Genomic DNA, 55,085 nt, shown 5'->3' on the forward strand with positions numbered 1-55,085 from the left:
CCTTCTGAATCTCGAGCCCCGTAGCTCCCACCCCGAGTGCTACGCCGATATAGCTGCCATTCTTGATCAAGCGTGCAGCTTTGCCCTCCCCGGCAACCTTATCCGCATACCCCGCAATTTCCCCTGAATTCAAATAGCTTTTAGTGGAAATACCAAGCGTTCTCTTGATTGATCCTTTGTTTCGCAAGCCGGCACCAAACGCTGCCATTTTACTCAACTGCTCGTCCAGCCTGGCGAACAGCGCCGCGCGCCTGGCATAAAACTGATCGCGAGCCTTGAGCGTCCCTGAACTCATATGCTCCTGATACAGCTTTTCAATTTCCAGCAACGTGCCCTGAATCGTCTTCAGGTGCCTGCTCCAGCCATCGCTGACCACGCCTGCGCCTGTAGCGGCATGGGTAAGCAGACTTTTGAGCAACTCGAAATTCTCCAGAAAGAACTCGTCGGCACCTTGCCCGCTACGCATCAACCCCATGTGTACTACGCCAGCCTTTGCCATCAGGTACGCCTCCTGGCTGGTGCATGAGGGCGTGGACCAGTCGCCGATAATGACCAGTTCGCCGCTTCTGACCACGCTGTTGTAAATGTGTGAATTCAGGACGTCGAACTTGCTGGCCGAATGCCCACTGAGCGCAAGGCCGGCCTTGAGTGTGTGGTAGTTCTGCATGTTGGGGTTGATGAACGCGCGGGCTTTGGTCATGGCGTTATCCTCACGCGTATTTCTTGTTGCTGATCCGGTCCCAGCCGCCAGCGATGTTACCGCCGCCAGAGCCGTCGATGCGTTTCTGCTGGGTATAGGTGGTCTTGATTCGGCCGTAATCGAGTTGCACTACCTCGATCGGCACACCATCGGCAGCGCTCTGTGTGTAGTCGGCAATGATCACTTCTTCGAGAATGACCTCGTAATACTTGAGTTTGTCGCCGCCTGCGCGGCACAACGCGAGTTTCACTTCTTTCAGATGCAGGCCGGCACAACTGGCTTCCATCAGTTTGCAACTGGCACTGTCGAGAAACTTGGTGAATCTGAAGTTGCTGACGGCGGTGCGGCCCGAGGTGGCGCCACCGGCAGAGCTTGCAGTGGCTGAGGTGCTTTGGCTGACGCCAAACTCGTAGCCGGTAACCTCAATCCATTTATTATATTTTTCATCCAGGGCCTCACCTGGTATTTCGTCGATTTTTATGTACGCATCAAATGCCATGCTTACCTCTCCTTGGCAATCTATTCAGGGTGTGAAGTGCTGACGGGTAACTTGGTCCGGTCAGTGATTGGCAAGGCTAGGCACCGATATCTGGGAAGGCAATAGAGAGGGCAGTATTTGGGAAATGGACTACAAGATTGTGGATAACTCCGCTGTGAATATTGTCGAAAGATTTCATTGAAAGGTGTTTTTGTAGGAAATATTACGTGCCAGCAGTGCAATCGCTCGGGGCGAGCAGACTGGTGAGGGAGGGGGACTCACGAGAAATTGGTTTAACCTGCGCTGGCCTCTTCGCGGGCAAGCCCGCTCCCACAGGTTTCGTGCTTGCCTCGGCCGTGGACCGGGGCTCCCCGGGGCCGGGTCGGCCCGGCCTATCACGACAATAGCGAACGGTGGTTGTTCTAAAACCTGCGAAAGAGGACAATTATCGGCTTCCCGTCACAACCAGCGACCTTGCATGGCCTTTCTTGCACTTGGTATCAACCATAAGACTGCCTCGGTAGACGTACGCGAGCGCGTGGCGTTTACCCCAGAGCAGCTGGTCGACGCCCTGCAGCAGCTCTGCCGACTGACCGCCAGCCGTGAGGCGGCGATCCTGTCGACCTGCAACCGTAGCGAGCTTTACATAGAGCAGGACCATCTGTCCGCCGACGCCGTGCTGCAATGGCTGGCCGAATATCACCGGCTGAGCCTGGATGAGTTGCGCGCCAGCGCCTACATCCACGAAGAGCACGATGCGGTGAAGCACATGATGCGGGTAGCCTCCGGGCTCGACTCGCTGGTGCTCGGCGAACCGCAGATCCTCGGCCAGATGAAGTCCGCCTACGCGGTGGCGCGTGAGGCCGGTACCATCGGCCCGCTGCTGGGGCGCCTGTTCCAGGCCACCTTCAGTGCTGCCAAACAGGTGCGTACCGACACCGCGATCGGCGAAAACCCGGTGTCCGTGGCATTCGCCGCAGTCAGCCTGGCCAAGCAGATCTTCACCGACCTGGGCCGCAGCCAGGCCCTGCTGATCGGTGCCGGTGAAACCATCACTCTGGTCGCCCGCCACCTGCATGAGCAAGGCGTGCGCCGCATCGTCGTGGCCAACCGCACCCTGGAACGGGCGAGCATTCTTGCCGAGCAGTTTGGTGCCCATGCCGTGCTGCTGGCCGACATTCCGCAGGAACTGGCCAACAGTGATATCGTCATCAGTTCCACCGCCAGCCAGCTGCCGATCCTTGGCAAGGGCGCGGTGGAAAGCGCGCTGAAGCAGCGCCGACACAAACCGATCTTCATGGTCGACATCGCCGTGCCGCGCGACATCGAGCCGCAAGTTGGCGAACTCGACGACGTCTACCTGTACACCGTCGATGACCTGCACGAAGTGGTCGCGGAAAACCTCAAGAGCCGCCAGGGCGCGGCCCAGGCCGCCGAGGATCTGGTTTCGGTGGGCGCCGAAGACTTCATGCTGCGCCTGCGCGAACTGGCCGCTGTCGATGTGTTGCGCGCTTACCGCCAGCGAAGCGAGCGCCTGCGTGACGAAGAACTGCAAAAGGCCCAGCGTCTGCTGGCCAATGGCGGCAACCCCGAGGATGTACTGGCGCAACTGGCCCGGGGGCTGACCAACAAACTCCTGCATGCGCCCAGCGTGCAGCTGAAAAAGCTCTCGGCCGAGGGCCGCCTTGATGCGCTGGCCATGGCCCAGGAACTCTTTGCCCTCAATGAGGGCTCGACGGACAAATCCCCGCAATGAAAGCGTCGCTGCTGAACAAACTGGAGATTCTCCAGGACCGCTTCGAGGAACTCACCGCGCTGCTTGGTGACGCCGAAGTCATATCCGACCAGACCCGCTTCCGCGCCTATTCCCGCGAATATGCCGAAGTCGAGCCGGTGTACGCCGCCTATAAAGAATGGCGCAAGGTGCAGGACGACCTCGAAGGCGCCCAGGCGCTGCTCAAGGACGCCGACCCCGACCTGCGTGAGATGGCCGTGGAGGAAGTGCGCGAAGCCAAGGAACAGCTGGTCGAGCTGGAGTCCAACCTTCAGCGCATGCTGCTGCCCAAGGACCCGAACGATGGCCGCAACGTGTTCCTCGAGATCCGCGCCGGCACTGGCGGCGACGAGGCGGCGATCTTCTCTGGCGACCTGTTCCGCATGTACTCGCGCTATGCCGAAAAGCGTGGCTGGCGCCTGGAGATCCTGTCCGAGAACGAGGGCGAGCACGGCGGCTACAAAGAGATCATTGCCCGAGTCGAAGGCGACAATGTGTACGGCAAGCTCAAGTTCGAGTCCGGCGCGCACCGTGTTCAACGGGTGCCGGAAACCGAATCCCAGGGCCGTATCCACACCTCAGCCTGCACCGTGGCCGTGTTGCCCGAGCCCGACGAGCAAGCGGCCATCGAGATCAACCCGGCAGACCTGCGCGTCGATACCTACCGCGCCTCGGGCGCCGGCGGCCAGCACGTGAACAAGACCGACTCGGCGATCCGCATCACCCACTTGCCCACCGGCATCGTGGTCGAGTGCCAGGAAGAGCGTTCGCAGCACAAGAACCGCGCCCGCGCCATGTCCTGGTTGTCTGCCAAGCTCAACGACATGCAGACCAGCGCCGCGCAGAACGCCATCGCCAGCGAGCGCAAGCTGCTGGTCGGCTCCGGTGACCGCTCCGAACGCATTCGTACCTACAATTATCCACAGGGGCGGGTGACCGACCACCGCATCAACCTGACCCTGTACTCCCTCGACGACATCCTCGCCGGTGGCGTGGAGGCCGTGATCGAACCGTTGCTGGCCGAATACCAGGCCGACCAACTGGCTGCCCTGGGGGACTGATGACCATCATTGCCAGCCTCTTGCGCAACGCGCAGCTACCCGATTCGCCCAGCGAGCGCCTGGACGCCGAACTGCTGCTGGCTGCCGCCATCGGCAAGTCGCGCAGCTTCCTGCACACCTGGCCCGAGCGCATTGTCAGCAGCGAGGATGCCGAAACCTACGCCGGCTACCTGCAGCGTCGCCGTGGCGGTGAACCGGTGGCCTACATTCTGGGGCAGCAGGGCTTCTGGAAGCTCGACCTGGAAGTGGCGCCTCATACGCTTATCCCGCGCCCGGATACCGAGTTGCTGGTCGAAACGGCCCTGCAGTTGCAGCCCGCATCGCCCGCCAAGGTCCTCGACCTGGGTACTGGTACCGGCGCCATTGCCCTGGCCCTGGCCAGCGATTGCCCGGCCTGGCAAGTGACGGCCGTGGACCGCGTCGAGGAAGCCGTGGCCCTGGCCGAGCGCAATCGCCAGCGCCTGGGCCTGGATAACGTTCAGGTGCTTGCCAGCCACTGGTTTGACAGCCTGGCCGGGCAGCGCTTCGACCTGATTCTCAGCAACCCGCCGTACATCCGCGCCGAAGACCCGCACCTGGTCGAAGGTGACGTGCGTTTCGAGCCCAGCAGCGCGCTGGTGGCCGGTACCGATGGCCTGGATGACCTGCGGGTGATCGTCGCCCAGGCGCCGCAGCATCTGCTGCCTGGTGGCTGGTTGCTGCTCGAACACGGTTACGATCAGGCCGCCGATGTGCGTGCCCTGCTGAGCGCACAAGGCTTCACCGAGGTGGCCAGCCGCAAGGACCTGGGTGGCCATGAGCGTATTTCACTGGGGCGCCTGCCATGCTGACCGATCAGGAACTGTTGCGTTACAGCCGGCAGATCCTGCTGGCCCAGGTGGACATCGACGGCCAGCTGCGGCTCAAGCACAGCAAGGCATTGATCGTCGGCCTTGGTGGCCTTGGCTCGCCGGTGGCGTTGTACCTGGCGGCCGCTGGTGTGGGTGAACTGCACCTGGCCGACTTCGACACCGTCGACCTGACCAACCTGCAACGCCAGGTCATCCACGACAGCGACAGCGTCGGCATGAGCAAGGTCGATTCGGCGCTGCAGCGGCTGCAGGCGATCAACCCTGAGATCACCCTGGTCGCCCACCGCCACGCACTGGATGAAGACTCCCTGGCCGCCGCCGTGGCAGCGGTCGACCTGGTGCTGGACTGCTCCGACAACTTCGGTACGCGCGAGGCGGTCAATGCGGCCTGCTTCGCGGCTGGCAAACCGCTGGTGAGCGGCGCGGCAATCCGCCTGGAAGGCCAGCTGTCGGTATTCGACCCGCGCCGTGACAACAGCCCTTGCTACCACTGCCTGTACGGCCACGGCAGCGAAGACGAACTGACCTGCAGCGAAGCCGGCGTGATCGGCCCGCTGGTAGGCCTGGTTGGCAGCTTGCAGGCACTGGAGGCGATGAAGCTGCTGGCAGGCTTTGGCGAGCCACTGGTTGGCCGCCTGCTGTTGATCGATGCCCTTGGCACGCGCCTGCGTGAGCTGCGGGTCAAGCGTGACCCGGCCTGCGCCGTGTGCGGCAAGCGCGATGGCTGAGCGCTGGGCGCCGGTCGGCGTGATGGACTCGGGGGTCGGCGGCTTGTCGGTGCTCGCCGAGATCCAGCGCCTGCTGCCCAACGAGTCGCTGCTTTACGTGGCCGATTGTGGCCATGTGCCCTATGGCGAGAAGTCCCCGGACTACATCCGCCAGCGCTGCCGGCGCATAGCCGAGTTCTTCCAGGCACAAGGTGCCAAGGCGATGGTCCTGGCCTGCAACACCGCGACCGTGGCTGCAGTCGCCGACCTGCGCGAGTTGTACCCCGACTGGCCACTGGTTGGCATGGAGCCGGCAGTCAAGCCAGCTGCTGCTGCCACCCGCTCGGGCGTTGTAGGTGTGCTGGCCACCACGGGCACCTTGCAGAGCGCCAAGTTTGCCGCCTTGCTCGACCGCTTCGCCAATGATGTGCAAGTGGTCACCCAGCCCTGCCCGGGGCTGGTCGAGCTGATCGAAACCGGTGACCTTGGGAGCCCGCAGTTGCGCCAGTTACTGCTGGGTTATGTGCAGCCGCTGCTGGCCGCCGGCTGCGACACGCTGATCCTCGGCTGCACCCATTACCCCTTCCTGCGCCCACTGCTGGCCGAGATGGTGCCCGCCGAGGTGGCCATCATCGATACCGGTGCAGCCGTGGCGCGCCAGTTGCAACGCCTGCTGGCTGCGCGCGAGCTGCTGGCCGACGGGCCGGCTCGCGAAGCAAGCTTCTGGAGCAGCGGCGACCCGCTGGCGTTGAAGCAAATCCTGCCTGTGCTGTGGCAAAGCTCTGACAGTGTGCAACCTTTCGCGTTGTGAAAAAAACGTGAATAGAAGCTGAACTATCTTGCTGCTGCCGATTTCTACCACATGCCTGATGGCACGTGAGTACTAACAACAGTATGGAAAGAAGGATGTTTCTCATGAAGAAACTGCTCGGTTTGGCGGCGGCTGCCGCAGTTACTCTGGGGCAAGTGATGGCTGCGCAAGCGGCCGATGTTTCTTTTTCGGTAGGCCAGACCGGCGACTCCACCATGGTCTATCGGCTGGGGCTTCAGTCGAACTGGGATTCGAGCTGGTGGCAGAGTAGTGTTGGCCGGCTGACCGGATACTGGGACGGGGCCTATACCTACTGGGATGGCGACGAGACAGCGAGCAATCACAGCCTGTCTTTTGCACCCGTGTTCGTCTATGAATTTTCTGGCCAGTCGGTGAAACCGTATATCGAGGCGGGCATTGGCGTGGCGGCATTTTCCAGTACCGAACTTGAAAGCAATGAGCTGGGCTCATCGTTCCAGTTCGAGGACCGGATTGGTTTCGGCTTGCGTTTTGCCGGGGGGCATGAAGTCGGCGTGAGAGCGATCCACTACTCTAATGCAGGCATCAAAGAACCCAACGATGGTGTCGAGAGCTACAGCCTGCATTACCGCATGGCGCTCTGAATCTCCAGGCCATGCCCTGTCAAAGGGCATGGCCTGACTGTCATTTAGCGCGGCAGGGGCCACAAACTGCTGATATCCAGCACCTCCAGCACCAACTCTGGTTCGCGCAACGCCAGTCGCTCCAGCAGTTCATCTGCCGCGCTTTGCGGCGTCCAGGCATCTGGAACGGCATGTACGGAAGTCACCGGCGTCTTCAGCGAATGCGGCGCCACCACGGTTAGGTCAATCCCCTGGTCTTTCAGTACCTTGCGCTGCTCGCGCAACCACTGCGGCACAGTGTTCCAACCTGCCGACACGTGCGTCGGTGAGTAAAGCTGTAAGGCCGAATAACGGTTGAGGATCGCCATGACCTGCGGCTCATGCCCCTGCGCCAGCAACGGTTGAGCATTGGCCAGGCAGTGCTCGGCGGCCAGTTGGTTGCCATGGACGGTGGCCTCAAACAACTCGCTGTCCGCGACACCATCGGCCAGGTAGTCACTGGTCCCGGCGTTGATGATCAACACGTCCAGCGAGCACCAGGCATGGCATATCTGCTCTGCCGCGCTGGTGGCTTTTCCTTTTTCATTCAATTGCCAAGGCAGGCTCAACAGCCGACTACCATGGCGCACTGCCAATGCTTCGAACGCCTCGCTTTCCCTGCCACTTGCTGCAACCCGATGTCCTTGATTGAGCAAGCGCTCCACCAGGGCCAAACCCAGTCCATTGCTGGCCCCCGTAACCCAGAAACGACGCGAGTGATTCAAGCTACTGCCCTCTAAGCCTATCGGCGTGGAAGGCTCTTGAATGCCTCCAGCGCACGGTGGCGACTGCTGGTGAGATCGACAATTGGACTGTGATACTGATTATCGGCAAAGAGATTAGTGTGCTTTAACGGTTGATGGATAGATTTTTCATCCAGACCCCGTAACTCCGGCAGCCAGTGGCGAATAAACCGGCCCTCGGGGTCGAAACGCTGCGACTGCGAAACCGGGTTGAAGATACGGAAATAGGGTACTGCGTCGGTGCCCGTCGAGGCGCTCCACTGCCAGCCACCGTTGTTGGCCGCCAAGTCGCCGTCTATCAGGTGACGCATGAAATGGCGTTCGCCCAGCCGCCAGTCGATCAGCAGGTTCTTGCTGAGGAACATGGCGACGATCATGCGCAGCCGGTTGTGCATCCAGCCGGTGTGCAGCAGTTGGCGCATGGCCGCATCGATGATCGGGAAGCCAGTGCGGCCCTCCTGCCAGGCCTTGAAGTCGTCTGGCGCATTGCGCCACGGCAGAGCTTCGGTCTGTGCGCGGAAAGCCCGATGTCGGGAGACCTGTGGATAACCCGTCAGGATGTGTTTGTAGAATTCACGCCACAGCAGTTCGTTGATCCACGTCTGAATGCCGCTGCTGCCGCTGTCGAACTCACCGCGGTTGCTGGCGAGGGCAGCATGCAGGCATTGCCGGGGCGAGATCACGCCTGCGGCCAGGTAGGCAGACAGCTGGCTGGTGCCGGGCTTGGCCGGGAGGTCGCGCAGGTGCTCGTAGTCCTCGACCGTTTCATCGAGAAAACGGCCGAGCCGCACCTGTGCTTCGCGTTCACCGGCCGGCCAGTGATCGCTCAGGGCGCGGGCAGGCTTGTCGAAGCCATCGATATGCTGCGGGATCGGGTCGCTGGTGATATCCAGTGGCTGCTGGGGTTTCACGCGCCTGGCCAGTGACGGCAGGCTGCGGTGCAGGTGTTCAAGGCAGACTCTCTTGAACTGGCTGAAAACCTGGAAGTAGTCGCCGCTGCGGGTCAAGATGGTGCCCGGGCGGAAGAACAACTGGTCAAGGTAGCTGTGGGCGCGGACACCGGAGTCTTCCAGCAGCTTGCGCGTGGCGGCATCGCGACGCTCTTCGTTGATACCGTATTCGTCGTTCCAGTGCACCGCGTCGATGTTGTGCTGGCGGCAGACTTCGAGCAGGGTGGCCGGTGCCTGGTCCCAGGTATCGATCTTGCGCACCAGCAGCGGGATGTTCAGCGTGTCCAGCGACTGGCGCAGCTGGCGCAGGTTGCGTAACCAGAAATCGACCTTGCAGGCGGCGTCGTCGTGGGCCTGCCATTGGCCGGGGCTGGCCAGCCACAAGGCCACAGTCGGGCCGCGTTCGCAGGCGACGCTGAGGGCGGAGTTGTCATCAATGCGCAGGTCGCTGCGCAGCCAGATCAGTTGCATGGGGTACTCGTCTATACAGGCCGGCGGTCATTGCCTTGCAGCACACGCAATGCCGCCTGCGGGGTATCGAACAGGAAAAGGTCGGATAGGTCCAAAGCGTGCAGCTGCGCCTGGTGCAGGGCGATGGTGGCGCCGCCCAGCAGCTTGGTCCCGGCAATACCCTGCAAGGTACGCTGCAAGGCACTGGCATCGATACGTGGTCCAAGGTGCAGCAGCACGGCCCGCGGTTGCAGGGCGGTCACGGCACGTTGCAGCTGCGCGCTGGCCACCGGTTGCTCAAAAACCTCGACTGGGATGCCGTTGCTGCTCAGCAGCCAGGCGCACAGCCACAGGCTTGGGTCGAACGGGCGCTCACTGTCTTCGCACAGCAGCACGGCCGGCCCTTGTAACGATTGATTGTCGTGATACACCCTGGTCCCGAGCTTGCTGCGCAGCCAGGTGTGGAAAAACACTTGCTCAAGGCGTGCGTTGAAGTGGTTGCGCCAGCGCGCGGCGAGGGATTGCAGTAAGGGCAGCAGCAGTTGTTCACACAAGGTGACGGCGGGGTACAAGGCCATGACCTGGTTAAGCTGCTGGTCGAGGGCGCGCTGGGAAAGGTTGGCGATGGCCTCTATCAGCTGCTGTTGACGCGGTTGCCAGTCGCCCATCGGTGCCCGCTCTGGCGGCTGGTCGAGCAGTTCGCGAACCTGGCCGACTGAAGCGCCGCGTTCAAGCCAGGCAAGAATCGCCTGCACGCGCACGAGCTGGTCTTGCCCGTACAGGCGGTGCCCTTTGGCGGTACGTTGTGGTTTAAGCAGGCCATACCGCCGCTCCCAGGCACGCAACGTGACAGGGTTTACGCCAGTGCGCCGGGCCAGTTCGCCGATCGGCAGGAGTGCTTCAGACAGCATTGCGCAGGCCTAGGCTGGCAGGGTGCGGTTGCAGGTAGGTCTGTTGCTGCAGGTAAGGATCCGGATGCTTGCGCAGGTGATGCTTGAGCAAGGTCAGCGGCACCACCAGCGGTACCTCGCCTTGCTGGTACTGGCCAATGATGTGCTGCAGTTCGGCCTTGTCCTGCTGTGTCAGCGAGTCTTTGAAGTAGCCGCTCAGGTGCTGCAGCACATTGCAGTGGGTGCCACGGCTGGCGCAGCGGCGCAGGGCCTGCATCAGCTGGGTGAAATAGCGTGGCCCGATCTGTTCGGGGTCATCTTCGCGGCTCATGCTGCCCAGCAGGCGGCCGAGCTGGCGATAGGCCTGGGGGTTGTTGGCCATCAGCAGGTACTTGTAGCGTGAATGGAAGTGTACCAGCGCGCCTCGGCTCAAACCTTGCACCAGTAATTGCTGCCAGTCGGCGTACGCATAGACGCGGCTGATGAAGTTCTCGCGCAGCACCGGGTCATGCAGGCGACCTTCCTCCTCCACCGGCAGATCCGGGCGACGGGCACAGAAGGCTGCGGCATACGCCCCCGTGCCGCCTTGCGGCGCGGGGTGGCCGTTGTCCTGATAGACCTTGACCCGTTCCAGGCCGCAGGAGGGGGACTTCTGCATGAAGATGTAGCCACAGATGTCATCGAGCTCATCGGCCATCTGTTCGGCGTAGTTGCGCAGGGGGCGGGTCAGGTCCGTGCCCGGGTTGCGCGTGCCAACCACGGTTGGCCGCTCGGGGTCGCCGACCAGGCGAATAGGCTCGCGTGGTATACCCAGACCAATTGCGACCTCGGGGCACACCGGCAGCCATTCGAAGTGCGCTTGCAGCTGCTCACGGCACAGATCGGAAGCTTTGTGCCCGCCGTTGTAGCGCACATTGTGGCCGGTCAGGCAGGCGCTGATAGCGATACGGGGCTTATGCGCGGGGGCGGTTTCGTGCATGGCTGTCTCCGGAAAACTTGTACATGGAAGAAAGCGCGTACAAGTTTATTCCAGCACAGCCAGAAAGTTATGCAACAAGTATTTCTGTAAAGCGTTGCCAACCGATGTTATTCGAGATGTTCCAGCAGCCGTCGCGCAGCCTCCTGGCCGCTGAGCCAGGCACCTTCGACGCGGCCTGACAGGCACCAGTCGCCGCAGGCATACAGCCCTTGGTCGGCATCGGCCAGTGCGCCCCATTCGTGATTGCCGGCCGGCCTTGCGTACAGCCAGCGATGGGCCAGGGCGAAACTGGGTGCCGGAACTACACAGCCGACCAGCTCGGCGAATTCCCCCCACAGTTGTTCGATGACTTCTTCCTTGGCCAGGTCGATGTGCTGCTTGCTCCAGTCGGACGTGGCGTGCAGCACCCAGGTGTCGAGGTGCTCTTCACGGCCGGGCTTGCTGCGGTTGCGGGCCAGCCAGTCGAGCGCGCTGTCCTGCACGAAGCAGCCTTGCATCGGCGTATCCAGCGCTGTCTGGAATGCCAGGGCGACTGCCCAGGTAGGCTCCATCTGCACACCGGCCGCCACTGCCGCGAGCTTGGGCGTGGCCGCCAGCAGCTGGGTGGCCTGGGGCGCGGGCACGGCGATCACCACGCGGCTGAATGGGCCATGGCTGCACCCTTCAGTGTCTTGCAGGTGCCAGAATTGCTTGCCGCGGAACACCTCGGCGATACGGCAGCCAAAGTTGACCGTGACGTCCTTGAGCAGGCCGCGGGTGATGGCGCTCATGCGAGGCACGCCAACCCAGCGCGTCTGTTCATCGGGGGAGGGGGTGAGCTCGCCATCGCGGTAGTTGTACAGCTGCGGCTTCCATTGCTCGGCCCAGCCAGCGGCTACCCACTGCTGCACCTGCTCGACGAAGCGTCGGTCACGGGCAGTGAAGTACTGCGCGCCAAGGTCGAGCGCGCCGGCTTCGCTGCGCTTGCTGGCCATGCGCCCGCCACTGCCGTGGCCTTTGTCGAACAAGTGAACGGACTGCCCGGCCTTTTGCAGGGCCTGGGCGGCGGAAAGGCCGGCGATACCGGCACCGATGATGGCAATAGGTACTGTCATGATGGCCTCTTCGAACCTTGCTGTAGGCAGACTACGCTGTCTGGCAAACCTGTACAATGCAAAAACTTTGTATAAGGTTATTCCGCTTCATAGCCATGTTGGCCTATGTTTATCCGAGAGCGATGGGTCTGGAAAAGTGCCTTGTTCTTAAAAATAGACCATGGCCGCACGCTGCGAGGACACAGCCATGCATATATTGCTGACAGGTGGTACCGGGTTGATCGGCCAGCACCTTTGCCAATACTGGCTTGGCAAGGGCCATCGCCTCACCGTGTGGAGCCGGCGCCCTGACCAGGTGCCGCGATTGTGTGGCAGCGAGGTGCGTGGCATAGGCCGGCTGGAGGATCTGGGCGCCGATGAGCAGGTGGATGCGGTGGTCAATCTGGCAGGTGCGCCGATCGCCGATCGGCCGTGGTCGGGCTCGCGGCGCAATCTGTTATGGGCCAGTCGTATCACCCTTACCGAACAGCTGCTGGCCTGGCTGGGCAGCCGTGAACAGCGCCCCGAGGTGCTGATTTCCGGTTCCGCCGTGGGCTGGTATGGCGATGGCGGCGAGCGGGAATTGACCGAGGCCTCGCCGCCGGTTCGCGAAGACTTCGCCAGCCAGTTGTGCATCGCCTGGGAAGAAACCGCCCAGCGCGCACAACAGCTTGGCATTCGCGTGGTGCTGGTGCGCACCGGGCTCGTGCTGGCCAGTGACGGCGGCTTTTTGTCGCGCCTGCGCCTGCCGTTCAAGCTGGGGCTTGGCGGGCCGTTGGGTGATGGCCGGCAGTGGATGCCGTGGGTGCATATCGACGACCAGATCGCTCTGATAGATTTTCTCTTGCAGCACAAGGATGCCAGCGGTCCTTATAATGCCTGCGCGCCAGAACCGGTACGCAACCGCGATTTCGCCAAGGCGTTGGGGCGTGCGCTGCATCGGCCAGCGTTCATGCCGATGCCTGGCTTGCTGCTCAAGGCTGGCCTGGGCGAGCTGTCGACCTTGCTGCTTGGCGGCCAGCGGGCGCGCCCGGTGCGTTTGCTGGCGGCAGGCTTCACCTTCCGCTTCAACGATCTGCAATCGGCGCTGGGCAACTTGTCCAGCCGCCTCTGACATAGGACGCTGCATGACCGATCACGCTCTGTTGCTGGTCAACCTGGGCTCCCCGGCCTCCACCTCGGTGGCCGATGTGCGCCGCTACCTCAACCAGTTCCTCATGGACCCCTACGTGATCGACCTGCCCTGGCCGGTGCGTCGGCTGCTGGTGTCGCTGATCCTGGTCAAGCGCCCGGAGCAGTCGGCGCATGCGTATGCTTCGATCTGGTGGGATGAAGGCTCGCCGCTGGTAGTGCTGACCCGCCGCCTGCAGGCGGCGATGGTCGAGCACTGGCCGCACGGGCCGGTGGAAGTTGCCATGCGCTACGGTGAGCCGGCGCTGCCCGAGGTGCTGGCGCGCCTGGCGGCACAAGGTGTACGCAAGGTGACCCTGGCGCCACTTTATCCACAGTTCGCCGACAGCACGGTGACCACCGTGGTGGCGCTGGCGCAGCAGACCGTTGCCGAACGCCACTTGCCGCTGCAGCTGCGGGTGCTGCAACCGTTCTACGACCACCCAGCGTACGTCGAAGCCCTGGTGGCCAGTGCCAGGCCGTATCTGCAGCAGGATTACGACCACCTGCTGCTGAGCTTCCATGGCTTGCCAGAGCGCCATCTGAAGAAGCTCGACCCCACCGGCAAGCATGATTTCCAGGCGGCAGACTGCTGCAAGGACGCCAGCGCCGAGATGCGAGCGGTGTGCTACCGCGGGCAGTGTCTGGCGACAGCCAAGGCCTTTGCGACGAAGATGGGCATCCCCGATGGCAAATGGTCGGTGTCGTTCCAGTCGCGGTTGGGGCGGGCCAAATGGATCGAGCCTTACACCGAGACGCGCCTGGATGAGCTGGCCAAGGCCGGCGTGAAGAAGTTGCTGGTGATGTGCCCGGCGTTCGTTGCCGACTGCATCGAGACGCTGGAAGAGATTGGCATGCGTGGCAGCGAGCAGTTTATCGAGGCGGGCGGCAAGGAGTTGGTGCTGGTGCCGTGCCTGAATGACCACCCGGAGTGGGTGAAGGTGTTGGCGGGGATGTGCGAGAAGGTCTGATTTTTAGTTAATCAGTACCGGCCTCTTCGCGGGTAAACCCGCTCCCACAGATAGGTCACATGCCTTGGCGCAGTGGGGAATCTGTGGGAGCGGGTTTACCCGCGAAGGGGCCGGATCAGGCCAATGCCAGGTCAGTGCTGCTGATCATCCAGCTTCTTGTGCTTCCAGGCATCATTGCCGGGCAGGATCAGGTTCAGCGCGATCGCCACGATGGCGCACAGGGCAATACCCTTCAGGCCCCAGTCGTCCGGGCCGTCGCCACTGCCGACCAACACGCCGCCGATACCAAACACCAGGGTGACAGAAACGATCACCAGGTTGCGCGCTTCGGCCAGGTCGACCTTGTGGCGGATCATGGTATTCATGCCCACCGCCGCGATCGAACCGAACAGCAGGCACAGAATGCCCCCCATCACCGGTACCGGGATGCTCTGCAGCAGCGCGCCGAACTTGCCGATGAAGGCCAGGGTGATGGCGAATACCGCCGCCCAGGTCATGATCTTCGGGTTGTAGTTCTTGGTCAGCATCACCGCGCCGGTCACTTCGGCGTAAGTGGTGTTTGGCGGGCCACCGAACAGGCCAGCTGCGGTGGTGGCCAGGCCGTCACCCAGCAGGGTACGGTGCAGGCCGGGCTTCTTCAGGTAGTCGCGACCGGTTACGCTGCCGACTGCAATCACCCCGCCAATGTGCTCGATCGCCGGCGCCAGGGCAACCGGAACGATGAACAGGATGGCCTGCCAGTTGAAGGCTGGTGCGGTGAAGTTGGGGATTTCCAGCCACGGTGCGGCGGCGATCTTGACGGTGTCGACCACGCCAAAGGCGAACGACAGGGCAAAGCCCACCAGCACGCCGGCAATGATCGGTACCAGGCGGAAGATGCCCTTGCCGAACACGGCCACGATCAGTGTGGTCAGCAGCGCTGGCATGGAGATCAGCATTGCCGTCTTGTACGGCAGCAGCACGCTGCCGTCACCGGCCTTGCCCATCGCCATGTTGGCAGCGATCGGCGCCATGGCCAGGCCGATGGAAATGATCACCGGGCCGATCACCACGGGTGGCAGCATGCGGTCGATGAAGCCGGTGCCCTTGATCTTCACCATCAGGCCCATGAAGGTGTACACGAAACCTGCAGCCATCACGCCGCCCATGGTCTCGGCCAGGCCGAACTGGCCCTTGGCGAGGATGATCGGGGTGATGAAGGCAAAGCTCGAAGCCAGGAATACCGGTACCTGACGGCCGGTGACCAGCTGGAACAGCAGGGTGCCGATACCGGCGGTGAACAGGGCCACGTTCGGGTCGAGGCCGGTGATCAGCGGCATCAGCACCAGCGCGCCGAATGCCACGAAGAGCATCTGCGCGCCCGAGACGACCTGGCGCCAGAGCGGGTCGTTGAAGCCGTCCTGCATGGTCAGGCGTCCTTCTGCTTGGTGCCGAAGATCTTGTCACCGGCATCGCCCAGGCCTGGGACGATGTAACCATGCTCGTTCAGGCGCTGGTCGATCGAGGCGGTGTAGATCTGTACATCCGGGTGGGCTTTTTCCACCACGTCGATGCCTTCTGGCGCGGCGACCAGGACCATGGCGCGGATCTCCTTGCAACCGGCCTTCTTCAGCAGGTCGATGGTGGCGACCATCGAGCCGCCGGTGGCGAGCATCGGGTCGATGATCAGGGCCAGGCGCTGGTTGATGTCCGGCGCGAGCTTTTCCAGGTAGGTGTGCGCTTCGAGGGTCTCCTCGTTGCGGGCAACACCGACGGCGCTGACCTTGGCGCCCGGGATCAGGCTGAGCACGCCATCGAGCATGCCGATGCCGGCGCGCAGGATCGGTACCACGGTGATCTTCTTGCCGGCGATCTTTTCAACTTGCACCTTGCCGCACCAGCCGTCGATCTCGTAGGTTTCGAGGGGCAGGTCCTGGGTAGCTTCGTAGGTCAGTAGCGCGCCGACTTCCTGGGCGAGTTCGCGAAAATTCTTGGTGCTGATATCGGCACGGCGCATGAGGCCGAGCTTGTGGCGGATCAGCGGATGGCGGATCTCACGAGTAGGCATGGGGGGCTCCGAAAGGCGGGCAAAAAAACCGCGCTAGATTAATCTATTCAGCCATTGCTGTCGTGTAGTCCTTTTGCACGTTAGTCCATAAATGCTTGATCTGTGACGAGCGGATGCGTACCTTTGCCCGCTTTTCCAAAATGCCCCCCCTGGAGAGCGCCATGTCCGCCGATCTCGAGCACATCCGTCACGTCATGCGCGAGGCAGACTGCCTTTACAACGAAGCTGAAGTCGAAGCGGCCATCGCCAAGGTCGGCGAGCAGATCTGCAAGGACCTGCACGATACCAACCCCGTGGTGTTCTGCGTGATGAACGGCGGCCTGATCTTCGCCGGCAAACTGCTGACCCACCTGCAGTTCCCGCTGGAGGTCTCGTACATCCATGCAACCCGTTACCGCAACCAGACCAGTGGTGGCGAGTTGTTCTGGAAGGCCAAGCCGGAAGTGTCGTTCATCGACCGTGACGTGCTGATCGTCGATGACATCCTGGACGAGGGCCACACCCTTAGCGCCATCATCGAGTTCTGCAAGCATGCCGGTGCGCGCGCGGTACACACCGCCGTACTGATCGACAAAGACCACGACCGCAAGGCCAGCCCGGGCCTGAAGGCGAGCTATGCCGGCCTGCCGTGCATCGATCGCTATATCTTCGGTTACGGAATGGACTATAAAGGCTACTGGCGTAACGCTAACGGCATTTTCGCGGTCAAGGGACTGTAAGGATAGTAACCATGAGTCAGCCTTCATTTATCGATCAAGCATTGCTAACCGGGCTGGCGCAAAAAGCCGCCGATGCTCCACGTCTGCGGCACCATCACAACTTCCATGAGATGGAAGACCCTTGCCATCGCCTGGCGATCGGCCTGCAGCCATCGACCTACATCGCCCCGCACCGGCACCTGAGTGACGACAAGGCCGAAACCTTTCTCGCGCTCAAAGGCCGCATCGGCCTCTTGCTGTTCGATGAGCAGGGCGCGCTGGTCAGTACACGCGTTCTTGAAGCCGGAGGCGAGTGCATGGGTGTAGACCTGCCGCCTGGCGTCTACCATGGCCTGGTGGCACTCGAGCCCGACACCATCATGTTCGAGTGCAAGGCCGGCCCATACCGCCAGTTGGCCGAGGGTGAGCATGCGCCATGGGCGCCACGTGAGGGTGAGGCCGGCGTGGCTGAATACCAGGCCTGGATGCTCGCGCAGTTCGCTTGAGATCTGCTGTTGCCTGCGTGCTAGAGTGCTCCTTCATGCCAAGGAGCCTCACATGCGTGCGATTCTTCCCCTGCTGCTGGCGGTGAGCTTGCCCATCGCCGCCGCACCGCTGCACAGCCAGTTCCTCCCGCCCGATGACCAGTCCCTGCGCCAGGAAGCACCGACCGGCCAGCAACTGCTGCAAGTCACCGACTACTCGGTGGTTGTAGGGGCCCAGCGCCAGTCTGACCAGCAACCGATCCCGATCACCGCTTCGCTGCAGATGCGCCTCAAAGGCAAGCCGCTGAGCAAGGGCGCGACAATCGGCCAGGTGCTGCTCAACTTCGACGGGGAGGCTGGCAAAAGCCTGAAGAAACCGGTGTACGACGACAAGACCCGAACCTTGAGCCTGAATTACCCGGTCAGCGATTATCGGGTGATCATGGACCTGCTGCGTAACGAGACGGTCTATGTGCAGTTCCTGACCTACGCCAACGGCCATATCTGGGCCGACCTGCACACCGGCACCGTACGTTCGCGTTGAGGCGTGCCGCCTGTGGGGGGTACACTGCCGGCCTTCGAAATTCCATGATGGTCAGTTGGAGCCGGCAATGCGCAAAGACAAGAAGCAGGTGATTGGTGACGAAATCAGCGACGACTACATCAAGTCGTTCCTACAGTTTGAGCCGGCCGATGGCGTGACCTCGCCTTCGCACCACAAGCTGATCAAAGGCTACCGCGGCCTGCGTGTCGATGACTTCGAGCGCTTCGTGGGCTTCTTCGTCGAAGCCGGCCTGGACCTGGATGGCAAGGACGAGCACGGCAAGACTTTCGTTGAAGTGATCGCCGACCAGCGCAACGCTCCGGAATACGTCGAGATCATCGCCAAGGCCCGCGGCTGATCTGCAGGCTTGTCCCGGCCTCTTCGCGGCGGTTCGACGCTTCGATGAACCCGCTCCCACAGGAATTGCGCTGCCCTCGAGAGCAGCGCAGTCTCTGTGGGGGCGGGTTTACCCGCTAAAGGGCCGGCACAGGCTGATAGAGATTTCAGGCACAAAAAAACGCCCCGAGGGGCGTTTTTTGGTTTCAGGCCGGCTTAGGCGTAATGCTTGGCCGGGCTGTCTTCCACCAGTTCCAGCGCCGCATCGTTGTCGGCACTGATCTTGCGGTACAGGGCGGCATCGGCGGCCAGGGCCTTCTCGCGAGCCGGGAAGATTTCCTTGAGCTTGGCAGCCCAGGCACCTTTGGCCTGCTCGGGGAAGCAGCGCTCGATCAGTTCAAGCATGATCGACACGGTCACCGAAGCACCCGGCGAAGCGCCGAGCAGTGCCGCCAGGCTGCCGTCCTGTGCCGAGACCAGCTCGGTACCGAACTGCAGGATGCCGCCTTTCTTCGGGTCCTTCTTGATGATCTGCACGCGCTGGCCGGCCACTTCCAGACGCCAGTCTTCGGCTTTGGCTTGTGGGTAGAAGCGGCGCAGCGATTCCAGGCGCTGCTCCATCGACTGCATCACTTCGCTGACCAGGTACTTGGTCAGGTCCATGTTGTCGCGGGCCACAGCCAGCATCGGGCCAATGTTGCCCATGCGTACCGACAGCGGCAGGTCCATCAGCGAGCCATGCTTGAGGAACTTGGTGGTAAAGCCGGCGTAGGGGCCGAACAGCAGCGAAGTCTTGCCGTCCACCACGCGGGTGTCCAGGTGCGGCACCGACATCGGCGGTGCGCCGACGGCAGCCTGGCTGTACACCTTGGCCTGGTGCTGCTTGACGATTTCCGGGTTGTCGCAACGCAGCCACTGGCCGCTGACCGGGAAGCCGCCGAAGCCTTTGCTTTCCGGGATGCCGGACAGTTGCAGCAGCGGCAGGGCGGCGCCGCCAGCGCCGAGGAAGACGAAGCGGGCGTCGACTTCGCGGGCACCGCCGCTGTTGACGTCCTTGATGCTCACGGTCCAGCCGCTGCCTTTACGGCGCAGGCCGACGACTTTCTTGCTGTACTTGACCTGCGCGTCGGCGCTGTCGCCCAGCACTTTGAGCAGCTTGTTGGTCAGAGCGCCGAAGTTGACGTCGGTGCCTTTGGCCACGCGGGTTGCAGCGATGCGCTGGTCGGCTGGGCGGCCTGGCATCATCAGCGGCATCCACTCGTTCATCACGGCCTTGTCTTCGGTGTATTCCATCTCGGAGAAGGCGTGGTGCTGCTTGAGCAGCTCGAAGCGCTTCTTGAGGAAGGACACGCCCTTGTCACCTTCGACATAGCTCAGGTGCGGGACCGGGTTGATGAAAGCACGTGCCGAGCCGAAGGTGCTCTTCTTGCTCAGGTAAGCCCAGAACTGGCGCGAGACCTCGAACTGGGTGTTGATGTGTACGGCCTTCTTGATGTCGATGCTGCCATCGGCGGCCTGGGGCGTGTAGTTCAGCTCGCACAGGCCGGCGTGGCCGGTACCTGCGTTGTTCCAGGGGTTGGAGCTTTCCGCGGCTCCGGAGTCCATTGCCTCGACGACCTCAAGCTTCAGGGTCGGGTCAAGCTCCTTGAGCAGTACGGCCAGGGTGGCACTCATGATGCCCGCGCCTACCAGTACCACATCAACCGATTCGTTCTGCGCCATTTAACGCGTCTCCACAATCTACAGCTACCTAATTGACAGCATAGGACCACTGGGGTTGCCAGGATCGCCATGTCCGACTCTTCGCAGTTCTTGCCACTTCCGCGGACACCGCCAATCAGTCTTTGGGTTGCGATATTGAACCCTGATTGCCACGGGTGCGGCAATTCGACTTATGGTCAAGGTGTCGTGCGTGCGCTATGGAACGACCTCAGGCACTCATCCGAAATGAGCGCTTCAGCCGCCTGTTCAGGGCTGTTCGGGACACATCTGCCGCTTTTGCACATGCCAGACTGTTCATTTGCTCGCCACACTCTTGTGAAGTAGTGAAAACCGTTTTTTCACGCTCTTTTGGAGTCGTGAACCTCAAAAGGGGACTGCGCGATGGCAACCCGCAGGTTCATGCAGTGCGAAGGGCCGGAAAAGCAGGCACGACAGCCGATGCAAGACCTGAGTGGAAGGCTCTCTGTGGGCGAAGCGGGTGAAGGTGCCGGGGTCAATCGGCAAATGCGGGGCCCGATCAGGAGACGTCCTTATAATCGGGGGGAGATTATAACGATGTCGCGGGCAGAAAGGTCGTTATTCGTGGTTTTTATTGCAGCGTTTGTCAGGCCGCGAGGATGCGCTGGTGCCAGCGGCGGCTTGCAGAAGCGCAAACCCGGGCTTCGGCGGGCAGCTCACGGCCCAGCCAGGCGAGCTGGATTTCACTGATACGCACCCATCCGCTGCCGCTTGGTGCCTGGCTGCACTGCTTGAAAGCCAGGCATTTGCCGTCGGCGTCGAGGCGGGCATAGGCATTGTGGCGCGGGCGTTGGCCGAGCAGTGTCCAGAGCGAAGCCATGGCGGTGCGTCCTGTGCGTTTGGGCTTGGCGCAAGGATAAGGGCGTGGCCATGAAACGATTGTGACAAGCGGGCCGGACCGATGACTGGTTTGTGCCTGGCTGGGTATACTGTGGGCCTTTGCCGTATTTTCTGGAGAAACGCGCATGTTGCAACGTCTGTTGTTCGGTTTGATCGCCGTGGCCAGCCTCAGCCTGGTCGGTTGTGCCCACAGCCCGCAACAACTTAGCCCGCAACCCACGCTCAAGGCTCAACTCGCTCCGGTCGGCCACGGCCAGCCGGTGGTGGTCAAGGTGGTCGATGGGCGGGCTTCGCAGTCCCTGGGCACCCGCGGTGGCATGTACCCCGAGACCAGCACCATCAGCGTCAGTGGCAATGATGTCGTGCCCAAGCTGCAGGCCCAGGCCGAAGCCGCCGTGCGCCTGCTCGGCTTCACCCCGACGCCGAACGCCTACAACGCACCGCAACTGACCGTGACCCTGGCCGAGCTGAAGTACCAGTCGCCGAAGGACAAGCTGTACGTGACCGAAGCTACCATCGGCGCCACCTTCCGAGCCGATGTGGCGAATGCCAACCGCCGTTACAGCGGCCGTTACGGTGCTTCGCTGGACCAACGCTTCGGCATGGCGCCGAACCAGGAAACCAACACCACCCTGGTAAGTGATGTACTGAGTGATGCGCTGACCCGCCTGTTCAAGGACCCGACCATCGGTCAGGTGCTGGGCGAATAAGTCTTCCGTCGCAATGAAAAACCCGCTACCTGAGCGCCAGGTAGCGGGTTTTTTGTTGTCGGTACCGAACTAGGCGGCTTGTATGTGGAAGTCCAGCAAGCTGACACCCGTGCTGGCATCCACCTCGGGCAGGTCCTCGTGCACATGGCCACCCAGTGCGCAGTAGACCAGCCACTGGCGGTCCTGGACATTGATGGCAAAACCATCGATCAACGCCTGTTGCTCATCACTTTGAGCCACGAGATAGAGGCGGTCCTGGTTTTCGGCGTGCAGCATCAACAAGCTCCGGTTCGGGAAAAGGCCGATAGAGTGGCCTGCCCTGATGACGAGAGCGTGACAGATGAAATTAAGTGACACTTTGTCGCCAAGACCGGGCGGGTTGGTCGCACTTCGGTAGAATGCCGGGCTTCGCTGTGGCTATGACCGAGGTTGCGTGATGTCCTTGCAAGTGCTCTGGGGGTTTCTTTCCGCCCACCCGACCAAGCTGATCAATCTGCTGGCGCTGTTGTTGACCTGCCCAGGCGGGCTGCTGCTGCAGAATGCGCGGCGGCGTGAGGCGATCAGCCGCGAAAGTTTGGCGTTGGAAGAGGGGCCAGTGGATACATTCGACCAGCGTGTGCCGCGCTACTACTACATCCTCGGGTTTTCGTGCCTGGCCATGGCCCTGCTGCTGTCCTGGTTCAGCACCTGGATCTGAAATGCCTGGGGCTGCAAAGCAGCCCCAAATTCGGTCAGGCAACCGGCGCCTGCTGCTTGACCTGATATTGGTTGCGCACCGGCGTCGCATACTGCAACACCAGATACGGCCGCTGTTCCTCAGGGCAGGCGTCCAGGCGGCGTTGCCATTCTTCCCTGGCCTTGGCCAGTTCTTCAGCCGGGAACACCTGCTCGGCACTCGGCACCTGCAGTGCCTCGTCCTTCTCGCTCCACATCGCATAGGCCAGGTAATGCACCGGGAACAGGCGGTAGCCGCCGAGGATCTGCCGGTCGGTTTCCTGTGCCAGCTGCTTGGTGTCCTCGTAGTACTCGGTTACCGGTGGCGCGAAGTTGATGTGCACCCGGCCCTTGTAGCCAGTGATGCCCTTGGCGATGCTGTTGTCGTCCTCGCCCGGCGCCTTCTTGTAGGTGCCGGTGGTGGCGCGGATGTACAGCTCGCGGGCCTTGGCCTGGTCGCACGGGTCGTATTCGTAGCTGATCGACACCGGGATCAGGTTCAGGCTCTGGATCACCGCGCCGAACGGCTCGTCCTTGCGGCTCATGTGGAACATCTTGAGGATCGCCGAATCGGTACGGTCGTCACCGTCCTTGGCGCGGCCTTCGGCCTGGGCGATCCAGATCGACGTGCCGTCATTGCGGATCGAGTGGTTGATGTAAGCCGAGAGCAACTGGTAGGCCGCGAGCTTTTCGCGGCGGCCACTGATCGAGCGGTGCACGATGAAGCTCTTGTTCAGGCGCATCATGTCGCTGACGAACGGCTTCTGCAGCAGGTTGTCGCCGATGGCGATGCGGGGTGTCGGCAGGCCGGCGTGGTACACCGCGTAGTTGACGAAGGCCGGGTCCATGACGATGTCGCGGTGGTTGGCCAGGAACAGATAGGCCGTGCCCGACTTGAGCTGTTCGACGCCAGAATAGGTGACGCCGTCGGTGGCACGTTCGATGGTCTGGTCGACGTAGTACTCGACTTTGTCCTGCAGGGTCGACACGCAGGTGACGCCGGCGAATTCCTTGCGCAGGCGCCGGGCGATCAGCGGCTTGAGCAACCAGCCGAGGGCACCAGCGGTACGTGGGAATTTGAAGTGGGTGAGGATATCGAGGAATGCCGGGTCGCTGAGCAGGCGTGCCAGAACGGCAGGGACCTCAGCGTCGTCGTACGGTCGGATGGCATCGAATTCGCCCATCATGCTCTCTTGTTGGAAACGGCTAGGGTAATAAGGTAAGGGGTGGGGCCCGAAAAACGGCTCGGGCACACTCAAGCCCTGTAAACAGACCGGCAATTATACGCACAAGTCACCTCGGAGGCCGCGATGCTCGAACAAGCGTTCTACGATTGCCCTTATTGTGGCGAGGAAGTCGAAACCACAGTGGACCTGTCCGGGGGGGATCAGGAGTACATCGAGGACTGCCAGGTGTGCTGCAAGCCTATCCGCTTTGTGCTGCAGGTTCATGGCGACGAATGGATGCTGGATGTCTACGGTGAGAACGACTGATGCGGCGGATCTACGAACCTGAAAACCTGCTGGAAGCTGAAATGTTGCTGGGCATGCTCGCCAGCGAGGGCATTCAAGTGCACCTGGCCGGTCGCGACCTGATGGGTGCTGCCGGCGAATTGCCGTTGCAGGGCCTGCTCGGGCTTGCGGTGCCCGACGAGCAGGCCGAGTACGCACGGCAACTGATCGATGCGTACAATGGTGCCCAGCCGCTTGCCGGCGACGAGCCGGAGAGTCATCCCGGTACCTTGATCTGCTAGGTTCTGAAATCGCCCATGTGTGGACGTTACGCCCTGTTTCGCTGGCCCCAGGCGCTGGCCAGCCTGCCGGGCTTCCCTGCCGGCCAGCCGGCCCAATGGAATATCGCGCCCGGTGCCTCGGTGCTGATCCAGCGCCAGCTCGATGGCCAGCAGCAACTGGCCAAGGCGCGCTGGGGGCTGACCCCGGCCTGGCTCACCGACCTTTCCCGCACCCCCGCCCATGCCCGGGCCGAGACCTTGGTCGAGCAGCCGATGTTCCGCGAAGCGTTTCGTCTGCGCCGTTGCCTGATGCCGGCCAACGGTTTTTACGAGTGGCGCGGTTCGGTGCGTAAGCGGCCTTACTGGCTGACGCCGGGGGAGGGCGCATCGTTGTATTTTGCCGCCGTGTGGGAAGCCTATCCGGTGCAGGACCAGGTGTGGCTGAGCTGCGCGGTGGTGACCCAGGCCGCGATGAATCAGCGCCGGCCGTTGATTCTCGACCAGGCCGGCCAAGCCGCCTGGCTGGACCCGGACACACCGCTGGCGCGCCTGCATGAGCTGCTCGCCAGCCCGCCGGCGACACTGCGTGAGCGGGCCCTTGCGAATTTCGTCAACGACCCGAAACTGGACGCGCCGGAGTGCCTTACACCGGCTTAGGTAAAATCTTCCCTGCGGCTATGGCGGGGTACGGGTGACTCGGCCTAGGATACGGCGCATGTAAAAAGGGAGTGTTTTCATGCGTAAGTCTTTTGTCGTCAGCCTGTTGAGTGCTGGCATCCTGCTAGCTGGCTGCCAGGCGGTGAATACCACCAGTGGCGGTGCTGTCGGCGTCCAGCGTCAGCAATACATGTTCAGCATGCTTTCGACCGATGAGGTCAACCAGATGTACGCCCAGTCCTACCAGCAGACCCTCGGTGAGGCTTCGAGCAAGGGCGTGCTCGACAAATCCAGTGCTGACGCCAAGCGCGTGCAGGCCATCGCCAGCCGGCTGATCGCCCAGGCGCCGCAGTTCCGCCCTGATGCCGCGCAATGGAACTGGGAAGTCAACGTCATCAAGAGTGACGAGCTCAATGCCAACTGCGGGCCGGGCGGCAAGATCATCGTCTACACCGGGCTGATCGATCAGCTCAAGCTCACCGATGCGGAAATTGCCGCTGTGGTCGGGCACGAAATCGCCCACGCCTTGCGCGAGCACAGCCGCGAAGCGATGTCCAAGGCCTATGGCGTAGAGATGGCGCGCCAGGGCGCGGGTGCATTGTTTGGCCTTGGCCAGAACAGCATGGCCATGGCCGACACCGTGGTGAACTACGCCATGACCTTGCCCAACAGCCGCGCCAACGAGAACGAGGCCGACCTGATCGGCCTTGAGCTGTCGGCGCGTGCCGGCTACGACCCAAATGCCGCGATCACCTTGTGGAACAAGATGAGCAAGGCTTCGGAAGGTGCGCCGCCTGAGTTCATGAGCACTCACCCGGCGTCGAGCAGCCGGATTGCCTCGTTGCAGGCGGCCATTCCGAAGGTGATGCCGCTGTACGAAGCGGCCAAGAAGTAAGCTCGCTGGGGCTGCTTTGCAGCCCTTCGCGACACAAGGCCGCTCCTACAAGAGAATGCAATAACCTGTAGGCGCGGCCTTGTGTCGCGAAAAGGGCGCAAAGCGCCCGCTGCTTTCAACTTTTTTATCCCACCCAGCCGCTGGTCTTCATCGCCGAGTACACGGCCACGATCGCCAGCACGAAGAACGCGGCAGCTGCCAGGCGACGGATCAGCGTCAGTGGCAGTTTCTCAGCGGCGAAGTTACCCGCCAGCACCACCGGCACGTTGGCAATCAGCATGCCCAAGGTGGTCCCGAGGATGACCAGGATCAGGTGCGGATACTGGGCAGCCAGCATCACCGTGGCGACCTGGGTCTTGTCACCGATCTCGGCCAGGAAGAAGGCGATCAGCGTGGTCAGGAACGGGCCGAAGCGGCGTGCCGGGTTCTCGTCATCGTCCATCTTGTCGGGTACCAAGGTCCACAGCGCAGTGGCGGTAAAGCTTGCGGCAAGCACCCAGTGCAGCACCGACTCGGTGAAGAAACTGCCGACCCAGGCACCCACTGCACCGGCGGCCGCATGGTTGGCCAGGGTGGCGGCGATGATGCCGGCGATGATTGGCCAAGGCTTGCGGAAGCGTGCGGCGAGGATGAGTGCGAGCAATTGCGTCTTGTCGCCGATTTCAGCCAAGGCAACGATTGCGGTGGGGACCAACAGAGATTCCAGCATCAGGATTCCTACGGGGGCGGGTCGACACGGCTATGACACGTACAGCCTCCCCGCCCCGGGTAAGGTGTGCGTGTCATAGGTCTTGTCAAACCCCGGACCTGTCTGTGCAGGTCGCTGGGTCGCACGCGCCATGGCCTGTGGGCCAAGTATGTTGACGCGTACCGGGCGAGCAGGGCGCTCGCGGGAGACTACTCCCCTAGGACGGTGCGGATTCTGCCTAGCCGAATCGGTTTCGGCAAGCCCTGTTTTTATCCGCGTGTGGCGCGATAGATACGGAAGCCATCGGCCTCGGCGCAGGTCTGGCAGTTGCCAAGGGCGCCCTCGATCAATGGCTGATAGCGCAGGAAGCTATTCGCTACAAGGCGCATTTCTCCACCTTTTCGCAGATGTTGGCCGGATTTTTTCAGCAGGTTCTCCGACGCCTGGTAATTGGTGTGCACCCCGGTGTGGAACGGTGGGTTGCTCAGGATCAGGCTCAGGTCGGTGGGCGCGGCATCGATGCCATCGCCACTGATGACCTCGCCCTCAAGGCTGTTGGCCGCCAGTGTCAGGCGGCTGGCTGCGACGGCAAAGGCGTCGACATCCAGCAGCGTGACCCGGCTGTGTGGGTAACGTCGTTTTACTGTGGCACCCAGCACGCCAGCACCACAGCCGAAGTCGAGCACGTGACCGACCGGCAGGTTGTCCAGGTGCTTGAGCAGCAGGGCGGTGCCGCGGTCAAGGCGGCCGTGGCTGAACACTCCTGGCAGGCTCACCACCTGCAGTGGGCCGTCTTCGAGGTCGAGCGTGAAGCGCTCGGCCAGGCTTTCCAGTGGTTTGGCTTGTGGGGCGTTGTCCACGGTCACCTGCCACAGCTGGCAATGCCGTGCGCTATCGAGCTTGCGTGGTTTGCCGAACGCCTGCAGCTGCTTGGCTGCGCCTTCGATGCCGCCACGCTTTTCCCCCACCAGGTACAGCTCTCGGCCGGCCAGGCGTGAGGCCAGGGCATTGAGCAGGTAAGCCGCCAGTTCGCGCGACTTGGGCAGGAACAGCACGGCCGCCTCGAAAGCCACCGGCGGCACGTCGACACCATAGTGGCTGCGCCCGGCGAAGCGGCTGTCGAGCATGGCCTGGTCACCGGCGTGCCAGGCCCAGCCATGGGCCTGGGGCAGTTGCCCAAGCAGGCCGTCGGCGGGGGCGCCAGCGAGCAGCAGCGGGCCCTGGAACAGCTCTGCCTGGCGGAGCAATACTTCACTGCGCGGGTCCATGGACGACGCCTCCTGAAAAAAGTGGCGCAGTGTAGCAGAGCCGGGCTCTTGACTCAGCTGACCACGCGGCGGGGCTGGCCTTTGAAGAAAGCCTCGGCGTTTTCGCTGAGCTGGCCGACGATGCGCTGGCGCGACTCCACCGCGCCCCAGGCGCTGTGCGGGGTAATCAGCAGGCGCGGGATGTCCTTTTCCAGCAGCGGGTTGCCATTGACCGGCGGCTCGACGCTCAGCACATCGGTGGCGGCGCCGCCCAGGTGGCCATTGCGCAAGGCGTCGGCCAAGGCCTGTTCGTCGATCAGGCCGCCACGGGCGGTGTTGACCACCAGCGCGCCTTTTTTCAGCAGCGCCAGTTCGCGGGCGCCGATCATGTGCCGGGTGTGCTCGTTGAGTGGGCAGTGCAGGGTCAGCGCGTCGACCTGCGGCAGCAGTTGGTCCAGCGCCAGGCGGTCATCACGGGCCGGGCGGCCAGGGATCTGCCCGCTCAGCACGCGCATGCCGAAGGCTTCGGCCAGGCGTGCCACTGCGCCACCCAGTTCGCCATGGCCGAGCAGGCCGAGGGTCTTGCCTTCTAGTTCGACAATCGGGAAATCGAGCAGGCAGAACTGGCTGGCCTTGGCCCACTGGCCGTCTGCCACCGCCTGATTGTAGTCGCACAGGCGCGTGGCCAGGGCCAGCAGCAGGGCGATGGTGTGCTGGGCTACCGATGGCGTGCCATAACCCTGGCAGTTGCAGACGGTGATGCCCTGGGCGCGGGCAGCGGCCAGGTCGACATTGTTGGTGCCGGTCGCGGCCACCAGGATCAGCTTCAGCTGCGGGTTGGCGGCCAGTGCGGCGGCATCGAGCATGACCTTGTTGCTGACCACCGCGACAGCGCCCTGCAGGCGTTCGGCGACCTGCTCCGGGCGGGTGGCGGCAAACAGCTCGAATTCGTCGAACTGCTGCTGCAACGGCGACAGGTCGAGGTCGCCAAGGTCCAGGGATTGGTGATCGAGAAACACGGCACGGCGCAAGCTGGGCATCACGGGAAGCTCCGGTGGCAGGGCAGGGGTTGATCCATCAACCCGCACAATGCCACTCATACCTTGCACCGCCAAATCATTCCTTCGGCTGATTTGACCGTCACATTGAGCTACTACAGTAGATCCAGACTTGTTCGGCATGCTTTTCAGAAAAGGGATCACCATGTTGCAGACCCGCATCATCAAGCCCGCCGAGGGCGCCTATACCTTCCCTCTGTTGATCAAGCGCCTGCTGATGTCCGGCAGCCGCTACGAAAAGACCCGCGAGATCGTCTATCGCGATCAGCTGCGCCTGACTTATCCGCAGCTGAACGAGCGTATCGCCCGCCTCGCCAACGTGCTCACCGAAGCCGGGGTCAAGGCGGGTGACACTGTGGCGGTGATGGACTGGGACAGCCACCGTTACCTGGAGTGCATGTTCGCCATCCCGATGATCGGCGCGGTGGTGCACACCATCAACGTGCGTCTCTCGCCCGAGCAGATCCTCTACACCATGAACCACGCCGAAGACCGCTTCGTGCTGGTCAACAGCGATTTCGTCGGCCTCTATCAGGCCATTGCCGGGCAGCTGACCACGGTCGACAAGACCGTGCTGATCACCGATGGCCCGGACAAGACTGCCGAGCTGCCGAACCTGATCGGCGAATACGAACAACTGCTCGCCGCTGCAAGCCCGCGCTACGACTTCCCGGATTTTGACGAGAACTCGGTGGCCACCACCTTCTACACCACCGGCACCACCGGCAACCCCAAGGGTGTCTACTTCACCCACCGCCAGCTGGTGCTGCATACCCTGGCCGAAGCCGCGGTGACCGGCAGCATCGACAGCGTGCGCCTGCTTGGCAGCAACGACGTGTACATGCCGATCACGCCAATGTTCCACGTGCATGCCTGGGGCATCCCCTATGCGGCCACCATGCTTGGCATGAAGCAGGTCTACCCGGGCCGCTACGAGCCGGACATGCTGGTCAAGCTGTGGCGCGAAGAGAAGGTCACTTTTTCACACTGTGTGCCGACCATTTTGCAGATGCTGCTCAACTGCCCGTCCTCCCAGGGCGAGAACTTCGCTGGCTGGAAGATCATCATCGGCGGCAGCGCGCTCAACCGGGCGTTGTACGAAGCGGCGCTGGCCCGGGGTATCCAGCTGACGGCGGCGTACGGCATGTCGGAGACCTGCCCACTGATTTCCGCCGCGCACCTGAATGACGAGCTGCAGGCCGGCAGCGAGGATGAGCGCGTCACCTATCGCATCAAGGCCGGTGTGCCGGTGCCGCTGGTGGAAGCGGCGATCGTCGATGGCGATGGCAAATTCCTGCCGGCCGATGGCGAGACCCAGGGCGAACTGGTGCTGCGTGCGCCATGGCTGACCATGGGGTACTTCAAGGAGCCGGAAAAGAGCGAGGAGCTGTGGCAGGGTGGCTGGCTGCACACCGGTGACGTCGCCACCCTCGACGGCATGGGCTACATCGACATCCGCGACCGCATCAAGGACGTGATCAAGACCGGCGGCGAGTGGATCTCCTCGCTCGACCTCGAAGACCTGATCAGCCGTCATCCGGCCGTGCGCGAGGTGGCAGTGGTAGGGGTAGCCGACCCGCAATGGGGCGAGCGCCCGTTCGCCCTGCTGGTGGTGCGTGACGACAAGGCGATCGATGCCAAGGCGCTCAAGGAGCACCTCAAGCCATTCGTCGAGGAAGGGCACATCAACAAGTGGGCCATTCCAAGCCAGATCGCCATTGTTACTGAAATTCCCAAGACGAGCGTCGGCAAGCTCGACAAGAAGCGCATCCGCCAGGACATCGTGCAGTGGCAGGCCAGTAACAGTGCCTTCCTGTCTACCTTGTAGGCACGCCGCGGGCTGCGCACGACACAATGTGGCCCGCATGCTAGACAGGTTCAAACCTTGCCAAACGAAAAATATCGGCCATGCTTCAGCACGGCCAATGCGCTGCCCGGGAAACGCCGGGGCAATTTGGCACCTGGTGCGCAAATCACACTTTAGAGGGATCAAGCACCTGAGCCTGCTGGCTATAGTCGGGGTCAGGGGATTTTCAGGAATGGGGGAGGGCGGCACGCGCAAGACGTGCCGCTGCGGGGGAAACCTGCACACCGGTCGCTCGGGCCGTTTCTGAAAGGACTCACTGCCATAACAATAAAGTACATGGAGTAGCGTCGATGAAATCTGCATATCCGTTCTGGCGCCGGGCCAAGTTGCCCTTGGCCGTCAGCCTTGCTTCCACGCTCGCAAGTCCTGCTTTCGCTGTCAGTTTCAACATTGGTGAAATCGAAGGCCAGTTCGACTCGTCGCTCTCCGTTGGCGCCAGCTGGTCCACTGCCAACCCCAACAAGAACCTGATCGGGGCCAACAACGGCGGCAAGGGCCTGTCGCAGACCTCCGACGATGGCCACCTGAACTTCAAGAAGGGCGAAACCTTCTCGAAGATCTTCAAAGGCATCCATGACCTCGAACTGAAGTACGGCGACACCGGTGTGTTCGTGCGCGGCAAGTACTGGTACGACTTCGAACTGAAAGACGAAAACCGCGAATTCAAGGACATCAGCGACTCCAACCGCAAGGAAGGCGCCAAGTCGGCGGGCTCGGAGCTGCTCGATGCCTTCGTCTACCACAACTACGCGCTCGGCGATCAGCCAGGCTCGGTGCGTCTGGGCAAGCAGGTGGTGAGCTGGGGCGAAAGTACCTTCATCGGCGGTGGCATCAACTCGATCAACCCGATCGATGTGTCGGCGTTCCGCCGCCCTGGTGCCGAGATCAAGGAAGGCCTGATCCCGGTCAACATGTTCTACGTGTCGCAAAGCCTGACCGACAACCTGTCGGCCGAAGGCTTCTATCAGATTGAATGGGACCAGACAGTTGTCGACAACTGCGGGACGTTCTTCTCCCAGCCGGACGTGATCGCCGACGGTTGCAACAACAACCTGGCGGTGCTCGCCACACGCAACTCGCTGAGCAGCCGGCTTGGGCCGCTGGCGACTCCGGTAAACAACACCCTGGCCGCCCGGGGCGTGACCTACGGTAACCCGGATGAAGGGGTTATCGTGCGCCGTGGCGCGGACCGCGATGCACGCGACAGCGGCCAGTTTGGTGTTGCCCTGCGTTACATGTTCGAGCCGCTCAACACCGAGTTCGGTGGCTACTTCATGAACTATCACAGCCGCGCGCCAATCTTCAGCGGTCGTGGCGCAGACGCTCAGTTCTACAGCACCAGCGGCCTGGGCGCTGCGCTGGTCAGAGCGGGCGTGCCGGCCGCCGCGTTGGCCAATCTGCTACCCAGCCTGATGCCGTTGCAGGTGGCCGGTAACTCCAGCTACTACGTTGAGTACCCGGAAGACATCCGCCTGTATGGCCTGAGCTTCTCGACCACACTGCCCACCGGCACTGCCTGGAGCGGGGAAATCAGCTATCGGCCGAATGCCCCGGTGCAGCTCAATACCACCGACATCCTCTATTCGGGCCTGACCCCGCTCAACCCCAACGTATCCGTGCTGCAAGGTACGCCGGGGGCGGACCAGCCTGGCTACCGCCGCAAGGAAGTCACCCAGCTGCAGACCACGTTCACCCACTTCTTCGACCAGGTGATGGGCGCGGAGCGGCTGACCATGGTCGGCGAAGTCGGCTGGACCCACGTCGGCGGCCTGGAGAGCACTTCCAAGGCACGTTACGGGCGTGACCCGGTATTCGGCCCGGGCCCGCTGCCCAACGGCCAGTGCGAGGCGCTCAACACCAGCACGCTCGGCACCTCGAATGCCAACAACGTGTCGCGCTACTGCGAAAACGATGGTTACACCACTGCGGATTCCTGGGGTTACCGCGTGCGTGCGATCTGGGATTACAACAACGTCTTCGCCGGGGTGAACCTGCGCCCGAGCGTGGCCTGGTCGCATGACGTCGATGGCTATTCGCCGGGCCCGGGCGGCAACTTCGAAGAAGGGCGCAAGGCGATCAGCCTCGGCCTGGACGCGGAGTATCAGCAAACCTACACCGCCAGCCTGTCGTACACCAACTTCTTCGACGGCAAGTACAGCACCGTGGATGATCGCGACTTCGTCGCACTCAGCTTCGGCGTGAACTTCTAAGAACATTGATCCAGGACGACACGAGATGAACAAGACCAGAAGTCTGCTGCAAGCCGGTGTACTGGGCCTGTCCCTGCTGGCGACCAGCGTCATGGCTGCGGTATCCGCCGATGAAGCGGCAAAACTTGGCAGCACCCTCACCCCGATGGGCGCGGAAAAGGCCGGTAACGCCGATGGTTCGATCGGCCCGTGGGAGCCACTGTCGAAAACCGCTGGCAGCGTCGATGCCAAAGGTTTCCTGTCTGACCCGTACGGCAGCGACAAACCGCTGTTTACCATCACCGCGCAGAATGCCGAGCAGTACAAGGACAAGCTCTCCCCTGGCCAGCTGGCGATGCTCAAGCGCTACCCGGACACCTTCAAGATCCCGGTGTTCAAGACCCACCGTGGTTCCACGGTGCCTGACGATGTGTTCGCTGCCATCAAGAAGAACGCCACCGCGACCACCCTGGTCGAAGGTGGCAACGGCCTGAACAACTTCCAGACTGCCGTGCCGTTCCCGATCCCGAAAAGCGGCCTGGAAGTGATCTGGAACCACATCACCCGGTACCGCGGCGGCAGTGTCAGCCGCCTGGTGACCCAGGCAACCCCGCAGCAGAACGGCTCCTACAGCCTGGTGTATTTCGCCGACCAGTTCGTCTTCCGCGACAAGATGAAGGACTACGACCCGAACAACCCAGGCAACATCCTGTTCTACTTCAAGCAGGAAGTGACCGCGCCGGCACGCCTGGCCGGGACCGTGCTGCTGGTGCACGAGACCCTCGATCAGGTCAAGGAACCGCGCAAGGCATGGATCTACAACGCCGGCCAGCGTCGTGTGCGCCAGGCCCCGCAAGTGTCGTACGACGGCCCGGGTACTGCGGCCGACGGCCTGCGCACCTCGGACAACCTGGACATGTACAACGGCGCGCCGGACCGCTACGACTGGAAGCTCGAGGGCAAGAAGGAGATGTACATCGCCTCCAACGCCTTCAAGCTGGATGACCCCAAGCTCAAGTACGCCGACATCCTCAAGGCCGGGCACATCAACCAGGACCTGACCCGCTATGAGTTGCGCCGGGTATGGCATGTGGTCGCGACGCTCAAGCCGGGCCAGCGGCACATCTACGCCAAACGTGACTTCTACATCGACGAGGACACCTGGCAGGCTGCGGTGATCGACCAGTATGACGGGCGCGGTCAGTTGTGGCGGATCTCCGAAGCGCATGCCCAGCCGTACTACAACAACCAGGTACCGTGGTACACCCTGGAAGCCATCTACGACCTGCAGTCGGGCCGCTATCTGGCACTGGGCATGAAGAACGAAGAGAAAAAAGCTTACGACTTCGGCTTCACTGCCAGCAAAGCCGATTTCCAGCCAGCCGCCCTGCGCCAGTCGGGCATCCGTTGAGCTGAAAAGCCGCAACTCCGTGTGACCCTCCCAGAACGCCCCGGCTTGCCGGGGCGTTTCTGTTTGCCCGGCCGATAAAACCGCTGAATGCTGCGTCACAGCCGCGCCCCAGCCCCTGTCCATCACCCATGTTGCTTTTTGTCGCAGACTTTTCCAGGCAAATGGCGCCCATTGTCTTCAAATGCGTTGCATTACCCGCTAGTCTCGCAAACATCCGTACCGCCGTAGTTTTCCCAACAGAACGAGCCGGCCATGACAGATCTGTCCCGTACGCATGGATTCGCCAGCCAGGCCCTGGGCCCGCTGGACGGGCGTTTCTTCCGGCCACCGCAGCCGGACGGCCACGTGCCGCGTGCACGCCTGTGCCAGCGCTTGCAGGGCGGTCTTGGCGGGCGCTTGCTGCTGGTCAACGCCCCCGCCGGTTTTGGCAAAAGCTCCCTGGCCATCGAGTTCTGCGAGTCACTGCCGAGCCATTGGCGCAGCCTCTGGCTCGGCCTGAGCCAACGGGATGCTGACCCCGGTCGTTTCCTCGAACGCCTGCTCGAAGGCCTGCAGCAGTACTGCCCGGCTCTGGGCGGGCAGGCCATGGGCCTGCTGAAGATGCGTCAGCGCCACCAGCCCTTTGCGTTCGAAGAGTGGCTCGACAGCCTGCTTGACGAGTTGGGGCTCTACCTCCAGGCCGACACGCCCTTGCTGCTGGTGCTGGACGACTACCATCTGGCCCAGGGGCCGGTACTCGATCGCTGCCTGCAATTCTTCCTCAATCACTTGCCTGCTGGCCTGGTACTGCTGGTGACCAGCCGTCAGCGCCCGGACTGGCACCTGGCCCGGCTGCGCTTGTCACGGCAGTTGACCGAACTCAGTGAGCAGGACCTGCGCCTGACCCCGGAGGAGTCCCTGTCGGTAATTGGCCGCCAACCTACGGGGCTGCGCGGTCAGGCGCTCGACAACCTGATTCAACGCAGTGACGGCTGGGTGGCCGGGCTGCGGTTCTGGCAGCTGGCAGCCAGCGAAGCCGGTGACGAGAATGCTTTGCCTCAAGCCCTGCACGGTGGCGAAGGGTTGATCCGCGATTACTTGTTGGAAGAAGTCATCGAGATGCTGCCAGCAGATGTGCAGGCGTTTCTGTTCGATACGGCCTGCCAGGAGCGCTTCTGTGCAGCGCTCTGCGATGCGCTGCGTGAGCGTAGCGACAGTGCCGCGATCCTGCGTTATCTGCAGGCGCATCAGGTGTTCCTGGTACCACTGGACGAGCATGGCCACTGGTATCGCTACCATCACCTGTTCTCCGACCTGCTGCGCAGCCGCCAGTCCAGCGAACCGCTGGCGCGCCTGTACCTGCGCGCCAGCTGCTGGTTCCAGGGCCAGGGCTTGCTCGATGAGGCCGTGGAGCAGGCGTTGCGCGCCGGCCACCTCGACGTTGCTGCCGACCTGGTGCAGAGCCTGTCCGAGGAACAACTGCTGGCAGAGCAGAACGTCGGCATGCTGTTGCGTTGGAAGATGGACCTGCCCGACAGCCTGCTGATCAGCACGCCACGGTTGATCGTGCTGTACAGCTGGGCGCTTGGCCTGGCCTGCCAGCTGGATGCCGCTGAGGAGTTGGCCAGTTACCTCAGCCGCTTCCTGCCCGCGCCTTCAGCCACCGCGCAGAAGTCGATGCTGGCGCAATGGCTGGCCCTGAGCGGGGTCATCGCCCGTGGCCGGGGTGACCGCGAACGCACGCTGGCCTATTGCGGCGAAGCGCTGCAGAGCCTGCCGAGCAAACGCTATGGGCAACGCCTGGTGTGCCTGTCGACGCTGTCCAACCTGGCCATTGCCGATGGCGACTTCTGGCGTGCGCGCGGCTGGAACCGCGAGGCGCTGGAACTGGCGCAGCGTGTCGGTAACCCATTGTTCGAGGCGCTGGCGCATTACGATCGTGCGCGGGTGCTGCATGCCCGCGGCGAGGTTCTGCGGGCGTTGGATGAAGTGCGTCAGGGGTTGCAGCGCCTGCAGGGGTTGTCGGCACAGCGGCTGTACGCGGTGCGGGCGCGCCTGACCCTGTACGAAGGTTACCTGCTGGTGGCGCGCCTGCAGCCCGCGCAAGGTCGTGCGCGCTTGCGCGCAGGGCTCGGCGAGGCGCGTGCCTGCCGCGATATCAGCGTGCTGATCGGCCATTGTGTGATCGCCTCGCTCGATGGCCGTGAGGGCCAGTTTGCCGAGGCGTTCGCCGAGCTGGCCGAGGCGGAGCGGTTGATGCACATCTGGGATGTGCCACCGATCTTCTACCTGGCAATGATTACCCTGGTGAAGTGCGAGCTGTGGCTCGCCCAGGGCCGAATTGACCTGGCCGAATCCTGGTTGCTGCGCCTGGGCCAGACGTACGGCGGTGAGCACCCTGCGGCGGCGCCAGAGTTCCACCCGTTGTTGCCACTGCATATCGAATTGCAGCAGGCACTGCTCGAGCGTGTACAGCAGCGCAGCGAAGACGCCTTGGCGCGCCTGAGCGCCTTGGCCGAACGCGGGCAGGCCAGTGGCGGCATGATGCTCACCCTGCATGCACTGTCGCAGTGGGTCGACCTGTTGTTGAGCGAGGGGCGTGATGCACAGGCAGCGCAGTTGCTGCCCATGGCGTTGAGTGCAGCCCGGGGTGGGGTGTTGCAACCCTTCCAGCGGCTGATCGAATCGCACCCTGCGTGGCTACGTGAGCAACTGCTGGCGCAACCAGCCTGTCAGGCTCAGGCTGAACTGCTGGCTCGCCTGCCCGAGCCAGCGGCATCTGCAGGTATCGCTGCTGAAGCACTGAGCGGTCGGGAGCTGGCGGTGCTCGAGTTGATCGCCCAAGGCTGTTCCAATCAGCAGATCAGCGAGCGCCTGTTCATCTCCCTGCACACCGTCAAGACCCATGCCAGCCATATCAACAGCAAGCTGGGGGTGGAGCGTCGCACCCAGGCAGTGGCGCGGGCCAAATCGCTGGGCTTGCTGGCCTGAAGGTAGCCGCAATCGGCATGGCACTATAAAATGATGGCTATAGGCCATTATGCTGTCATGTCGTGATTGCGCTGCATTCTCCACCCTCATCTTTCCAGGCCGGTTGCCGATACAGGTTTCGGCGATATGCATCGCCTCGCGCCATCCACCCATCTACCCAATACAGGTCGAGTTGATGCTGCAGTACGGGCAAAAAAGCTTTCTGATCGTCGACGACTTCACCGACTTCCGCACGTCGACCCGTTCCATGCTGCGCGAACTGGGCGTGCGTGATGTGGACACCGCCGACAGCGGTGAGCAGGCCCTGCGCATGTGCGGGCAGAAGCGCTACGACTATATCCTCCAGGACTTCCACCTCGGCGACGGCAAGAAGAACGGCCAGCAGGTCCTCGAAGACTTGATCCTCGACAAACTGATCAGCCATGAATGCGTATTCATCATGGTCACGGCCGAGAGCAGCCAGGCCATCGTGCTCAGTGCCTTGGAGCACGAGCCTGACGCCTACCTGACCAAACCGTTCAACCGTGTGGGCCTGGCCCAGCGCCTGGACAAGCTGACCCAGCGCAAGACCCTGCTCAAGCCGATTTTGCAGGCCCTCGACCGTGGTCGCCCGGCCGAAGTGCTGGCGGCGTGCGCCGAGCTGTGCAAGAAGGACCCGCGTTTTGCGCCGTTGTGCCTGCGCTACCGCGCCGACGCGCTGCGCGACCTCAACCGCTTCGATGAGCTGGAGAAGTTTCTCAAGAGCATCCTCGCCAGCCGCCCGCAACCCTGGGTGTATTCGGCGCTGGGCAGCCTGATGCACAAGCGTGGGCAGAACGCCCAGGCCCAGGGCGTCTACGAGCAGGCGCTCAAGGCATTCCCGATCATGCCCGGGCTGTACGATGGCATGGCCGAAGTGCTGGTCGCTCAGGGCGAAACCAGGCGTGCCCAGAGCATGCTCGAGGAGGCGGTACGCTTGTCACCCCTGGCGGTGCGCCGGCAGGCTGCTTTGGGCAAGTTGGCGCTGGGCAACGACGACTTCGAAAGTGCCTCCAAGGCCTTCCGCCATGCGGTGAATCAGGGGCAGAGCTCGCGTTACAAGGATGCCGAAAGCAACCTTGGGCTGGTTCAGGCCCTGATGAGCAAGAACGCAGGCTTTGGCCTGGATGCCCGCGCCCGGGTCGAAATCAACACCGTGCTCAGCGAAGTGGCCAAGGACAACATCGAAGACCAGGGCCTGCAAGTACGTGCCCGGCTGATGAAGGCCGCCAGTCTGCAGCAGGCAGGCGACCCCGAGACTGCCGCCAAGCTTACCGAACAGGCCATGCAGCGGCTGGAGAAGATGGACCAGTTCTTCTCGGTCGAGGCGGCCTTGACCGTGGCCAGGCAACTGCAGACGCTCGGCCAGGAAGCGGCCGGCGGCAGCATTCTCAAGGCTTGCGTGGAAACCTACGGTGACGACCCCAAGGTCATGCAGAGTGTGGCCACACTGACTGACGACCCGGCCGTGCTGGGCGCGGTCACCGAAGCGGTCGACCTCAACCGCCAAGGCGTGCGCAGCTACCAGGCGGGGCAGCTCAACGAAGCCTTGCAGATGTTCCGCAAGGCCCTGTCGCTGCAACCGAAGAACATCAGCATCGCGCTTAATACGGCGCAGGCCTTGCTGCGCATCGGTGGCGAGGTGACCCCGCCGGTGATCCTGCAGGAATGCCGCGACTGCCTGACCCGCGTGGCCGGTATCCCGACCAGCGACAGCCGCTACGACCGTTACCGCAAACTGCACATCAAGGTCTTCGGCGCATGAGCCAGGATAACCAGGGGCTGGATTTTTCCACGGTGATCGCCTCCACCGTGCATGACCTGAAGAACTCGCTGTCAGCGTTGATCCAGTCCCATGACCAGTGGCTGGCACGGCTACCTGAAGAATGGCGCTGCGGTACCGAGCAGGGGGTGATCGAGCATGAGTTTCGCCACCTCAACGGCATGCTGGTGCAGTTGCTGGGGCTATACAAGCTGGGCGTAAACCAGCTGCCGGTATGCCCGGACTACCATGAGCTGGATGACTTCATCGAAGCCCAACTGGCGGCCCACCAGGAAGTGCTGCAGCACAACGACATTCTGGCGACCTGGCGTGTCGACACCGACAACCCGCTGGGTTTCTTCGACCGTGAGCTGGTGGCCTCGGTGATCGCCAATGTGATCACCAACGCAACTCGCTATGCAGGCCATGCGCTGTTGGTCAGCATAGGCGAGGAAGACGAGCATCTGGTCATCAGCGTCAACGACGACGGCCCGGGCTATCCGGCGAAGATGCTCGAGCGTCAGCAGGATTACGTGCAGGGCATCGACTCGCAGAGCGGCAGTACCGGGCTCGGGCTGTACTTCGCGGCGCGGATTGCGGCGTTGCATGCGCGTAATGGCGTGCGCGGCCGGATCGAGATTGCCAATGGTGGGGCGCTTGGGGGCGGGTTGTTCAGGTTGTATTTGCCTTAGCGTCAGGGCCGCCATGTGTTCGCCACAGCATCTTCAGCGCCTATGAGATCGAGCGCCGCCCGCGCGGCGCATCGCGGATAAATCCGCTCCTACATCTGTTGCAACGTGCCGAACCTGTTAAGCCAATGTCGCCTGCCCTCGCGCATCTCTTGAGCCGTGTAAACCGGCTGACAACCATGGCCTCACAGGCATGGCCACGTTGCAACAGATGTAGGAGCGGATTTATCCGCGATGCGCCGCGCGGGCGGCGCTCGATCTCACAGGCGCTGCATCTCCCAAGACAGGCACTCCAGACCACGCTACCATTGCGACAGTATTCAGGAGTCCCCATGAACACTGCCCCAACCACCCTCATCCGCGAAACTTTCCCCGTAGGCCCCCTGCAGTGCAACTGCACGCTGATCGGCGACCCGGTCAGCAAGAAGGCCATCGTCGTCGACCCGGGTGGTGACCCGGACAAGATCCTCGCCCGCCTGCAGGCCCATGGCCTGACCCTGGTGAGCATCATCCACACCCACGCACACTTCGACCATTTCCTCGCTTCGGGCAAGCTCAAGGAGCTCACCGGCGCTACCTTGCACCTGCACAAGCAGGACCAGCCGCTGTGGGACAACCTGGAGATGCAATGCCAGATGTTCGGCGTGCCTTACACCCCGGTGCCGTCGCCAGACCGTTGGCTCGGCGATGATGAGCAGCTTGCCTGCGGCTGTGGTGTTGCCCTGCACACGCCAGGGCACACGCCAGGTTCGATGAGTTTCTGGTTCGCCGACGCCAAGCTATTGATCGCCGGTGACACCCTGTTCCGCCGTGGTATCGGCCGTACCGACCTGTGGGGCGGCGATCAGCGCGCTATCGTGCGATCGATCAAGGAGCGGCTGTATCGGCTGGACGAAGATGCCATCGTGGTCACCGGCCACGGGCCTGACACCCGCCTGGGCGACGAGATGCGCGAGAACCCTTTCGTACGGGCCTGAGCTGGCATGAAAAGCCTTTCATGGAATTTTTCCGTATCCTGGCAATCCAAGGCTGGCATAGATCCCTCCATGGTCTGCCGCACACACGAATTTTTGTAGGAGCTTGTCCATGTTCACCATGCGTCGTCTGATTATCGTCGCAACCGCTGCAGCCCTGATGACCGGTTGCGCCGGGCAGAACCCTTATGACAGCCAAGGCCAGGCTCAGGGCGAGTCCACGGGGATGAGCAAGACCGCCAAGTACGGCGGCCTGGGCGCCCTGGCCGGTGCTATCGCCGGTGCCGCCATCGACCACAACAACCGTGGCAAGGGCGCGCTGATCGGCGCCGCAGCAGTGGGTGCCGCCGCCGCTGGTTACGGCTACTACGCCGACAAGCAGGAAGCCGAGCTGCGCGCGAAAATGGCCAACACCGGCGTCGAAGTACAGCGCCAGGGTGACCAGATCAAGTTGATCATGCCGGGCAATATCACCTTCGCCACCGACTCGGCCAATATTTCGCCGAGCTTCTACAACCCGCTGAACAACCTGGCCAACTCGTTCAAGTCGTTCAACCAGAACACCATCGAAGTGGTGGGCTTCACCGACAGTACCGGCAGCCGCCAGCACAACATGGACCTGTCGCAGCGCCGCGCTCAGGCAGTCAGCACCTACCTGACCTCGCAGGGTGTGGATGCTTCGCGTGTGACGGTACGTGGCATGGGCCCGGACCAGCCGATCGCCAGCAACGCCGACGCCAATGGCCGCGCACAGAACCGCCGTGTGGAGGTCAACCTGAAGCCTATCCCGGGTCAGCAGTATGACCAGCAGCAGGGCCAGGTTCAGCAGTACCCATAATTGATCGCCGGGGCCGCTTTGCGGCCCTGCCCCGACACAAGGCCGCTCTCGCAGGCTATCGCGCAGTTTCAGAACTATGCGGTCCCCGGTAGGAGCGGCCTTGTGTCGCGATAGGGGCGCAAAGCGCCCCCAGTACTTACCGCACTACGCTCGCCTGAATCGCAGTCAGGGCGATGGTATGCACGATATCGTCCACCTGCGCCCCGCGTGGCAAGTCGTTCACCGGCTTGCGCAGCCCCTGCAGCATTGGCCCCAGGCTGACCCCGTCAGTGCTGCGCTGCACCGCCTTGTGGGTGGTGTTGCCAGTGTTCAGGTCCGGGAACACGAACACCGTTGCACGCCCGGCCACCTGGCTATCTGGCGCCAGCTGGCGAGCGACTTGCGGGTTGGCAGCGGCGTCATACTGCAGCGGCCCGTCAATCAGCAGCCCTTGCTCTGCAGCCTGTGCCAGGCGGGTGGCTTCACGCACTTTCCCAACTTCCTCGTCACTGGCCGAATCGCTCGAATAGCTGATCATCGCCACCCTTGGCGCGATGCCGAAGGCTTGTGCCGATTCGGCGCTCTGCCGGGCAATTTCGGCCAGCTCGCTGGCGCTGGGGTGTGGATTCATCACGCAGTCCCCATACACCAGCACCTGCTCGGGGAACAGCATGAAGAACACCGACGACACCAGGCTGGCGCCGGGCGCGGTCTTGATCAACTGCAGGGCGGGGCGAATGGTGTTGGCGGTGGAATGCACCAGGCCCGAGACCAGGCCATCGACCTCGTCCAGGGCCAGCATCATGGTGCCGATCACTACCGGGTCTTCCAGTTGCTGCTCGGCCATGGGCGCATTGAGGTTCTTGCTCTTGCGCAGGTTGACCATCGGCTCGACGTAGCGCCCGCGAATCAGCTCGGGGTCGAGCACTTCCAGGCCCGGCGGCAGGGTGATGCCTTGCGCACGGGCCACGGCTTCGACTGCCTCGGGCTTGGCCAGCAGCACACAGCGGGCGATGCCGCGCGCCTGGCAGATTGCAGCGGCCTGGACCAGTAGCGGCTCGGCGCCTTCCGGCAGGACGATGCGTTTGTTGGCCTGTTGTGCCCGCTGGATCAGCTGGTAGCGGAACACCGCCGGCGACAGCCGCATTTCCCGTGGCGTGCCACAACGTTGGTGCAGCCAGGCGGCATCCAGGTGGCTGGCGACGAAGTCGGTGATGAACTCGGCCCGGTCACGGTCATCCACGGGGATTTCGCGGTTCAGCGAGTTGAGCAGGTTGGCGGTGTCGTAGGAGCCCGTGCTCACTGACAGGATCGGCAGGCCGGCCTGCAGGGCGCCACGGCACAGGCCAAGGATGCGTGCGTCGGGCTTGCTGTCGCTGGTCAGCAGCAGGCCGGCCAGGGGCACGCCGTTGATGGCGGCCAGGCTCACGGCGAGGATGATGTCGTCGCGATCGCCTGGGGTCACCACCAGGGTGCCTGGGGTCAGCAGTGGCACGGTATTGGCCACGGTGCGGGCGCAGATGATGATCTTGTTCATCCGCCGCTGCTCGTAGTCGCCAGCGTTGAGCACCTGTGCACCGAGCAGTTCGGCCACGTCGCGGGTGCGCGGGGCGTTCAGCTCGGGCTGGTAGGGGATGCAGCCAAGCAGGCGGAAGTCGTTGCCACGCAGCAGCGGCGAGTGTTCGCGCAGGCGGGTGGCAAAGTCGGCCATGCTTTCGTCGGTGCGCACCTTGTTGAGGATCACCCCGAGCACTTTTGGATCGCGTGGGCCGCCGAACATCTGGGCCTGCAGTTCGACCCGCCCGGACAGCTCGCTGAGCACTTCGTTTTCCGGGGCCGAGACCAGGATCACTTCGGCATCCAGGCTCTTGGCCAGGTGCAGGTTGACCCGCGCCGCATAGCTCGCGTGGCGGGTCGGCACCATGCCCTCGACCACCACCACGTCATTGCCGATGCAGGCTTGCTGATACAGGCGGATGATCTCTTCGAGCAACTCGTCCAGCTGGCCATCGCCGAGCATGCGCTCGACATGGGCCAGGCTCAGCGGCACAGGTGGCTTGATACCGTGGGTACGGGCAACCAGTTCGGTGGAGCGCTCCGGGCCAGTGTCGCCGGGGTGGGGCTGGGCGATCGGCTTGAAGAAGCCGACCTTGAGCCCGGCACGCTCCAAGGTTCGTACCAGGCCCAGGCTGATGGAAGTCAGGCCGACACCAAAGTCGGTCGGCGCAATGAAAAAAGTCTGCATGCGTGCTTCTCGAAATAAGCGGTGCAAGGAATCAACGCCCAAGGGTAGCGCTATCGGCCCCTTGTGCGCACCAGCCACAGGCGAATGCCTGGCCGATGCGCCGGGCGCGCTGCCCGGCGTCGAGTACCCACGGCCGTGCCTGCCATGGTGGCTGGTGGCGCAGGTGCTGGGTGTGGCCGCAGGACAGCTCGACCACCCAGTGGCCTTCTTCGTCCTGGTGGAAGCCGGTGATCCGACTGATGGGTCGCCCCTCGTCCGCGCTGCGGTCGCAATCGGGCGAGGCCTTGGTTACACTTGTCCGCTCTACATACTTTTGCAAAAGGTCTTGCCCCATGCTGATCGCCGCCAACAAGGCTGTCTCCATCGACTATACCCTGACCAACGACGCCGGGGAGACCATCGACAGCTCCGCCGGTGGTGCGCCGCTGGTTTACCTGCACGGTGCCGCCAACATCATCCCGGGCCTGGAAAAAGCCCTGGAAGGCAAGCAAGCCGGTGACGAGCTGGAAGTTGCCATCGAGCCGGAAGACGCCTACGGCGAGTACCTGGCCGAGCTGGTCAGCACCCTGAACCGCAGCCTGTTCGAAGGCGTCGACCAGCTGGAAGTCGGCATGCAGTTCCACGCTTCGGCGCCGGATGGCCAGATGCAGATCGTCACCATCCGCGATATCGACGGCGACGACATCACCGTCGACGGCAACCACCCGCTGGCTGGCCAGCGCCTGAACTTCAAGGTCAAGGTTGTCGACGTGCGTGACGCCAGCGAAGAAGAAATCGCTCACCGTCACATCCACGGTGAAGGTGGCCATCACCACTGATTTTCTGCGCTAAGCTCAGAAAGTCGCCAGGCGCTCGGACAAGCCGGCATGCCTCTCCAACGGGAGGTGCGCGGCTTGCAAGAGCGCCTTTTTAGTGGGCGCAATTCGCCCCCTGCGGCAACCGGGAACTTGAGAGGGGATTCATCATGAGTGCATTTCACGACCTGACGTTGAAGGCGCTGAACGGCGAGGATCTGCCCCTGGCACCGTTCAAGGGCCAGGTGGTGCTGGTGGTCAATGTTGCCTCCAAGTGTGGTTTGACGCCGCAATACGCCTCGCTGGAAAAGCTCCAGCAGCAGTTCAAGGGCAAGGGGTTCAATGTGCTGGGCCTGCCTTGCAACCAGTTCGCCGGCCAGGAGCCTGGCAGCGAAAGGGAAATCCAGGATTTCTGCAGCCTGAACTATGGCGTGAGCTTCCCGCTCGGTGCCAAGCTCGAGGTCAACGGGCCGCAGCGCCACTCGCTGTACCGCCTGCTGGCGGGCGAGGGCGCTGAATTCCCTGGGGACATCAGCTGGAACTTCGAGAAGTTTCTGGTGGGCAAGGATGGCCGGGTGCTGGCGCGCTTTGCCCCGCGTACCGCACCGGATGATCCGTCTGTAGTACAGGCAATCGAGAAGGCCTTGAGCTGACTCCACACCCTGTGGGAACGGGTTTACCCGCGGATGCTGCAGTGGCCATACCGGCGCATTCGCGGGTAAACCCGCTCCTACAGTTGTTCACCACGATACCTGCGAATCACTCAAATCAATAATGCTGGGCCCAGCCACGCGCTGCCCCTACCCTCAGGCGCATTTCCTCCATCAGACGGAAGCGCCAATGTCCACCAATCCACTGTTCCAACCCTTCACCCTCGGCGCGCTCGAGCTGCCGACCCGCGTCGTCATGGCGCCCATGACCCGTACCTTTTGCCCCGGTGGTGTGCCGCATGCCGGCGTGGTCGAGTACTACCGCCGCCGTGCCGCAGCAGGCGTGGGGCTGATCATCACCGAGGGCACCACGGTTGGTCACAAGGCCGCCAACGGTTACCCCAATGTGCCGCGCTTTCATGGTGAAGATGCCTTGGCCGGCTGGAAGCAGGTGGTCGACGCAGTGCATGCCGAAGGTGGCCGCATCGTGCCGCAGCTGTGGCACGTGGGCTCGGTGCGCCGCCTGGGCACCGAACCGGACGCCAGCGTGCCGGGTTACGGGCCGAGCGAGAAGCTCAAGGACGGGCAGGTGCTGGTGCACGGCATGACCCATGAGGATATTCGCGAAGTGATCACCGCCTTCGCCGACGCGGCCCGCGACGCCAAGGCCATTGGCATGGATGGCGTGGAGATCCATGGCGCCCACGGCTACCTGATCGACCAGTTCTTCTGGGAGGCCAGCAACCGCCGCAGCGACGAGTATGGTGGTGACCTGGCCGGCCGCTCGCGCTTCGCCATCGAGCTGATCCAGGCCGTGCGCGCTGCGGTGGGGCCGGACTTCCCGATCATCTTTCGCTTCTCGCAGTGGAAGCAGCAGGACTACAGCGCGCGCCTGGTGGAAAGCCCGCAAGCACTGGTCGCGTTCCTTGAGCCGCTGTCGGCGGCAGGTGTGGATATCTTCCATTGCTCGACCCGACGCTTCTGGGAGCCAGAGTTCGAAGGTTCCGAGCTGAACCTGGCCGGATGGACCCGCACACTCACCGGAAAACCGACCATCACGGTCGGCAGCGTGGGGCTCGATGGCGAGTTCCTGCAGTTTATGGTCGCCACCGACAAGGTGGCCAAGCCAGCCAGCCTGGAAGGCTTGCTGCGTCGTTTGGGCGATGAAGAGTTCGACCTGGTGGCGGTTGGCCGCGCGCTGCTGGTGGATGCCGAATGGGCGCAAAAGGTGCGTGAAGGGCGTGAGGCGGATGTGCTGCCGTTCAGCCGCGAGGCGTTGACGACCCTGGCTTGATCGCCAGCGCGGCGCCCGTCGGCCGGGTGCCGGCTGGCGCCGTATGGCAGGCGTTCAACAGATGTGATTCGAATTGCTCGACGATCGCTGGCCAGCCTTGACGGCTGGCGTGCTGGCGGGCGTTGAGGCGGACCCGGCGCAGGGTCTCGTCTTCTTCCAGCAGCCAGCAGGCGGCATCGACGAACGCGCACTGGTCGCCAGGCATGGCCAGCGCGCCACTGTGGCCATGGCGGATATGCTGGGCTGCGGCGGCTTCGTCGTAGGCGACTACGGCCAGGCCAGAGGCCATGGCTTCGAGTACTACGTTGCCGAAAGTTTCGGTCAGGCTCGGAAACAGGAACAGGTCACCGCTGGCGTAATGCTCGGCCAGCGCTTCGCCGCGCTGAGCGCCGCAGAACAGCGCATCCGGCATTTGCTGCTCAAGGGCTGCCCGCTGCGGGCCATCGCCTACCACTACCAGCCGCAGACGCCGCTGTGGATAAGTTTTCTGCAAGGCTTGCAGGCAGGGTTGCAACAGCCCCAGGTTCTTTTCTGCGGCCAGGCGCCCGACGTGCAGTACGGCGATGTCGTCGGCGCCGAGCCCCCAGCTTTCCCGTAACGGCTGGCTGCGGCGGGCTGGGGTGAACAGGTTGGCGTCGACACCCCGGGCCATCAAGGCCAGGCGCTCGAACCCGCGCCGTTCCAGCTCCAGCCGCTGGCTGACGCTGGGTACCAGCGTGGCGGCGGTGCGCCGATGGAACCAGCGCAGGTAATGGGTGAGCAGGCGCGCCAGCAGGCCGAGGCCGTATTGGCCGGAATATTGCGGGAAGTTGGTGTGAAAGCCACTGACCACGGCAACCCCAAGGCGCCGGGCTGCGCGCAGGGCGCTCAGGCCCAATGGACCTTCGGTTGCGATGTACAGCACGTCCGGGCGCTGCCGGCGCCAGCGACGCAGCAGCTTGTGCATCGACACTTCGCCCCATTGCAGGCCGGGATAGCCGGGCAGCGCCCAGCCACGGCAGAGCAACAGGTCCTGTTCATCATTCGTCGGTGCTTCGTTGGCTTGCCGCGGGCGAACGATTTCCACGTGATGGCCACGCTGTCGCAAACCTTCGCTGAGGCGGCCAAGGGTGTTGGCCACGCCGTTGATTTCGGGTGGGAAGGTTTCGCTGACGAGAGAGATGCGTAGGGCGGGTGTATTCATGACAAAAAGTGTCCGCCTGCTGCGTTGCGCTCACATGACAGCCTTGTGACGCGCAGGTGACGCCTGATTTCCGGCAGTTTCGGCTTTGTGAATATTTCTTTTCAGGGCGCTCAAGCGGCACGAGGCGCAGCCGATGAAGATGCATCCGAATCGGTTGATGCGCTCCGGGAGTGCGGTGATGTTCAACAGCAAGCTCAAGAAAGAAATCCAGCAACTGCGCGAAGAGCTGATGGCCGTCGAGCAGGTCAAGAGCAGCCTCGACAGCGAGATGCTGGTGCTGCAGCTCGACCCTCAGGGGCGTATCGAGCAGGTCAACGGTAATTTCGAGAGCGAAATGCTCTACCGCGCCGAGCAGCTGATTGGCCGCAACATCGAAGACATCGTGCCCGCGCACGTGAAAAAGCTCGATTTCTACCAGCGCATGAAAAACGCCATCAGCCGTGGCGAGCACCTCAACGGCGCCTTCCGCCTGCTGCGGGGCAACGGCCAGGAGGCTTGGCTGCGTTCGATCCTGCAGCCGGTGAAGAACGTTGATGGTCGGATCAGGCATTTCTCCATGCACTCCAGCGACCTGACCCGCACCATCGAAGCATCGCGCGAGCACGAAAGCCTGATCAAGGCGCTGATGCGCTCCACCGCACTGATCGAGTTCAACCTCGACGGCGAGGTACTGACCGCCAACGACCGTTTCCTGCAGTCGGTGGGGTACAGCCTGGAGCAGGTGCGTGGCAAGCATCACCGCATCTTCTGCGACCCGGCAGAAGCCAGCTCTGCCGGTTATCAGGCCTTCTGGGACAGGCTGCGCCGCGGCGAGTACGTGGCCGACCGTTTCAAGCGGGTCGACGCCCATGGCCGCACGGTCTGGCTGGAAGCCTCCTACAACCCCATCTTCGATGCCCATGACGTGCTGTACAAGGTGGTCAAGTTCGCCACCGTGATCACCGATCAGGTCAATCAGGAACAAGCCGTGGCGCAGGCCGCCGACATTGCTTACAACACCTCACTGGAAACCGACAACAGCGCCCGCAAGGCCACTGAGGTGGTGACCCAGACCGTGGACGTGATGCGTGGCCTTGAAGGCTCCATGCAGAACGCTGCTGAGGGTATCCAGGCACTGGACCAGCAGTCCAAGGTGATTGGCGCAATCATCAAGACCATCAGCGACATCGCCGGGCAGACCAACCTGCTGGCGCTCAACGCCGCCATCGAAGCAGCCCGCGCCGGCGAGCAAGGCCGTGGCTTCGCCGTGGTCGCCGACGAAGTGCGGCAGCTGGCCTCGCGTACCAGCAGCGCCACCGAGGAGATTGCCAAGGTGGTGCAGCAGAACGAACAGCTGGCCCAGGCGGCGGTAGATATCATCGACACCAGCAAGCGCCAGGCCGAACAGGGGCTGGCGCTGGCCGCGGATACCGGTGGGGTGATCGTCGAGATCCAGGAAGGCGCGAAGAAAGTGGTGGATGCGGTGGGGCAGTTTTCAAACAGGCTCAGCCACGCATGATCGAGCAGTGAAAGGGGCTACATGGCAGCCCCTGCAGGATGGATGCACAGGCCTTGGAACGTGCTGTCAGCCTTTGGCTTCAGTCTCTTTGATGTGTTCGTAGACCAGAGCCATGACGTCGTTGGCGGTTTCGACCGAAATGTCTACGCGGGCTTCTTCTGACATCGTGTACTGAGCAGCGTAGAAATCGCCACCGGTCCCGACCTGAATGCTGTGTCGCTCGTTGTTCAGTACTGCCTCGGTCAGCATTTGCACCAGCGATTTGCTGAAAATGACCGTACCGTCTTGGGCGGCCGAATAGAAAATCTGATCGTAGGGGTGAGAAACGCCTGCGTTTTCCAGTGCCTCGCGCAGCCGCCACTTCACACGATGTCTAGCGATCTCTGTGCCTTGGTGGTGCTCGGCAATACCCGCCAGTTCAATGTAGTCCTTACGTTTTACGTCGTTGAATTCCATGATCGTTCTCCAGGTTTCAGGCCACGGTATTGCGGCCTGAAACGTATTGGAGTTCGAACGGGGCGATGGTGAGCGGTAGATGTTTATTGAACGCGTTCACGCACCCAGAACAGCGTGGCACCTGCCACCGCCGCCGGCATCATCAGCACGTTCACCCCCGGAATCAGCAGCGCCAGGTAGGTGATGCCGCCAAAGCCCAGCGACTGCCAGCGCTTGCTGCGCAGCCAGGCGAGCATGTCCTGCCAGCTCATCTTGTTGTTGTCCGCCGGGTAGTCGATGTACTGGATGGCCATCATCCATACACCGAAGATCAGCCACAGCGGCGCGGCCACCACGTTGACCCCCGGGATCAGCGACAGGATGAACAGGCCGATCGCCCGTGGCAGGAAGTAGCCGAGCTTGCGCATCTCGCGGCCGAAGGTGCGTGGCACCATCGCCATCAGCTCGCCCCAGCTGAAGGCCGGGAACGGGTCTTCACCACGCACGACCACCTCGACCTTTTCCGCCAGAAAGCCGTTGAACGGCGCGGCGATGACGTTGGCCACCAGGGTGAAGGTGAAGAACACCATCAGCACCAGCAAGGCGACGAACAACGGCCACAGAATGTAGGAAAGGAAGCTCAACCAGCTGGGCAGGGTCGGCATCAGGGCGTCGAGCCACAGGCTGAATTCGTGGCCTGCAAAATAGATCAGGCCGCCAAACAGCAGCAGGTTGATCGCCAGCGGCAGCAGCACGAACATCCGCAGGTTGGGGCTCAGCACCAGTTTCAGGCCTTCGCGCAGATACTGGGGGCCGGAGAGGACAGGGGCTTGCATCGGGATACTCCGCAGAGAAGGGAAAACGCGCTGACCTTACCGAGTTTGCCGCGCCGACGAAAGGCAGGCAGACATGAAGAAACCGGCTGTAACAAATGTGGCAGGGCCGTTTGCGCACGTGAAATTCGTAGATAGAGGATGCCTATGAGGTGGATTGTCGAAGGATATTTCCTTAATCTTTGCGACCTCGCTACAGTGCGCTCAACTTTCCGCTTTCTGGGCCTGCGCGTTGTAGCCTTCCCCAAGTGCTGCGTGGGTCCTTTTTAATTTCCAGCTGGCGGCCCCTGTGGCCCGCTCGACAGGAGTTCGACATGTCTGAAGTACGTCATTCGCGCGTCATCATCCTCGGTTCCGGCCCTGCCGGTTACAGCGCCGCGGTCTACGCTGCCCGCGCCAACCTCAAGCCACTGCTGATCACCGGCATGCAGGCAGGTGGCCAGCTGACCACCACCACCGAAGTCGACAACTGGCCGGGCGACCCCCACGGCCTGACCGGCCCGGCCCTGATGCAGCGCATGCAGGAACACGCCGAGCGTTTCGAGACCGAGATTGTCTTTGACCACATCAACGCCGTCGACCTGGCCAACAAGCCGTACACCCTGCAAGGTGATAGCGGCAAGTACACCTGCGACGCGCTGATCATCGCCACCGGCGCCAGCGCCCGTTACCTGGGCCTGCCATCGGAAGAAGCGTTCATGGGCAAGGGCGTTTCGGCCTGCGCAACCTGCGACGGTTTCTTCTACCGCAACAAGCCAGTTGCCGTGGTCGGCGGCGGCAACACGGCCGTGGAAGAAGCGCTGTACCTGGCCAACATCGCCAGCAAGGTGACCCTGGTGCACCGCCGCGAAACCTTCCGCGCCGAGAAGATCCTGGTCGACAAGCTCAACGCCCGCGTTGCCGAAGGCAAGATCGAGCTCAAGCTCAATGCCACCTTGGACGAAGTACTGGGTGACAACATGGGCGTGACCGGTGCGCGCCTGAAGAACAACGACGGCAGCAGCGACGAAATCAAGGTCGACGGCGTGTTCATCGCTATTGGCCACACCCCGAACACCTCGCTGTTCGAAGGCCAGCTGACCCTGAAGGACGGCTACCTGGTGGTCAACGGTGGCCGTGAAGGTAACGCCACGGCCACCAACGTTGAAGGCGTGTTCGCTGCTGGCGACGTGGCTGACCACGTTTACCGTCAGGCCATTACCTCGGCCGGCGCCGGCTGCATGGCGGCACTGGACGTCGAGCGCTACCTGGACGGCCTGGCCAACGCCTCGTTCTGATTCGGGTGACAAAAAAACCGGCCATCTGGCCGGTTTTTTCATGCCTGCGATTCGGTCACAGGCTCAAGCGCATCGACAGATCCACGGCCTTCACATCCTTGGTCATCGCACCAATCGAGATGTAGTCGACGCCGGTTTCGGCAATCACCCGCAAGGTGGTTTCATTGACCCCGCCACTGGCTTCCAGCTTGGCCTTGCCAGCGGTGATGCGTACCGCTTCGCGCATTTCATCCAGGGTCAGCTCGTCGAGCATGATGATGTCGGCGCCAGCATTCAGCGCCTGACGCAGTTCATCCAGGCTTTCCACTTCGATTTCCACCGGCTTGCCGGGGGCGATACGGTGCGCCGCTGCCACGGCCTCGGCCACGCCACCGCTGGCGGCGATGTGGTTTTCCTTGATCAGGAAGGCGTCATACAGACCGATGCGGTGGTTGTGGCAACCACCGCAGGTGACCGCGTACTTCTGCGCCAGGCGCAAGCCCGGCAGGGTCTTGCGGGTATCGAGCAGCTGCACCTGGGTACCTTCGACCAAGTCGGCGAGGAAACGCGAACGGGTGGCCACCCCCGACAGCATCTGCAGGAAGTTCAGTGCGCTGCGCTCACCGCTGAGCAGCGAACGCGCCGGGCCTTCGAGGTGGAACAGCGGCTGATTGGCAGTGGCGCGCTCGCCATCGGCCACTTGCCAGTGCACGGCCACGCGCGGGTCGAGCTGGCGGAACACGGCATCGACCCAGGCAGTGCCGGCAATCACGCAGTCTTCGCGGGTGATGATGGTGGCCTTGGCCAGGCGCTCGGCCGGGATCAGCTGCGCGGTGATGTCGCCGCTGCCGATGTCCTCCAGCAGCGCGCGGCGCACATTGGCTTCGATCTCGGCGGTCAGGTCGGCAAGGCGTAGGTTCGGCATGGTCGGCTCCACAAGCTAGATGCCGGCGATTATAGGGCAGGGGGGCGGCGCCGTGTACAGCTGCCTTGCGGGTGACCATTGGTCAGGGCATATGAGCATTTGCCTGAAAACAGAGTCACTTATCCGCCGGCGAAGAAAGCTGGTAGCTCTCGGTATTTTTACCGATAATGGCGCCCAACATTTGGCGTCATAGCTTTGACGATTTTTCGCCCTATCGAATACGTCACCCAGCAAGGAGTTCGGGATGCATAAAGAAGGCAAGGTGGTGCCCCTGGCTGCCGCCATGGAACGAGGCGAACGCACGCCTTTACCTTGCCTCCCGGTATTGCTGCTGCAAGTGCGTGACAAGGCGGCCCTGCAACTGCGACAAGGCCTGCAGGCGCTGTTCGACAATGCCGACGATATGCTGTTCGAAATGGCCGACCGCGCGGCCGATCGCGTCGACCAGAACCTGTACTTCGAGGCCATGCGTGACTTGCGCCTGAAGCGCAAGAGCATTGAGCGCGGCTTTCTCGATATCTTCTACGACACCTTCGCTCGCATCGGCCAGTTCGACCCGCTGGGCCAGCAAGCGGCGAAAGGCAAGGCAGACATGGAACGTGCCGTCGCCGTCGACGGCATGGTCGCACGGGTGCTGTCGCGTGATGGCCTCGCCCTCGAGCAACTGGGCGTGCGCTTGCAATGCCTGCTCGGGCGCAGTTTTGACGAACAGCAGAACCCGTTCGGGCCTGCGGCGCTGTGTCTCTACTTCCTCGATGCCGGGCGCAACCTGGGCGTGGGGCTGCGGGTCAAGCTGATCTTGCTGAAGCTGTTCGAGCGCTATGTGCTGCGTGACATCGATGTGCTCTATGCCGAGGCCAACCAGTTGCTGGCCGCAGCGGGCGTGATGCCGGAACTGCAGCCAGCGCCGCGGCGGCGCGCCGAGGACCGCCGCTTGAGTGCGCGGCGCATGTCGGCCACACGCGAGCCTGAAACCTTGGGCGCAGACAGTGCCGGGCATGCTTTCATGCGTTCGCTGGAAGGCCTGTTGGCGCCGTGCCGAGGTCAGATCGCCCCGCGCGTGCAAGCCGCCGCCAGCGCCCAGCCGATCAGCACCGCCGACTTGCTGCGGTTGCTTTCGCACCTGCAGCATTATGTGCCGGCCACGACCGACGATGACGAATTCGACCTGGGCCAGCAGCTTGAGCAACTGCTGCTGCGGGTCAGCGTGCGCAGCGGTACCCGCCGGCGCATCGCTTGTGCCGACGAGGACATGATCAACCTGGTAGGTCTGCTGTTCGCCTACATCGCAGCCGACGACAACCTGCCACTGAGCCTGCGCGCACTGCTCGTTCGCCTGCATATACCGCTGCTCAAGGTGGCGCTGCTGGACAAAGGCCTGTTCAGCCGAGCCAGCCACCCGGCGCGGCGCCTGCTCAACGAGATCGCTGCTGCCGCGATTGGCTGGGACACCGGCAGCGAGGGCCTGCGCGACAGCCTGCACCTGCGTGTCGAGCGCATCGTCCAGCGCCTGCTCAATGACTTCACCGAAGACACCGAGCTGTTCGCCGAGCTGCTGGAGGACTTTCTTGCCTTCAACCAGGACGAGCGCCGGCGCAACGAACTGCTGGAGCAGCGCACGCGCGATGCCGAAGAAGGCCGCGCCCGTGCCTTGCAGGCCCGCCAACAGGTGCAGCAGGCGCTCAACCAGCGCCTGCGCGGGCGCACGCTGCCGCAGGTGGTGGTGCACATGCTGGTCCAGGCCTGGAGCCAGGTGCTGTTGCTGGCCTGGCTCAAGCAGGGCGAGGCGTCCCAGGCCTGGCAGCAGGCGCTGGCCACCATGGATACCCTGCTCGCCAGCATTGCCCCGCACCAGCCGCCCCAGGTATTGCTGCAACAAGTGCCAGGCCTGCTCAAGGCCCTGCGTGACGGCCTGGCCAGCGTGGCGGTGGATTCAGCGGCTACTCGCGGGTTCTTCCAGCAACTGGAGCAGCTGCACTTGCGCGCGTGCGAAGGGGCGGCATGGCCAGCTGGCAGCGATGAACTGGCCGAAGTCCTGGTGGCCGAGGACATCGTGCTCGCCATCGCCGAAGAGTCTGCCTGCGCACCGCTGCGTCAACTCGATGAGCAAGCGGCAGAGCTACGCCTGGTGCAGCGCTTGCGCATTGGCACCTGGGTGGAAATGCTCGATGACGGCGAGCCGCTGCGCTGCAAGCTGGTCGCACGCATCGACAGCAGCGACCGGCTGGTCTTCGCCAACCGCACCGGCATGAAGGTGCGTGAGTGGAGCTCTGTCGCGCTGGCGCAGGCGCTGCATCGCGGTGCGGCACGGCTGCTGGATGATGGCTTGCTGTTCGAACGAGCGTTGCAAGCCGTGCTTGACGGCCTGCGTCAGCCGCAGGTGCAGTGAGCCGGCGGCATTACAATCATTCACATGCACAGCGCCCCACGCGCAAGGCATACTGCAGGTCTGTACCGGCGCTTTTCAGGATCTGCCCCATGCAATTGGACCGTGCCACTGGCTGGTTCCACGGAAACGGAATCACCCACTGCCCTTCGCCGAACTTCAACGCCCGCCCAGAGGGTGAAGCGATTTCCCTGCTGGTGATCCACAACATCAGCCTGCCGCCGGCCTGCTTCGGCAGCGGCAAGGTGC

The 55,085-nt window shown here is 62.8% G+C and carries 55 protein-coding genes and 1 riboswitch (2 of these 56 cut by a window edge); of the genes, 33 read left to right on the forward strand and 22 right to left on the reverse strand.

Going from position 1 to position 55,085, the window contains the following annotated elements:
• A protein-coding gene (locus H040_RS20150) for a hypothetical protein (protein WP_027918303.1) crosses the window boundary here: on the reverse strand, nt 1–700 show its 5' portion. Its footprint begins 275 nt before the window's first position; only the first 700 of its 975 coding nucleotides appear in the window; the start codon lies at nt 698–700; its stop codon lies off the left edge, out of view.
• A 10-nt stretch (nt 701–710) separates the two neighbouring features.
• Entirely contained in the window at nt 711–1,199 is a 489-nt protein-coding gene (locus H040_RS20155; protein ID WP_027918304.1) for an Hcp family type VI secretion system effector, read from the reverse strand.
• Between the two features lie 457 nt (nt 1,200–1,656).
• Between H040_RS20155 and hemA the strand changes: the two genes are divergently transcribed.
• The 6 genes from hemA (at nt 1,657) to H040_RS20185 (ending at nt 7,005) form a co-directional block, all read left to right on the forward strand.
• On the forward strand, nt 1,657–2,934 hold the full coding sequence (hemA, locus tag H040_RS20160) for a glutamyl-tRNA reductase (protein WP_027918305.1): 1,278 nt from the start codon (nt 1,657–1,659) through the stop codon (nt 2,932–2,934).
• Complete coding sequence (gene prfA / locus H040_RS20165; protein ID WP_027918306.1) at nt 2,931–4,013, forward strand: peptide chain release factor 1; 1,083 nt, start codon at nt 2,931–2,933, stop codon at nt 4,011–4,013. The genes hemA and prfA overlap by 4 nt, the downstream gene beginning before the upstream one ends.
• Nucleotides 4,013–4,843, forward strand: coding sequence for a peptide chain release factor N(5)-glutamine methyltransferase (prmC, locus tag H040_RS20170; RefSeq protein ID WP_027918307.1), 831 nt, complete (start codon nt 4,013–4,015; stop codon nt 4,841–4,843). The genes prfA and prmC overlap by 1 nt, the downstream gene beginning before the upstream one ends.
• A complete protein-coding gene (locus tag H040_RS20175; protein ID WP_027918308.1) occupies nt 4,837–5,592 on the forward strand; it encodes a molybdopterin-synthase adenylyltransferase MoeB in 756 nt (251 codons plus the stop codon). Before prmC ends, H040_RS20175 begins: the two co-directional genes overlap by 7 nt.
• Nucleotides 5,585–6,382 (forward strand): glutamate racemase, encoded by a 798-nt coding sequence (gene murI, locus H040_RS20180; RefSeq protein ID WP_027918309.1) that lies wholly within the window; start codon nt 5,585–5,587, stop codon nt 6,380–6,382. Before H040_RS20175 ends, murI begins: the two co-directional genes overlap by 8 nt.
• Nucleotides 6,383–6,486: 104 nt before the next feature.
• Nucleotides 6,487–7,005, forward strand: a complete 519-nt coding sequence (locus H040_RS20185) for an acyloxyacyl hydrolase (protein ID WP_027918310.1) — start codon at nt 6,487–6,489, stop codon at nt 7,003–7,005.
• Nucleotides 7,006–7,049: 44 nt separating this feature from the next.
• Here the strand turns inward: H040_RS20185 and H040_RS20190 are convergent, their stop codons facing one another.
• From H040_RS20190 to H040_RS20210, 5 genes are all read right to left on the reverse strand, one after another.
• On the reverse strand, nt 7,050–7,748 hold the full coding sequence (locus H040_RS20190; protein WP_027918311.1) for an SDR family oxidoreductase: 699 nt from the start codon (nt 7,746–7,748) through the stop codon (nt 7,050–7,052).
• A 17-nt stretch (nt 7,749–7,765) separates the two neighbouring features.
• A complete protein-coding gene (gene phrB, locus H040_RS20195) occupies nt 7,766–9,187 on the reverse strand; it encodes a deoxyribodipyrimidine photo-lyase (RefSeq protein ID WP_027918312.1) in 1,422 nt (473 codons plus the stop codon).
• Nucleotides 9,188–9,198: 11 nt separating this feature from the next.
• The gene (locus H040_RS20200) at nt 9,199–10,077 is read right to left on the reverse strand and encodes a MerR family transcriptional regulator (RefSeq protein WP_027918313.1); all 879 of its coding nucleotides are present in this window, start codon (nt 10,075–10,077) and stop codon (nt 9,199–9,201) included.
• Nucleotides 10,067–11,035, reverse strand: coding sequence for a YbgA family protein (locus H040_RS20205; protein WP_027918314.1), 969 nt, complete (start codon nt 11,033–11,035; stop codon nt 10,067–10,069). The genes H040_RS20200 and H040_RS20205 overlap by 11 nt, the downstream gene beginning before the upstream one ends.
• A gap of 107 nt (nt 11,036–11,142) precedes the next feature.
• Nucleotides 11,143–12,129 carry an NAD(P)/FAD-dependent oxidoreductase gene (locus tag H040_RS20210; protein ID WP_027918315.1) on the reverse strand — a complete coding sequence of 329 codons (987 nt, stop codon included), beginning with the start codon at nt 12,127–12,129 and terminating at the stop codon, nt 11,143–11,145.
• A 187-nt stretch (nt 12,130–12,316) separates the two neighbouring features.
• On the opposite strand from H040_RS20210, the gene H040_RS20215 reads away from it, so the two are divergent.
• Nucleotides 12,317–13,222 carry a TIGR01777 family oxidoreductase gene (locus H040_RS20215; RefSeq protein WP_027918316.1) on the forward strand — a complete coding sequence of 302 codons (906 nt, stop codon included), beginning with the start codon at nt 12,317–12,319 and terminating at the stop codon, nt 13,220–13,222.
• Between the two features lie 13 nt (nt 13,223–13,235).
• Nucleotides 13,236–14,249, forward strand: coding sequence for a ferrochelatase (gene hemH, locus H040_RS20220; protein ID WP_027918317.1), 1,014 nt, complete (start codon nt 13,236–13,238; stop codon nt 14,247–14,249).
• Nucleotides 14,250–14,380: 131 nt separating this feature from the next.
• Here hemH and H040_RS20225 read toward each other — a convergent pair whose 3' ends face one another.
• Both H040_RS20225 and upp read right to left on the reverse strand, forming a co-directional pair.
• Entirely contained in the window at nt 14,381–15,655 is a 1,275-nt protein-coding gene (locus H040_RS20225; RefSeq protein WP_027918318.1) for a uracil-xanthine permease family protein, read from the reverse strand.
• Nucleotides 15,656–15,657: 2 nt separating this feature from the next.
• Nucleotides 15,658–16,296: a uracil phosphoribosyltransferase gene (upp, locus tag H040_RS20230; RefSeq protein WP_012316249.1), complete on the reverse strand. Its 639-nt coding sequence runs from the start codon at nt 16,294–16,296 to the stop codon at nt 15,658–15,660.
• Nucleotides 16,297–16,457: 161 nt separating this feature from the next.
• Between upp and H040_RS20235 the strand changes: the two genes are divergently transcribed.
• From H040_RS20235 to H040_RS20250, 4 genes are all read left to right on the forward strand, one after another.
• A complete protein-coding gene (locus H040_RS20235) occupies nt 16,458–17,015 on the forward strand; it encodes a hypoxanthine-guanine phosphoribosyltransferase (RefSeq protein WP_027918319.1) in 558 nt (185 codons plus the stop codon).
• An 11-nt stretch (nt 17,016–17,026) separates the two neighbouring features.
• Nucleotides 17,027–17,500, forward strand: a complete 474-nt coding sequence (locus H040_RS20240) for a WbuC family cupin fold metalloprotein (RefSeq protein ID WP_027918320.1) — start codon at nt 17,027–17,029, stop codon at nt 17,498–17,500.
• A gap of 52 nt (nt 17,501–17,552) precedes the next feature.
• Nucleotides 17,553–18,023, forward strand: coding sequence for a hypothetical protein (locus tag H040_RS20245; protein WP_027918321.1), 471 nt, complete (start codon nt 17,553–17,555; stop codon nt 18,021–18,023).
• Between the two features lie 67 nt (nt 18,024–18,090).
• Nucleotides 18,091–18,381, forward strand: a complete 291-nt coding sequence (locus H040_RS20250) for a PA4642 family protein (RefSeq protein WP_027918322.1) — start codon at nt 18,091–18,093, stop codon at nt 18,379–18,381.
• Between the two features lie 194 nt (nt 18,382–18,575).
• On the opposite strand, the gene mqo is transcribed toward H040_RS20250, so the two are convergent.
• Nucleotides 18,576–20,081, reverse strand: a complete 1,506-nt coding sequence (gene mqo, locus H040_RS20255) for a malate dehydrogenase (quinone) (protein WP_027918323.1) — start codon at nt 20,079–20,081, stop codon at nt 18,576–18,578.
• 604 nt (nt 20,082–20,685) lie between these two features.
• Nucleotides 20,686–20,919: a hypothetical protein gene (locus H040_RS20260; protein WP_027918324.1), complete on the reverse strand. Its 234-nt coding sequence runs from the start codon at nt 20,917–20,919 to the stop codon at nt 20,686–20,688.
• A gap of 145 nt (nt 20,920–21,064) precedes the next feature.
• On the opposite strand from H040_RS20260, the gene H040_RS20265 reads away from it, so the two are divergent.
• A complete protein-coding gene (locus H040_RS20265; protein ID WP_027918325.1) occupies nt 21,065–21,649 on the forward strand; it encodes a YajG family lipoprotein in 585 nt (194 codons plus the stop codon).
• 69 nt (nt 21,650–21,718) lie between these two features.
• On the opposite strand, the gene H040_RS20270 is transcribed toward H040_RS20265, so the two are convergent.
• The gene (locus H040_RS20270; protein ID WP_027918326.1) at nt 21,719–21,925 is read right to left on the reverse strand and encodes a hypothetical protein; all 207 of its coding nucleotides are present in this window, start codon (nt 21,923–21,925) and stop codon (nt 21,719–21,721) included.
• Nucleotides 21,926–22,085: 160 nt separating this feature from the next.
• On the opposite strand from H040_RS20270, the gene H040_RS20275 reads away from it, so the two are divergent.
• Nucleotides 22,086–22,346, forward strand: a complete 261-nt coding sequence (locus H040_RS20275; RefSeq protein WP_027918327.1) for a hypothetical protein — start codon at nt 22,086–22,088, stop codon at nt 22,344–22,346.
• Nucleotides 22,347–22,380: 34 nt separating this feature from the next.
• On the opposite strand, the gene H040_RS20280 is transcribed toward H040_RS20275, so the two are convergent.
• Entirely contained in the window at nt 22,381–23,550 is a 1,170-nt protein-coding gene (locus H040_RS20280) for a 1-acyl-sn-glycerol-3-phosphate acyltransferase (RefSeq protein ID WP_081784272.1), read from the reverse strand.
• Nucleotides 23,551–23,673: 123 nt separating this feature from the next.
• Here H040_RS20280 and H040_RS20285 point away from each other — a divergent pair, with 123 nt between their 5' ends.
• The 4 genes from H040_RS20285 to H040_RS20300 all read left to right on the forward strand — a co-directional run bounded on the left by H040_RS20285 (nt 23,674) and on the right by H040_RS20300 (nt 25,647).
• Nucleotides 23,674–23,856 carry a CPXCG motif-containing cysteine-rich protein gene (locus H040_RS20285; protein WP_027918329.1) on the forward strand — a complete coding sequence of 61 codons (183 nt, stop codon included), beginning with the start codon at nt 23,674–23,676 and terminating at the stop codon, nt 23,854–23,856.
• The gene (locus H040_RS20290; protein WP_027918330.1) at nt 23,856–24,116 is read left to right on the forward strand and encodes a putative signal transducing protein; all 261 of its coding nucleotides are present in this window, start codon (nt 23,856–23,858) and stop codon (nt 24,114–24,116) included. Before H040_RS20285 ends, H040_RS20290 begins: the two co-directional genes overlap by 1 nt.
• 15 nt (nt 24,117–24,131) lie before the next feature.
• Nucleotides 24,132–24,752 (forward strand): SOS response-associated peptidase, encoded by a 621-nt coding sequence (locus H040_RS20295; RefSeq protein ID WP_027918331.1) that lies wholly within the window; start codon nt 24,132–24,134, stop codon nt 24,750–24,752.
• A 79-nt stretch (nt 24,753–24,831) separates the two neighbouring features.
• Nucleotides 24,832–25,647, forward strand: coding sequence for a M48 family metallopeptidase (locus H040_RS20300; protein ID WP_027918332.1), 816 nt, complete (start codon nt 24,832–24,834; stop codon nt 25,645–25,647).
• Between the two features lie 124 nt (nt 25,648–25,771).
• On the opposite strand, the gene H040_RS20305 is transcribed toward H040_RS20300, so the two are convergent.
• From H040_RS20305 to H040_RS20315, 3 genes are all read right to left on the reverse strand, one after another.
• Entirely contained in the window at nt 25,772–26,353 is a 582-nt protein-coding gene (locus H040_RS20305) for a TMEM165/GDT1 family protein (RefSeq protein ID WP_177326694.1), read from the reverse strand.
• A gap of 90 nt (nt 26,354–26,443) precedes the next feature.
• Nucleotides 26,444–26,565, reverse strand: a riboswitch (yybP-ykoY riboswitch).
• Between the two features lie 39 nt (nt 26,566–26,604).
• Complete coding sequence (locus tag H040_RS20310) at nt 26,605–27,603, reverse strand: class I SAM-dependent methyltransferase (RefSeq protein WP_027918334.1); 999 nt, start codon at nt 27,601–27,603, stop codon at nt 26,605–26,607.
• A gap of 53 nt (nt 27,604–27,656) precedes the next feature.
• The gene (locus H040_RS20315) at nt 27,657–28,622 is read right to left on the reverse strand and encodes a 2-hydroxyacid dehydrogenase (protein WP_027918335.1); all 966 of its coding nucleotides are present in this window, start codon (nt 28,620–28,622) and stop codon (nt 27,657–27,659) included.
• Between the two features lie 163 nt (nt 28,623–28,785).
• Between H040_RS20315 and H040_RS20320 the strand changes: the two genes are divergently transcribed.
• The 8 genes from H040_RS20320 (at nt 28,786) to H040_RS20365 (ending at nt 41,358) form a co-directional block, all read left to right on the forward strand.
• Complete coding sequence (locus H040_RS20320; protein ID WP_027918336.1) at nt 28,786–30,468, forward strand: fatty acid--CoA ligase; 1,683 nt, start codon at nt 28,786–28,788, stop codon at nt 30,466–30,468.
• Between the two features lie 329 nt (nt 30,469–30,797).
• Nucleotides 30,798–32,717 (forward strand): DUF1302 domain-containing protein, encoded by a 1,920-nt coding sequence (locus tag H040_RS20330; protein ID WP_027918337.1) that lies wholly within the window; start codon nt 30,798–30,800, stop codon nt 32,715–32,717.
• Between the two features lie 25 nt (nt 32,718–32,742).
• Entirely contained in the window at nt 32,743–34,107 is a 1,365-nt protein-coding gene (locus H040_RS20335) for a DUF1329 domain-containing protein (protein WP_027918338.1), read from the forward strand.
• Between the two features lie 252 nt (nt 34,108–34,359).
• Nucleotides 34,360–37,077 (forward strand): LuxR C-terminal-related transcriptional regulator, encoded by a 2,718-nt coding sequence (locus H040_RS20345; protein ID WP_027918339.1) that lies wholly within the window; start codon nt 34,360–34,362, stop codon nt 37,075–37,077.
• A gap of 175 nt (nt 37,078–37,252) precedes the next feature.
• Nucleotides 37,253–38,860, forward strand: coding sequence for a tetratricopeptide repeat-containing response regulator (locus tag H040_RS20350; protein ID WP_027918340.1), 1,608 nt, complete (start codon nt 37,253–37,255; stop codon nt 38,858–38,860).
• Nucleotides 38,857–39,549 (forward strand): sensor histidine kinase, encoded by a 693-nt coding sequence (locus H040_RS20355; RefSeq protein WP_027918341.1) that lies wholly within the window; start codon nt 38,857–38,859, stop codon nt 39,547–39,549. The genes H040_RS20350 and H040_RS20355 overlap by 4 nt, the downstream gene beginning before the upstream one ends.
• Nucleotides 39,550–39,878: 329 nt before the next feature.
• Nucleotides 39,879–40,523 carry an MBL fold metallo-hydrolase gene (locus tag H040_RS20360; RefSeq protein WP_027918342.1) on the forward strand — a complete coding sequence of 215 codons (645 nt, stop codon included), beginning with the start codon at nt 39,879–39,881 and terminating at the stop codon, nt 40,521–40,523.
• 109 nt (nt 40,524–40,632) lie between these two features.
• On the forward strand, nt 40,633–41,358 hold the full coding sequence (locus tag H040_RS20365; RefSeq protein ID WP_027918343.1) for an OmpA family protein: 726 nt from the start codon (nt 40,633–40,635) through the stop codon (nt 41,356–41,358).
• Between the two features lie 136 nt (nt 41,359–41,494).
• Here H040_RS20365 and pta read toward each other — a convergent pair whose 3' ends face one another.
• Both pta and H040_RS20375 read right to left on the reverse strand, forming a co-directional pair.
• Nucleotides 41,495–43,582 (reverse strand): phosphate acetyltransferase, encoded by a 2,088-nt coding sequence (gene pta, locus H040_RS20370; protein WP_027918344.1) that lies wholly within the window; start codon nt 43,580–43,582, stop codon nt 41,495–41,497.
• 31 nt (nt 43,583–43,613) lie between these two features.
• Nucleotides 43,614–43,916 carry a DUF3565 domain-containing protein gene (locus H040_RS20375; protein ID WP_027918345.1) on the reverse strand — a complete coding sequence of 101 codons (303 nt, stop codon included), beginning with the start codon at nt 43,914–43,916 and terminating at the stop codon, nt 43,614–43,616.
• Between H040_RS20375 and H040_RS20380 the strand changes: the two genes are divergently transcribed.
• The 3 genes from H040_RS20380 to H040_RS20390 all read left to right on the forward strand — a co-directional run bounded on the left by H040_RS20380 (nt 43,915) and on the right by H040_RS20390 (nt 46,320).
• A complete protein-coding gene (locus H040_RS20380; protein WP_027918346.1) occupies nt 43,915–44,400 on the forward strand; it encodes an FKBP-type peptidyl-prolyl cis-trans isomerase in 486 nt (161 codons plus the stop codon). The two genes, H040_RS20375 and H040_RS20380, sit on opposite strands and share 2 nt — an antisense overlap.
• A gap of 146 nt (nt 44,401–44,546) precedes the next feature.
• Nucleotides 44,547–45,029: a glutathione peroxidase gene (locus H040_RS20385; RefSeq protein WP_027918347.1), complete on the forward strand. Its 483-nt coding sequence runs from the start codon at nt 44,547–44,549 to the stop codon at nt 45,027–45,029.
• 187 nt (nt 45,030–45,216) lie between these two features.
• Entirely contained in the window at nt 45,217–46,320 is a 1,104-nt protein-coding gene (locus H040_RS20390; RefSeq protein WP_027918348.1) for an NADH:flavin oxidoreductase, read from the forward strand.
• On the opposite strand, the gene H040_RS20395 is transcribed toward H040_RS20390, so the two are convergent.
• On the reverse strand, nt 46,289–47,503 hold the full coding sequence (locus H040_RS20395; RefSeq protein WP_027918349.1) for a glycosyltransferase family 4 protein: 1,215 nt from the start codon (nt 47,501–47,503) through the stop codon (nt 46,289–46,291). The two genes, H040_RS20390 and H040_RS20395, sit on opposite strands and share 32 nt — an antisense overlap.
• A 178-nt stretch (nt 47,504–47,681) precedes the next feature.
• Between H040_RS20395 and H040_RS20400 the strand changes: the two genes are divergently transcribed.
• Entirely contained in the window at nt 47,682–49,001 is a 1,320-nt protein-coding gene (locus H040_RS20400; RefSeq protein WP_027918350.1) for a methyl-accepting chemotaxis protein, read from the forward strand.
• Between the two features lie 66 nt (nt 49,002–49,067).
• Here H040_RS20400 and H040_RS20405 read toward each other — a convergent pair whose 3' ends face one another.
• Nucleotides 49,068–49,457, reverse strand: coding sequence for a hypothetical protein (locus tag H040_RS20405; RefSeq protein ID WP_027918351.1), 390 nt, complete (start codon nt 49,455–49,457; stop codon nt 49,068–49,070).
• 83 nt (nt 49,458–49,540) lie between these two features.
• Nucleotides 49,541–50,272: a sulfate transporter CysZ gene (cysZ, locus tag H040_RS20410; RefSeq protein WP_027918352.1), complete on the reverse strand. Its 732-nt coding sequence runs from the start codon at nt 50,270–50,272 to the stop codon at nt 49,541–49,543.
• Between the two features lie 311 nt (nt 50,273–50,583).
• Between cysZ and trxB the strand changes: the two genes are divergently transcribed.
• Nucleotides 50,584–51,546 (forward strand): thioredoxin-disulfide reductase, encoded by a 963-nt coding sequence (gene trxB, locus H040_RS20415; protein ID WP_008097075.1) that lies wholly within the window; start codon nt 50,584–50,586, stop codon nt 51,544–51,546.
• A gap of 55 nt (nt 51,547–51,601) precedes the next feature.
• Here the strand turns inward: trxB and nadC are convergent, their stop codons facing one another.
• The gene (gene nadC, locus H040_RS20420; protein WP_027918353.1) at nt 51,602–52,450 is read right to left on the reverse strand and encodes a carboxylating nicotinate-nucleotide diphosphorylase; all 849 of its coding nucleotides are present in this window, start codon (nt 52,448–52,450) and stop codon (nt 51,602–51,604) included.
• A gap of 244 nt (nt 52,451–52,694) precedes the next feature.
• Here nadC and H040_RS20425 point away from each other — a divergent pair, with 244 nt between their 5' ends.
• Together H040_RS20425 and ampD are read left to right on the forward strand one after the other, a co-directional pair.
• Nucleotides 52,695–54,839, forward strand: a complete 2,145-nt coding sequence (locus H040_RS20425; protein ID WP_027918354.1) for a DUF1631 domain-containing protein — start codon at nt 52,695–52,697, stop codon at nt 54,837–54,839.
• 89 nt (nt 54,840–54,928) lie between these two features.
• Nucleotides 54,929–55,085 carry the 5' end (the start) of a 1,6-anhydro-N-acetylmuramyl-L-alanine amidase AmpD gene (ampD, locus tag H040_RS20430; protein ID WP_027918355.1) on the forward strand. 416 nt of this gene lie beyond the right edge of the window, so the window shows 157 of its 573 coding nt (coding positions 1–157); it begins with the start codon at nt 54,929–54,931; the stop codon falls past the right edge of the window.

It is taken from the genome of Pseudomonas sp. URMO17WK12:I7 (genome assembly GCF_003269045.1).
GTDB classification, from domain to species: Bacteria; Pseudomonadota; Gammaproteobacteria; order Pseudomonadales; family Pseudomonadaceae; genus Aquipseudomonas; species Aquipseudomonas putida_J.

Bases quoted from the DNA above. Each gene is read 5' to 3' on its own strand.
- H040_RS20155 (WP_027918304.1), bottom strand. From the start codon at position 1,199: ATGGCATTTGATGCGTACATAAAAATCGACGAAATACCAGGTGAGGCC.
- hemA (WP_027918305.1), top strand. From the start codon at position 1,657: ATGGCCTTTCTTGCACTTGGTATCAACCATAAGACTGCCTCGGTAGAC.
- prfA (WP_027918306.1), top strand. From the start codon at position 2,931: ATGAAAGCGTCGCTGCTGAACAAACTGGAGATTCTCCAGGACCGCTTC.
- prmC (WP_027918307.1), top strand. From the start codon at position 4,013: ATGACCATCATTGCCAGCCTCTTGCGCAACGCGCAGCTACCCGATTCG.
- H040_RS20175 (WP_027918308.1), top strand. From the start codon at position 4,837: ATGCTGACCGATCAGGAACTGTTGCGTTACAGCCGGCAGATCCTGCTG.
- murI (WP_027918309.1), top strand. From the start codon at position 5,585: ATGGCTGAGCGCTGGGCGCCGGTCGGCGTGATGGACTCGGGGGTCGGC.
- H040_RS20185 (WP_027918310.1), top strand. From the start codon at position 6,487: ATGAAGAAACTGCTCGGTTTGGCGGCGGCTGCCGCAGTTACTCTGGGG.
- phrB (WP_027918312.1), bottom strand. From the start codon at position 9,187: ATGCAACTGATCTGGCTGCGCAGCGACCTGCGCATTGATGACAACTCC.
- H040_RS20200 (WP_027918313.1), bottom strand. From the start codon at position 10,077: ATGCTGTCTGAAGCACTCCTGCCGATCGGCGAACTGGCCCGGCGCACT.
- H040_RS20205 (WP_027918314.1), bottom strand. From the start codon at position 11,035: ATGCACGAAACCGCCCCCGCGCATAAGCCCCGTATCGCTATCAGCGCC.
- H040_RS20210 (WP_027918315.1), bottom strand. From the start codon at position 12,129: ATGACAGTACCTATTGCCATCATCGGTGCCGGTATCGCCGGCCTTTCC.
- H040_RS20215 (WP_027918316.1), top strand. From the start codon at position 12,317: ATGCATATATTGCTGACAGGTGGTACCGGGTTGATCGGCCAGCACCTT.
- hemH (WP_027918317.1), top strand. From the start codon at position 13,236: ATGACCGATCACGCTCTGTTGCTGGTCAACCTGGGCTCCCCGGCCTCC.
- H040_RS20225 (WP_027918318.1), bottom strand. From the start codon at position 15,655: ATGCAGGACGGCTTCAACGACCCGCTCTGGCGCCAGGTCGTCTCGGGC.
- upp (WP_012316249.1), bottom strand. From the start codon at position 16,296: ATGCCTACTCGTGAGATCCGCCATCCGCTGATCCGCCACAAGCTCGGC.
- H040_RS20235 (WP_027918319.1), top strand. From the start codon at position 16,458: ATGTCCGCCGATCTCGAGCACATCCGTCACGTCATGCGCGAGGCAGAC.
- H040_RS20240 (WP_027918320.1), top strand. From the start codon at position 17,027: ATGAGTCAGCCTTCATTTATCGATCAAGCATTGCTAACCGGGCTGGCG.
- H040_RS20245 (WP_027918321.1), top strand. From the start codon at position 17,553: ATGCGTGCGATTCTTCCCCTGCTGCTGGCGGTGAGCTTGCCCATCGCC.
- H040_RS20250 (WP_027918322.1), top strand. From the start codon at position 18,091: ATGCGCAAAGACAAGAAGCAGGTGATTGGTGACGAAATCAGCGACGAC.
- mqo (WP_027918323.1), bottom strand. From the start codon at position 20,081: ATGGCGCAGAACGAATCGGTTGATGTGGTACTGGTAGGCGCGGGCATC.
- H040_RS20260 (WP_027918324.1), bottom strand. From the start codon at position 20,919: ATGGCTTCGCTCTGGACACTGCTCGGCCAACGCCCGCGCCACAATGCC.
- H040_RS20265 (WP_027918325.1), top strand. From the start codon at position 21,065: ATGTTGCAACGTCTGTTGTTCGGTTTGATCGCCGTGGCCAGCCTCAGC.
- H040_RS20270 (WP_027918326.1), bottom strand. From the start codon at position 21,925: ATGCTGCACGCCGAAAACCAGGACCGCCTCTATCTCGTGGCTCAAAGT.
- H040_RS20275 (WP_027918327.1), top strand. From the start codon at position 22,086: ATGTCCTTGCAAGTGCTCTGGGGGTTTCTTTCCGCCCACCCGACCAAG.
- H040_RS20280 (WP_081784272.1), bottom strand. From the start codon at position 23,550: ATGATGGGCGAATTCGATGCCATCCGACCGTACGACGACGCTGAGGTC.
- H040_RS20285 (WP_027918329.1), top strand. From the start codon at position 23,674: ATGCTCGAACAAGCGTTCTACGATTGCCCTTATTGTGGCGAGGAAGTC.
- H040_RS20290 (WP_027918330.1), top strand. From the start codon at position 23,856: ATGCGGCGGATCTACGAACCTGAAAACCTGCTGGAAGCTGAAATGTTG.
- H040_RS20295 (WP_027918331.1), top strand. From the start codon at position 24,132: ATGTGTGGACGTTACGCCCTGTTTCGCTGGCCCCAGGCGCTGGCCAGC.
- H040_RS20300 (WP_027918332.1), top strand. From the start codon at position 24,832: ATGCGTAAGTCTTTTGTCGTCAGCCTGTTGAGTGCTGGCATCCTGCTA.
- H040_RS20310 (WP_027918334.1), bottom strand. From the start codon at position 27,603: ATGGACCCGCGCAGTGAAGTATTGCTCCGCCAGGCAGAGCTGTTCCAG.
- H040_RS20315 (WP_027918335.1), bottom strand. From the start codon at position 28,622: ATGCCCAGCTTGCGCCGTGCCGTGTTTCTCGATCACCAATCCCTGGAC.
- H040_RS20320 (WP_027918336.1), top strand. From the start codon at position 28,786: ATGTTGCAGACCCGCATCATCAAGCCCGCCGAGGGCGCCTATACCTTC.
- H040_RS20330 (WP_027918337.1), top strand. From the start codon at position 30,798: ATGAAATCTGCATATCCGTTCTGGCGCCGGGCCAAGTTGCCCTTGGCC.
- H040_RS20335 (WP_027918338.1), top strand. From the start codon at position 32,743: ATGAACAAGACCAGAAGTCTGCTGCAAGCCGGTGTACTGGGCCTGTCC.
- H040_RS20345 (WP_027918339.1), top strand. From the start codon at position 34,360: ATGACAGATCTGTCCCGTACGCATGGATTCGCCAGCCAGGCCCTGGGC.
- H040_RS20350 (WP_027918340.1), top strand. From the start codon at position 37,253: ATGCTGCAGTACGGGCAAAAAAGCTTTCTGATCGTCGACGACTTCACC.
- H040_RS20355 (WP_027918341.1), top strand. From the start codon at position 38,857: ATGAGCCAGGATAACCAGGGGCTGGATTTTTCCACGGTGATCGCCTCC.
- H040_RS20360 (WP_027918342.1), top strand. From the start codon at position 39,879: ATGAACACTGCCCCAACCACCCTCATCCGCGAAACTTTCCCCGTAGGC.
- H040_RS20365 (WP_027918343.1), top strand. From the start codon at position 40,633: ATGTTCACCATGCGTCGTCTGATTATCGTCGCAACCGCTGCAGCCCTG.
- pta (WP_027918344.1), bottom strand. From the start codon at position 43,582: ATGCAGACTTTTTTCATTGCGCCGACCGACTTTGGTGTCGGCCTGACT.
- H040_RS20380 (WP_027918346.1), top strand. From the start codon at position 43,915: ATGCTGATCGCCGCCAACAAGGCTGTCTCCATCGACTATACCCTGACC.
- H040_RS20375 (WP_027918345.1), bottom strand. From the start codon at position 43,916: ATGGGGCAAGACCTTTTGCAAAAGTATGTAGAGCGGACAAGTGTAACC.
- H040_RS20385 (WP_027918347.1), top strand. From the start codon at position 44,547: ATGAGTGCATTTCACGACCTGACGTTGAAGGCGCTGAACGGCGAGGAT.
- H040_RS20390 (WP_027918348.1), top strand. From the start codon at position 45,217: ATGTCCACCAATCCACTGTTCCAACCCTTCACCCTCGGCGCGCTCGAG.
- H040_RS20395 (WP_027918349.1), bottom strand. From the start codon at position 47,503: ATGAATACACCCGCCCTACGCATCTCTCTCGTCAGCGAAACCTTCCCA.
- H040_RS20400 (WP_027918350.1), top strand. From the start codon at position 47,682: ATGTTCAACAGCAAGCTCAAGAAAGAAATCCAGCAACTGCGCGAAGAG.
- H040_RS20405 (WP_027918351.1), bottom strand. From the start codon at position 49,457: ATGGAATTCAACGACGTAAAACGTAAGGACTACATTGAACTGGCGGGT.
- cysZ (WP_027918352.1), bottom strand. From the start codon at position 50,272: ATGCAAGCCCCTGTCCTCTCCGGCCCCCAGTATCTGCGCGAAGGCCTG.
- trxB (WP_008097075.1), top strand. From the start codon at position 50,584: ATGTCTGAAGTACGTCATTCGCGCGTCATCATCCTCGGTTCCGGCCCT.
- nadC (WP_027918353.1), bottom strand. From the start codon at position 52,450: ATGCCGAACCTACGCCTTGCCGACCTGACCGCCGAGATCGAAGCCAAT.
- H040_RS20425 (WP_027918354.1), top strand. From the start codon at position 52,695: ATGCATAAAGAAGGCAAGGTGGTGCCCCTGGCTGCCGCCATGGAACGA.